The sequence below is a fragment of the Variovorax sp. Soil_C_26 genome (genome assembly GCF_057657075.1).
Window position 1 is genome coordinate 1 of the sequence record NZ_JBDGJC010000004.1, and the last position, 55,303, is coordinate 55,303.

The 55,303-nt window shown below is 67.9% G+C and carries 51 protein-coding genes and 1 pseudogene (1 of these 52 cut by a window edge); 17 read left to right on the forward strand and 35 right to left on the reverse strand.

The annotated features are described in order from the left end of the window. Positions 1–32 precede the first annotated feature (32 nt). The 4 genes from AC3A6G_RS12785 to AC3A6G_RS12800 all read right to left on the reverse strand — a co-directional run bounded on the left by AC3A6G_RS12785 (position 33) and on the right by AC3A6G_RS12800 (position 2,078). Positions 33–470, reverse strand: coding sequence for a hypothetical protein (locus tag AC3A6G_RS12785; RefSeq protein ID WP_487873775.1), 438 nt, complete (start codon positions 468–470; stop codon positions 33–35). Positions 471–559: 89 nt separating this feature from the next. Next, positions 560–919: a nuclear transport factor 2 family protein gene (locus AC3A6G_RS12790; protein ID WP_487873776.1), complete on the reverse strand. Its 360-nt coding sequence runs from the start codon at positions 917–919 to the stop codon at positions 560–562. 3 nt (positions 920–922) lie between these two features. Continuing rightward, positions 923–1,324: a VOC family protein gene (locus AC3A6G_RS12795; protein ID WP_487873777.1), complete on the reverse strand. Its 402-nt coding sequence runs from the start codon at positions 1,322–1,324 to the stop codon at positions 923–925. 10 nt (positions 1,325–1,334) lie between these two features. Next, entirely contained in the window at positions 1,335–2,078 is a 744-nt protein-coding gene (locus tag AC3A6G_RS12800) for an SDR family NAD(P)-dependent oxidoreductase (protein WP_487873778.1), read from the reverse strand. 134 nt (positions 2,079–2,212) lie between these two features. Between AC3A6G_RS12800 and AC3A6G_RS12805 the strand changes: the two genes are divergently transcribed. Beyond that, entirely contained in the window at positions 2,213–3,094 is an 882-nt protein-coding gene (locus AC3A6G_RS12805) for an AraC family transcriptional regulator (RefSeq protein ID WP_487873779.1), read from the forward strand. A gap of 190 nt (positions 3,095–3,284) precedes the next feature. On the opposite strand, the gene AC3A6G_RS12810 is transcribed toward AC3A6G_RS12805, so the two are convergent. Both AC3A6G_RS12810 and AC3A6G_RS12815 read right to left on the reverse strand, forming a co-directional pair. Next, on the reverse strand, positions 3,285–3,680 hold the full coding sequence (locus AC3A6G_RS12810; RefSeq protein ID WP_487873780.1) for a VOC family protein: 396 nt from the start codon (positions 3,678–3,680) through the stop codon (positions 3,285–3,287). Positions 3,681–3,698: 18 nt separating this feature from the next. Further along, entirely contained in the window at positions 3,699–4,322 is a 624-nt protein-coding gene (locus AC3A6G_RS12815; RefSeq protein WP_487873781.1) for a TetR/AcrR family transcriptional regulator, read from the reverse strand. Between the two features lie 182 nt (positions 4,323–4,504). Here AC3A6G_RS12815 and AC3A6G_RS12820 point away from each other — a divergent pair, with 182 nt between their 5' ends. Beyond that, complete coding sequence (locus tag AC3A6G_RS12820; protein WP_487873782.1) at positions 4,505–5,248, forward strand: SDR family NAD(P)-dependent oxidoreductase; 744 nt, start codon at positions 4,505–4,507, stop codon at positions 5,246–5,248. 132 nt (positions 5,249–5,380) lie between these two features. Here the strand turns inward: AC3A6G_RS12820 and AC3A6G_RS12825 are convergent, their stop codons facing one another. Then, a complete protein-coding gene (locus AC3A6G_RS12825) occupies positions 5,381–6,004 on the reverse strand; it encodes a tyrosine-type recombinase/integrase (protein WP_487873783.1) in 624 nt (207 codons plus the stop codon). A 167-nt stretch (positions 6,005–6,171) separates the two neighbouring features. Between AC3A6G_RS12825 and AC3A6G_RS12830 the strand changes: the two genes are divergently transcribed. Continuing rightward, complete coding sequence (locus tag AC3A6G_RS12830) at positions 6,172–7,200, forward strand: DUF2200 family protein (protein ID WP_487873784.1); 1,029 nt, start codon at positions 6,172–6,174, stop codon at positions 7,198–7,200. 9 nt (positions 7,201–7,209) lie between these two features. On the opposite strand, the gene AC3A6G_RS12835 is transcribed toward AC3A6G_RS12830, so the two are convergent. Next, a complete protein-coding gene (locus tag AC3A6G_RS12835; RefSeq protein ID WP_487860534.1) occupies positions 7,210–8,265 on the reverse strand; it encodes a LacI family DNA-binding transcriptional regulator in 1,056 nt (351 codons plus the stop codon). 123 nt (positions 8,266–8,388) lie between these two features. Between AC3A6G_RS12835 and AC3A6G_RS12840 the strand changes: the two genes are divergently transcribed. From AC3A6G_RS12840 to AC3A6G_RS12860, 5 genes are read left to right on the forward strand one after another with little or no spacing between them, the layout of a single operon-like run. After that, entirely contained in the window at positions 8,389–9,408 is a 1,020-nt protein-coding gene (locus AC3A6G_RS12840; RefSeq protein ID WP_487873785.1) for a TRAP transporter substrate-binding protein, read from the forward strand. A gap of 6 nt (positions 9,409–9,414) precedes the next feature. Next, on the forward strand, positions 9,415–11,322 hold the full coding sequence (locus AC3A6G_RS12845) for a TRAP transporter large permease (protein ID WP_487873786.1): 1,908 nt from the start codon (positions 9,415–9,417) through the stop codon (positions 11,320–11,322). Positions 11,323–11,364: 42 nt separating this feature from the next. Then, positions 11,365–11,904, forward strand: a complete 540-nt coding sequence (locus AC3A6G_RS12850) for a VOC family protein (protein ID WP_487860531.1) — start codon at positions 11,365–11,367, stop codon at positions 11,902–11,904. Positions 11,905–11,906: 2 nt separating this feature from the next. After that, complete coding sequence (locus tag AC3A6G_RS12855; protein ID WP_487873787.1) at positions 11,907–13,175, forward strand: ribulose-bisphosphate carboxylase large subunit family protein; 1,269 nt, start codon at positions 11,907–11,909, stop codon at positions 13,173–13,175. After that, a complete protein-coding gene (locus AC3A6G_RS12860; protein WP_487873788.1) occupies positions 13,172–14,500 on the forward strand; it encodes a four-carbon acid sugar kinase family protein in 1,329 nt (442 codons plus the stop codon). The genes AC3A6G_RS12855 and AC3A6G_RS12860 overlap by 4 nt, the downstream gene beginning before the upstream one ends. Before the next feature lie 36 nt (positions 14,501–14,536). Here the strand turns inward: AC3A6G_RS12860 and AC3A6G_RS12865 are convergent, their stop codons facing one another. Continuing rightward, positions 14,537–15,412, reverse strand: a complete 876-nt coding sequence (locus tag AC3A6G_RS12865; protein ID WP_487873789.1) for an alpha/beta hydrolase — start codon at positions 15,410–15,412, stop codon at positions 14,537–14,539. Positions 15,413–15,519: 107 nt separating this feature from the next. After that, positions 15,520–17,214 carry a methyl-accepting chemotaxis protein gene (locus tag AC3A6G_RS12870; RefSeq protein ID WP_487873790.1) on the reverse strand — a complete coding sequence of 565 codons (1,695 nt, stop codon included), beginning with the start codon at positions 17,212–17,214 and terminating at the stop codon, positions 15,520–15,522. Positions 17,215–17,335: 121 nt separating this feature from the next. On the opposite strand from AC3A6G_RS12870, the gene AC3A6G_RS12875 reads away from it, so the two are divergent. Continuing rightward, positions 17,336–18,982 carry a phosphoethanolamine transferase gene (locus AC3A6G_RS12875; protein WP_487873791.1) on the forward strand — a complete coding sequence of 549 codons (1,647 nt, stop codon included), beginning with the start codon at positions 17,336–17,338 and terminating at the stop codon, positions 18,980–18,982. An 18-nt stretch (positions 18,983–19,000) separates the two neighbouring features. Here the strand turns inward: AC3A6G_RS12875 and pgaD are convergent, their stop codons facing one another. The 5 genes and pseudogenes from pgaD to AC3A6G_RS12900 form a co-directional block, all read right to left on the reverse strand. Then, entirely contained in the window at positions 19,001–19,585 is a 585-nt protein-coding gene (gene pgaD / locus AC3A6G_RS12880; RefSeq protein WP_487860525.1) for a poly-beta-1,6-N-acetyl-D-glucosamine biosynthesis protein PgaD, read from the reverse strand. Continuing rightward, positions 19,575–20,868, reverse strand: a pseudogene (pgaC, locus tag AC3A6G_RS12885) (poly-beta-1,6-N-acetyl-D-glucosamine synthase). The gene pgaD and the pseudogene pgaC overlap by 11 nt, the downstream one beginning before the upstream one ends. Then, a complete protein-coding gene (gene pgaB / locus AC3A6G_RS12890) occupies positions 20,865–22,919 on the reverse strand; it encodes a poly-beta-1,6-N-acetyl-D-glucosamine N-deacetylase PgaB (RefSeq protein WP_487873792.1) in 2,055 nt (684 codons plus the stop codon). Before pgaB ends, pgaC begins: the two are co-directional and overlap by 4 nt. Further along, the gene (locus AC3A6G_RS12895; protein ID WP_487873793.1) at positions 22,919–24,130 is read right to left on the reverse strand and encodes a tetratricopeptide repeat protein; all 1,212 of its coding nucleotides are present in this window, start codon (positions 24,128–24,130) and stop codon (positions 22,919–22,921) included. The genes pgaB and AC3A6G_RS12895 overlap by 1 nt, the downstream gene beginning before the upstream one ends. Continuing rightward, entirely contained in the window at positions 24,127–25,431 is a 1,305-nt protein-coding gene (locus tag AC3A6G_RS12900) for a PgaA family protein (protein WP_487873794.1), read from the reverse strand. The genes AC3A6G_RS12895 and AC3A6G_RS12900 overlap by 4 nt, the downstream gene beginning before the upstream one ends. A gap of 511 nt (positions 25,432–25,942) precedes the next feature. Here AC3A6G_RS12900 and AC3A6G_RS12905 point away from each other — a divergent pair. After that, positions 25,943–26,137: a hypothetical protein gene (locus AC3A6G_RS12905; protein WP_487873795.1), complete on the forward strand. Its 195-nt coding sequence runs from the start codon at positions 25,943–25,945 to the stop codon at positions 26,135–26,137. 56 nt (positions 26,138–26,193) lie between these two features. On the opposite strand, the gene AC3A6G_RS12910 is transcribed toward AC3A6G_RS12905, so the two are convergent. Next, a complete protein-coding gene (locus AC3A6G_RS12910) occupies positions 26,194–27,090 on the reverse strand; it encodes a LysR family transcriptional regulator (RefSeq protein ID WP_487873796.1) in 897 nt (298 codons plus the stop codon). Between the two features lie 120 nt (positions 27,091–27,210). Here AC3A6G_RS12910 and AC3A6G_RS12915 point away from each other — a divergent pair, with 120 nt between their 5' ends. Then, positions 27,211–27,828, forward strand: a complete 618-nt coding sequence (locus AC3A6G_RS12915; RefSeq protein ID WP_487873797.1) for an FMN-dependent NADH-azoreductase — start codon at positions 27,211–27,213, stop codon at positions 27,826–27,828. An 18-nt stretch (positions 27,829–27,846) separates the two neighbouring features. On the opposite strand, the gene AC3A6G_RS12920 is transcribed toward AC3A6G_RS12915, so the two are convergent. The 4 genes from AC3A6G_RS12920 to AC3A6G_RS12935 all read right to left on the reverse strand — a co-directional run bounded on the left by AC3A6G_RS12920 (position 27,847) and on the right by AC3A6G_RS12935 (position 31,527). Beyond that, on the reverse strand, positions 27,847–28,533 hold the full coding sequence (locus AC3A6G_RS12920; protein WP_487873798.1) for a class I SAM-dependent methyltransferase: 687 nt from the start codon (positions 28,531–28,533) through the stop codon (positions 27,847–27,849). A gap of 21 nt (positions 28,534–28,554) precedes the next feature. Beyond that, on the reverse strand, positions 28,555–29,535 hold the full coding sequence (locus tag AC3A6G_RS12925) for a Bug family tripartite tricarboxylate transporter substrate binding protein (RefSeq protein WP_487864710.1): 981 nt from the start codon (positions 29,533–29,535) through the stop codon (positions 28,555–28,557). Between the two features lie 39 nt (positions 29,536–29,574). Next, the gene (locus tag AC3A6G_RS12930) at positions 29,575–30,612 is read right to left on the reverse strand and encodes a Rieske 2Fe-2S domain-containing protein (protein WP_487873799.1); all 1,038 of its coding nucleotides are present in this window, start codon (positions 30,610–30,612) and stop codon (positions 29,575–29,577) included. A gap of 108 nt (positions 30,613–30,720) precedes the next feature. Further along, entirely contained in the window at positions 30,721–31,527 is an 807-nt protein-coding gene (locus AC3A6G_RS12935) for a helix-turn-helix transcriptional regulator (RefSeq protein WP_487873800.1), read from the reverse strand. 199 nt (positions 31,528–31,726) lie between these two features. Between AC3A6G_RS12935 and AC3A6G_RS12940 the strand changes: the two genes are divergently transcribed. Then, the gene (locus AC3A6G_RS12940) at positions 31,727–32,278 is read left to right on the forward strand and encodes a PH domain-containing protein (RefSeq protein WP_487860512.1); all 552 of its coding nucleotides are present in this window, start codon (positions 31,727–31,729) and stop codon (positions 32,276–32,278) included. On the opposite strand, the gene AC3A6G_RS12945 is transcribed toward AC3A6G_RS12940, so the two are convergent. From AC3A6G_RS12945 to AC3A6G_RS12970, 6 genes are all read right to left on the reverse strand, one after another. After that, positions 32,181–32,918, reverse strand: coding sequence for a class I SAM-dependent methyltransferase (locus AC3A6G_RS12945; protein ID WP_487873801.1), 738 nt, complete (start codon positions 32,916–32,918; stop codon positions 32,181–32,183). The two genes, AC3A6G_RS12940 and AC3A6G_RS12945, sit on opposite strands and share 98 nt — an antisense overlap. 174 nt (positions 32,919–33,092) lie before the next feature. Further along, positions 33,093–34,481 (reverse strand): FAD-dependent oxidoreductase, encoded by a 1,389-nt coding sequence (locus tag AC3A6G_RS12950; RefSeq protein ID WP_487873802.1) that lies wholly within the window; start codon positions 34,479–34,481, stop codon positions 33,093–33,095. A gap of 6 nt (positions 34,482–34,487) precedes the next feature. Further along, positions 34,488–35,033, reverse strand: coding sequence for a phosphonate degradation HD-domain oxygenase (locus tag AC3A6G_RS12955; protein ID WP_487873803.1), 546 nt, complete (start codon positions 35,031–35,033; stop codon positions 34,488–34,490). Positions 35,034–35,046: 13 nt separating this feature from the next. Beyond that, positions 35,047–36,495 carry a phosphonoacetaldehyde dehydrogenase gene (gene phnY, locus AC3A6G_RS12960; protein ID WP_487864717.1) on the reverse strand — a complete coding sequence of 483 codons (1,449 nt, stop codon included), beginning with the start codon at positions 36,493–36,495 and terminating at the stop codon, positions 35,047–35,049. A gap of 19 nt (positions 36,496–36,514) precedes the next feature. Next, on the reverse strand, positions 36,515–37,741 hold the full coding sequence (gene phnA, locus AC3A6G_RS12965; protein ID WP_487860507.1) for a phosphonoacetate hydrolase: 1,227 nt from the start codon (positions 37,739–37,741) through the stop codon (positions 36,515–36,517). Between the two features lies 1 nt (position 37,742). Beyond that, positions 37,743–38,471, reverse strand: coding sequence for a phosphonate utilization associated transcriptional regulator (locus tag AC3A6G_RS12970; RefSeq protein WP_487864719.1), 729 nt, complete (start codon positions 38,469–38,471; stop codon positions 37,743–37,745). A gap of 157 nt (positions 38,472–38,628) precedes the next feature. Between AC3A6G_RS12970 and AC3A6G_RS12975 the strand changes: the two genes are divergently transcribed. The 5 genes from AC3A6G_RS12975 to AC3A6G_RS12995 all read left to right on the forward strand — a co-directional run bounded on the left by AC3A6G_RS12975 (position 38,629) and on the right by AC3A6G_RS12995 (position 46,378). Then, positions 38,629–39,666, forward strand: a complete 1,038-nt coding sequence (locus AC3A6G_RS12975) for a putative 2-aminoethylphosphonate ABC transporter substrate-binding protein (protein WP_487873804.1) — start codon at positions 38,629–38,631, stop codon at positions 39,664–39,666. 49 nt (positions 39,667–39,715) lie between these two features. After that, positions 39,716–40,852 carry a putative 2-aminoethylphosphonate ABC transporter ATP-binding protein gene (locus AC3A6G_RS12980; RefSeq protein WP_487873805.1) on the forward strand — a complete coding sequence of 379 codons (1,137 nt, stop codon included), beginning with the start codon at positions 39,716–39,718 and terminating at the stop codon, positions 40,850–40,852. Beyond that, positions 40,849–42,585, forward strand: coding sequence for a putative 2-aminoethylphosphonate ABC transporter permease subunit (locus tag AC3A6G_RS12985; RefSeq protein WP_487873806.1), 1,737 nt, complete (start codon positions 40,849–40,851; stop codon positions 42,583–42,585). Before AC3A6G_RS12980 ends, AC3A6G_RS12985 begins: the two co-directional genes overlap by 4 nt. A 61-nt stretch (positions 42,586–42,646) precedes the next feature. After that, on the forward strand, positions 42,647–43,777 hold the full coding sequence (locus AC3A6G_RS12990; protein ID WP_487873807.1) for a 2-aminoethylphosphonate--pyruvate transaminase: 1,131 nt from the start codon (positions 42,647–42,649) through the stop codon (positions 43,775–43,777). A 123-nt stretch (positions 43,778–43,900) separates the two neighbouring features. Continuing rightward, positions 43,901–46,378: a sensor domain-containing protein gene (locus tag AC3A6G_RS12995; RefSeq protein ID WP_487873808.1), complete on the forward strand. Its 2,478-nt coding sequence runs from the start codon at positions 43,901–43,903 to the stop codon at positions 46,376–46,378. Here the strand turns inward: AC3A6G_RS12995 and AC3A6G_RS13000 are convergent. The 9 genes from AC3A6G_RS13000 to AC3A6G_RS13040 form a co-directional block, all read right to left on the reverse strand. Continuing rightward, positions 46,356–46,592, reverse strand: a complete 237-nt coding sequence (locus AC3A6G_RS13000; protein ID WP_487860503.1) for a hypothetical protein — start codon at positions 46,590–46,592, stop codon at positions 46,356–46,358. The genes AC3A6G_RS12995 and AC3A6G_RS13000 overlap by 23 nt on opposite strands. Positions 46,593–46,612: 20 nt before the next feature. Then, complete coding sequence (locus tag AC3A6G_RS13005; protein ID WP_487860502.1) at positions 46,613–47,164, reverse strand: YbjN domain-containing protein; 552 nt, start codon at positions 47,162–47,164, stop codon at positions 46,613–46,615. 25 nt (positions 47,165–47,189) lie between these two features. After that, the gene (locus AC3A6G_RS13010) at positions 47,190–48,131 is read right to left on the reverse strand and encodes a peptidylprolyl isomerase (protein ID WP_487873809.1); all 942 of its coding nucleotides are present in this window, start codon (positions 48,129–48,131) and stop codon (positions 47,190–47,192) included. Next, positions 48,128–48,868 (reverse strand): hypothetical protein, encoded by a 741-nt coding sequence (locus tag AC3A6G_RS13015; RefSeq protein WP_487873810.1) that lies wholly within the window; start codon positions 48,866–48,868, stop codon positions 48,128–48,130. Before AC3A6G_RS13015 ends, AC3A6G_RS13010 begins: the two co-directional genes overlap by 4 nt. A 10-nt stretch (positions 48,869–48,878) precedes the next feature. Beyond that, a complete protein-coding gene (locus tag AC3A6G_RS13020; RefSeq protein ID WP_487873811.1) occupies positions 48,879–50,744 on the reverse strand; it encodes a putative porin in 1,866 nt (621 codons plus the stop codon). After that, complete coding sequence (locus AC3A6G_RS13025) at positions 50,741–51,433, reverse strand: energy transducer TonB family protein (protein WP_487873812.1); 693 nt, start codon at positions 51,431–51,433, stop codon at positions 50,741–50,743. The genes AC3A6G_RS13020 and AC3A6G_RS13025 overlap by 4 nt, the downstream gene beginning before the upstream one ends. A gap of 10 nt (positions 51,434–51,443) precedes the next feature. Next, complete coding sequence (locus tag AC3A6G_RS13030) at positions 51,444–51,857, reverse strand: ExbD/TolR family protein (RefSeq protein ID WP_487864726.1); 414 nt, start codon at positions 51,855–51,857, stop codon at positions 51,444–51,446. Between the two features lie 12 nt (positions 51,858–51,869). Then, positions 51,870–53,675 (reverse strand): DUF2341 domain-containing protein, encoded by a 1,806-nt coding sequence (locus AC3A6G_RS13035; protein WP_487873813.1) that lies wholly within the window; start codon positions 53,673–53,675, stop codon positions 51,870–51,872. Positions 53,676–53,764: 89 nt separating this feature from the next. After that, positions 53,765–55,303 carry the 3' portion of a ShlB/FhaC/HecB family hemolysin secretion/activation protein gene (locus AC3A6G_RS13040; RefSeq protein WP_487864728.1) on the reverse strand. 75 nt of this gene lie beyond the right edge of the window, so the window shows 1,539 of its 1,614 coding nt (coding positions 76–1,614); its start codon lies beyond the right edge, outside the window; it ends in the stop codon at positions 53,765–53,767.

Consider the following 55,303-nt stretch of genomic DNA (forward strand, 5'->3'; position numbering starts at 1 on the left):
AACTACTCAATGATCTTGCTCGACCGCACCGCTCAAGATAATTGACGCTGGCCGCTCAAAGTAGTTGACGCCGGGCACTCTGCGACGGCTCCCGCTGGAAAAGCACCCGCAGCGACATGAACGAAGGTTTCGACGTCGGAAACCCCGGTGGCGCGATGGATGGTTAGGAGGCTTGGCAACGTCACAGGAAACGAAGACTTCAGGCCCTTGCCGAAGTCGAAGTCACGCAGCTCCTCAGGGCCGCGAACAACCAGCCGGCCATCTTCGAGGCGCAACGTCTCCGTGACGATCGCACGTGCAGCGGCATGGCTGGCAAAGCTGCCGAGCATCGCGACGCTGCCGCCGCTTCCGGGAAGAAGCATAGCGCCAGCGTCACGGGCTTGCCCGTCCAGCGCAAGCGCCTGTCGATACGTGTCGAGTTCGGCGGAAAAATCGAGGCAATGGACACCACAACGGATGGCGGCGGGCATCAGCGGCTTGGCCGTGATGGTGAATGGACCCGCGGTTGTTAGGGCGCCGCGACGTTTCGTGCGCAGCGAATTCGATACGGGCGAGATGCTCAGGGCGCTGCTTTCTCGAGGTCGGCGTCGATGTGGGAAATCAACCCTCCCTCCATGACCGTCAGCTCAAGCAGGCCAATCTCGTGGCCGAAATCACCGGCGAAATCGACCCGCACCCGTGCTTGGTCCCTGCCAACTTGCTTGATGGACAGGAAGCGCGTCACCGTGTGGTAGCCGATGAAGTAGCGTTCGATGTAGTCGCGAATTCCCTTGTGGCCCTCGAAACTATGGCCGGTGGAGGGGTCGTCGATGACCGCCTTCTGCGTGAACAGGGCGAGCGCGCGCTCGACGTCGAAAGCGTTGGTTGCGTCAATCAACGCCTCGGCTATTGCATGCAGGTTGTCCTTCTTTTGCGGCATCGCTCAGCGTCCGTGTTGCCAGCTCTTGTAGACGAACTCGAGGCTGTAGCCGTCGGGGTCCCGGACCTGCGCCGCGTAGTAGCGCGGGTCGTAGTGAAGCTGCGCTCCGGGCGGATGAATCTCGGCCCCGCCGGCCGCCAGAGCAGCGGCATGGGCCTGCTCGACCATCTCTTCGGAATCGGCAACCAAGCCGATGTGCACCGCGCCGGGCGCCGCCGCTCCCTGCCGAAGCCAAAAGAACATCCGGCCCTGCGCGCCAAATCCTTTCAGGTCTGGATGCCTCGGCGGGCCGTCCTTGCCGTCGTAGTCGTGCCGGTTGGTGATTCCGAGAACAGGCAGCACCCGCTCGTAGAACGCGATGGAACGGTCAACGTCGGTGACCGTGAGAAAAAGGTGGTCGAGCATGTGGGTCCCTTCAAATCGTGTAGCCACCGGCGACTTCGATGCTCTGGGCGTTGACCCACCCGCCGTCCTCGGTCAGCAGCATGGCAATCACACGCGCGACCTCTTCAGGCTCGCCGACTCGCGCCAGCGCAGTTTGCGAAGCCAGCAGCGTCTCGAACTCGGAGGTCAGGCCGCCACCGAGCTCGGTGCGGATGGCCCCCGGCGAGACGGCGTTCACCCGGATGCGGCGCTCGCCGAACTCCTTGGCCATGTAGCGGGTCAGCACTTCCAGGCCGCCCTTGAAGGCGGCGTACGGCGCGACGCCTGCAGTGACGGCTCGGGTCGTTGCGCTGGTCATGTTGACGATGGCGGCACCGTCCTTCAGCAACGGCAGCAGGGCCTGCGTCAGGAAGAACGGTCCTTTCAAGTGCACATCCATCAGGCCATCGAACTGAGCCTCGGTGACGGTCTCGATGGGGCTGTAGAGGCCGTAGCCGGCGTTGTTCACCAGGCCGCCGAGGCAGGCTTCTCTCCACTTCGAGGTGAGCACCTCTTTCACGGTCTGCCGGAAGGCGGCAAAGGTCCCGATTGCGGCCACGTCGAGAGGAAGCGCTACGGCGCGGCCGCCAGCCTCGGCGATTCGACGAACGACGCCCTCTGCCGCGTCCGGGTTCTGCTTGTAGGTCAGGATGACGCCCAGTCCACGACGAGCGCATTCGATAGCGGCGCTCGCGCCGATGCCTCGGCTGCCTCCGGTGATGACGATGGTTTCCATGCATTGCTCCAGTGGGTTTCAGTGCCTCCACGATAGGTTTTTGCTCGCGCCGCCGCCCACCTGTTTCTGCCTCGTTCGTGCCTATTCCTGCTTCATCCCTTGTGCCGGGAGCCCGGCCGCAGTCCAATCGCTCCATGGAAGAACAGTTGAACGAGCTTCGAAACTTGGCGGCTCATGCACAGAACAAGCGGACTGAAACGGGCATTCCCCGTGTGGCGATGGTGCAGGGGGCCATTCCGGAGCATGAGCTTGCTGCCGTCTATGACCCCATGGTCAATGTCATCCTGCAGGGTAGCAAGTCGATGACCGTGGGCGGGCAGACGCTGCACTACGACCCGGCCACCTACTTCGTGATGTCCATCGGCCTCCCGGCGGCGGGAGTGGTGCGCAGCGCCAACTCGGGTGCCCCGTACCTTGCTGTGAGTCTCACGCTAGCGCCCGCTGTACTGGCCAGCTTACTGTCCGATTTGCCTGAAACTGCCGACTTCGCCGGCCAAGAATCAGCCTTCTCGGTGGCAGCAGTGACTCCGGAGTTGCTGGATGCCTGGGTCCGGATGCTGCGGTTGATGGGCCATCCCGCGGACATCCCGGCGCTGGCCCCGGCCTATGAGCGCGAAATCCTCTACCGAGTGCTGCAGGGGCCCATGGGCTGGATGCTGCGCGACATCGCGACGCCGGAAACTTCCTTGGCGCGAATCAACCGCGTGGTCCAACGTATTCGCGAAGAGTTTGCGCGCCCTTTGCGCATGGAGGAACTCGCCGACGATGCGGCCATGAGCGTCTCGGCGTTCCACCGTCACTTCAAGGCGGCAACGACACTCAGTCCACTGCAGTACCAGAAGCAGACCCGCCTGCTGCAGGCCAGAACGTTGCTGATTTCCGCCGGCGCCAACGTCACTTCCGTTGCACATGAGGTGGGGTACGAAAGCCCGACCCAGTTCAGCCGGGAATACGCGCGTGCCTTCGGGTTGCCTCCTTCGAAGGACGCTGCGCGAATTGCCGCAAGCATGCGATGACCACTACTCAAGAGGTCGAAGCATAAGGGGCGCGGTGTATTGCAGACTTTCTTGCCGCCGTCGAAGATACGCGGCAATGCAACCGACAACGGTTCTGAGTTCGATGTCGCTCGTGCGCCCGATGCCGCCATTCAGTTTGCTCAAAGCGGTCGTCCATGGCTAAACAACGCAGCTCTGCCGTGGGTCCTGTTTACTCAGGCTGCTGACAGACGACCTCCACGTTGATGCCGTCGGGGTCTAGCACGTAGGCTGCATAGTAGTGCTCGTGGTAGCGCGTCCGAATTCCTGGAGGCCCGTTGTCGGACCCGCCGGCCTCCAGCGCGGCCTCATGGAAGGCATCAACGAGAGCCCGGCTCCGCGCCGCGAAGGCGATGTGCGTGCCCGCTCCAGGGGGCTCGCTATCGTGGATCCAGAGAGTTGGGTAGTCATCCTTTCCGAAACCGTGACGTGTGCCCCCTGTGCGGGTGCGCTGGGGCTCGACGGTGATGATTCGGGTGATGCCCAACGGCGCAAGCGCAAGTTCGTAGAAGCGCCGCGATGCCTCTGCATCGCTCACGGCAAATTCAATGTGGTCCAAGAGTGTCATGGTTGTACGGTGCTCTGCTCAGGCGGTATGCAGGAACGACTCGAAGGCTCGGCCGGCGAGCTTTGCGACAGACACTACGCGGGCCCTGGTCATCCCGGCGCGAGCCGCTGCTGAAAGGCCCTGCAAGGTTGTCACGACGTAGTCGGCGAGCTCCCGCGCACGCTGTGGCTCACTTTGGCTGATGTATCGCTCGATGAAGGTGGCGGCTGCCTGCCCGTAGGCGCTTGCCAAAGCGCGGGCATGTGGGTCGCTCGCGCGCATGCCTTCGGTCGCCATACAGCCGCGCTTGGTCTTTGACTTGGTGTACAGCACGGCAGCGTGCAACAGAAAATCCTTGATTGCTTCAGGCAGTGGTCTGGTCGGGGTCAGGATCTTGTCTGCGGGCAGGTTGGCTTCCTCCACGTAAACAGCTAGGCACTGCTCGAACAGGCCGGCCTTGCTGCCGTAGGCAGCGTAGAGACTCGGTGGATTGATATCAAGGGCGCGTGTGAGCTCAGCGATACCTATCGCGTCGTATCCCCGTTCGTGGAAAAGGTCCTTGGCGACGACGACGCCTGCCTTACGGTCAAAGGCGTGCCGGGGTGGTTGGCCCGATGGGCGCTTGGCAGTGGCCTTGGGCGTTCCTGGATCTCTTTGCTTCATTGTTCTACAGGCTCCTTCGACGTTCCTCGAGAGACGTATGACCGAGGCAAGAGTGTTGCAAGTACCAGGGCTTTACGTCGGACCGGCAAGGAGTGGGTTGAAGCGTGCCGCCGAACGTCCACCCTCTTGCTTTAGCGATCACTATAGCTTATTGTAGCGGTCACTACAAAACAAGGTGCGCAATGAAAAATCTGATCGGAAAAATAGCCGTCGTGACCGGTGGTGGAAGCGGGATCGGGCTGGCCATAGCCAAACGCCTGGCGAACGATGGCGCCAGCGTGGTAATAACGGGTCGGCGGCAGGCAGTACTTGACCAAGCCGTAGCCTCACTGGGCGGCGACGCCGTTGGGATCGTTGCCGATGTCAGCCAAGCGGCAAGCAATGAGGCGCTATATGCGAATGTTCGGCGCCGCTATGGCCGAATTGATGTTCTCGTGGCAAGCGCTGGCGGAGGCGTGCATGCACCGCTCGGCCGGATTACCGAGGCTCAAATCGACCAGCAGTTCTCAACCAACGTCAAGGGCGTGGTTCTGACGATCCAGGGAGCTTTGGGGCTGTTCCTGCCCGGCTCCAGCGTGGTGATCATTGGTTCTACCGCCTCCATGGACCCAGGCCCGACCATGAGCATCTATGGCGGCACCAAAGCGGCTGTGCGCAACATGGTTCGCAGTTGGGTGACGGAACTCAAGGGAACGGGCATCCGCATCAACATCTTGAGCCCTGGGCCGACCAACACTGAATCCCTGCGCGAAGCATTCGGAGATCAGGCTGACGAAGGAATGGCCTTTCTCACAGCCAAGAGCCCGCTGGGCCGCATCGGGGAGCCTGATGAGATCGCTTCGGCCGTAGCGTTTCTTGCAAGCAACGCGTCAAGCTACATCAATGGGGTGGAACTGTTCGCAGATGGCGGAGCCTCGCAGACGTAGCAAGCACGGATATCCGAAAGCCGATTGCGTTTCGCCTTTCAGCCTGAATCAGGTGAGAGGTTGAGGCGAACGACCGCTCCTGGCCGCATTCTGCCCTCTCCAGCGCCTCGTCGCTCCGGGGCGCCAGAGAGGTCAGGCTTCCGTCTGTTCGGCTATTTCCAAGGCGTCTTCAACTTCGATCCCAAGGTAGCGCACGGTACTTTCAAGCTTGGTGTGCCCGAGCAACAGTTGCACTGCGCGAAGGTTCCTGGTGCGGCGGTAGACCAAGGAAGCCTTGGTCCTGCGCATCGAGTGGGTGCCGTAGTCGGAAGAGTCAAGGCCGATCTCCTCCACCCAACCGTCGACGATGCGCGCGTACTGCCGTGTCCCGAGGTGTGGCGACGCATGAACCCGGCTAGGAAAAAGGAAGTCTTCGGGACGAAGATGCGCCGAATGAATCCAACCCGACACCGCAATGCGGGTTGGCTCGGTGAGTTCGAACTGGACCGGTCGTCCGGTCTTCTGCTGGATCACGTTCGCGCGGGCCGCCGGCCTATCGCCATTGGCCACGTCGCGCACTCGTAGCTTGACCAGATCGCATGCTCGAAGCTTGCTGTCGATACCGAGGTTGAAGAGCGCAAGGTCGCGGGTCCGGCATGACAACTGGAGCCGTGTCCGGATCGCCCAGATTTCCTTTAGCTTGAATGGCCGCTTCTGCCCGACGAGTTTGTCCTTGTTCCAGGGGGAGCGCGGTGCGGCGATTGTGCAAGCGTCCATGTCGATCTCCTGTGCAGTTTAGGGACCGAAACTTTGCGCCAGGGGTCTCAGTTGGGCTCGCTGCTGCGGTCTCCCGATACTGTCCAAAGCTGCAGTCATCGCGCAAAAGCCAAGAGACATCTCCTGCCCCACATTCTCAAGCCAGGCACGCTCAATAGAATTCAGCCGTGTCCGCCGCTTTGGTTCCACGCCCCCAGTGCACCGCTTGCCTGCGCCCGCTCAGCGCCTGCATTTGCCGTTGGGTCACGCCCACCGCCCACGCGGTGGAGGTACTGGTGCTGCAACACCCGCTGGAGGTACAACAGGCCAAAGGCAGTGCCCGCCTGCTGCACCTCAGCTTGGCGCACTGCCGCGTGGTGGTGGGTGAGGCATTTCCCGCGCCCGTCTGGCCAGTGGACGGCAAGCACACGCTGCTGCTGTACCCGGACAGTCTGCAAGATACCGCCCCAGACCTGCCGGTCCCACCCGCGCTACCGCCCGAGTGGCCGCACGCCCTGTCGCGCCTGCGCCTGATCGTGCTGGACGGCACCTGGCGCAAAAGCCGAAAGATGCTCTACCAAAGCCCGCCACTGCAACAGTTGCCCCGCTTGGCCCTGCACAACCTGCCGCCTTCGCGCTACCGTATCCGCAAAGCCCATCGGGCCGACCAACTGTCCACGCTGGAAGCGACCTGCTACGCCTTGTGCCAACTGGAAGGCGATGCGGCCCGGTTCCAGCCCTTGTTGAATGCCTTCGACGGCTTTGTAGAGTACTTGGAGCAGGCTGGCGGGCGTCGCCCAGCTCTCGAGTTCGCCGATGATGCCGGAGAATGTCGTCTCGACGGTCGGAATCCAGGAGAACCCACGATGGCAACCCATCGAATTTTCACGACGCCGTTCGCGAAGGTGTACCCGATGTACGTCCAGAAAGCGCAGCGCAAGAACCGCACGCAGGAAGAAGTCGACCAGGTGATTCGTTGGCTCACCGGCTACGACCAGGCAGGGCTCCGGCAGCAGATCGCGCAACAGAACGACTTCGAAACCTTCTTCCGCGAGGCACCGGCCCTGCATCCGAACATTGCGCTGATCAAGGGCGTGGTCTGCGGTGTCCGCGTCGAGGAGATCGACGATCCGTTGATGCAGAAGATCCGCTACCTCGACAAGCTGGTCGACGAACTGGCCAAGGGCAAGCCGATGGAGAAGATCCTGCGCACGTAGCCCGCCGCGCTACGGCAGGTTCTCCCTGAAGATCACCTGGCTGCGCGTGGTCTCCACGCCGCCGAGCGCCTCGCGCCCGTCGCGCAGGTTGGCGAAGATGCGCACGCAGTTCATCAGCGTGGTGTGCGGGCTCTGGGTGATCACGGCGTCCATGCTGCCGTCGATGAGCAGCGTGCGCGTGTCGGGCGTGAGCCCGTGTCCGATGAAGACCACCTTCTGCTCGCGCCCCGCTTCCTTCAGCGCGAGCGCCACGCCGTCGGAGGCGCCGCCGATGTTGTAGATGCCGCCCATGTCGGGGTGCTGCTCGAGCAGCGCGCGCGTCTGGCGGTAGTTCTTGCCGGCGTCGTCCTGCCCTTCGCGCAAGCCCACCACCTCGAGCTTCGGAAACATCTCGTCGATCACGTGCAGGAAGCCGGCCTCGCGCTCCTCGTGCGCCTTGTAGCTCAGGCTGCCCGCAATGAGCGCCACCTTGGCGGCACGCGCGCCGATGAAGCGGCCGATGAGGTAGCCGGCAGTGCGGCCGGCCGCGCGGTTGTCGAGCCCCACGAATGCGGCCCGCTCCGAATTCGACAGGTCCGAGATCAGCGTGACCACCGGCAGGCCGCGCGCCGCCAGTGCGGCCACGGCCTCGCGCACCGCCGGATGCTCGAGCGCCATCATCGCGATGCCGTCGCAGCGCTGGCCGTGGCGCCGCAGCGCATCGGCCAGTTCGTGTGGGTTGAAGCTCTCGATGAACACGGTGCGGCACTGCACGTTGAACGGCGCCCAGTGCTCCTGCGAATAGCCCACCATGTCGCCCAGCATCCGGATGAAGCGGTTCGTACCGGCCGGTAGCAAGAACACCAGCCGCAGCGGCGGCGGCGTGAGTGCGGCATAGAGCGCGGGGCCGGGCAGGTAGTCGAGCTCGCCCGCTGCCTTGAGCACGCGCTGCACGGTGGCGTCGCGCACGCCGGGGCGCCGGTTGAGCACGCGGTCGACGGTGGCGGTCGACACCTGGGCCGCACGGGCGATGTCGACCACGCGGGCGCGGCGCGCATCGGAAGGAGCTGAAGGGTTATCCCGCATACATCAAAAACCATCAGACTTGAGTTTGACCCGAATGATGCATGGTTTTATCTTCGCCGTGGCCCGAGCAATCCTGTACATCAGATTGCATCAACCGTTTTCCGAAGATCCTGGAGACAAAACATGACCTCGCTGACCCGTCGCAGTGCCTTGCGCACGCTTTCCGCCCTGCCGGCCGCCGGCATCGTCTCGGCCGTGCCGCGCATCGCCCGCGCAGCCGAGTTCTCATACAAGTACGGCAACAACCTGCCACTGAGCCATCCGCTGAACGTCCGCGCGCAGGAAGCGGCCGAACGCATTGCCAAGGAAACCAAGGGCCGGGTCGAGATCAAGATCTTCCCCAACAACCAGCTGGGCGGCGACACCGACATGCTGGCGCAGGTGCGCTCGGGCGGCATCGAGTTCTTCACGCCGTCGGCGCTGGTGATCGCGACGCTGGTGCCGGTGGCGGCCATCAATGCGGTGGGCTTCGCCTTCAACGACTACAGCCAGGTGTGGGCCGCGATGGACGGCAAGCTCGGCGCGCACGTGCGCGGTGCCATCGCCAAGTCGCGCCTCTACGCCTTCGAGAAGATGTGGGACAACGGCTTTCGCCAGACCACGAGCAGCAAGGCCGCGGTCGCGAATGCGCAGGACATGGACGGGCTGAAGATCCGCGTGCCGGTGAGCCCGCTGTCGATCTCGATGTTCAAGGGCCTGGGCGCCGCGCCCGCGAGCCTGCAGTTCAGCGAGGTGTATTCGGCGCTGCAGACCAAGATCGTCGATGCGCAGGAGAACCCGCTGCCGATCATTCAGGTGGCCAAGCTGTTCGAGGTGCAGAAGTTCTGCTCGCTCACCAACCACATCTGGGATGGCTACTGGTTCATTGCCAACGGCCGCGCCTGGCAGGCCTTGCCCGACGACCTGAAGACCATCGTGGCGCGCGCCATCAACGACGCCGGCATGCAGCAGCGCGACGACATCAAGAAGCTCAACGAATCGGTGGTCGGCGACCTGCAGGCCAAGGGCCTCGCCATCAACCGGCCCGCGGCCGACAGCTTTCGCGCCAAGCTGCGCGAGTCGGGCTTCTACGGCGAGTGGAAGGGCCGCTTCGGCGCCGAGGCGTGGGCGCTGCTCGAAGGCACCGTCGGCAAGCTGGCCTGATCCGCCATGGTGCATGAATCCACTTTCGACGCGGTGCCCCTTCCCGGTGGCGGCGCAGGTGCCGGGTTGCCGGCCAACGCGCTGAGCCGCATGGCCGCGCGCGCCGACCGCGTGCTCGGCGGCGCGGTCGAGGCCGTGGCCGCGCTGCTGGTGCTGACCGAGATCGGCGTGCTGTTCGCGGGCGTGGTGTCGCGCTACGTGTTCCATGCGCCGCTGGTGTGGTCGGACGAGCTCGCGTCCATCCTGTTCCTGTGGCTGTCGATGCTCGGCGCGGTGGTGGCACTGCGGCGCGGCGAGCACATGCGCATGACCGCGCTGCTGCAGACGGTGCGGCCTTCGACGCGCGCCCTGCTCGATGCCTTCGCCATTGCGGCCTCCATCGCGTTCCTGGTGCTGATCGTCTGGCCGTCGGTCGACTACGCCTATGAAGAGTCGTTCATCGTCACGCCCGCGCTGGAGATCAGCAACGCCTGGCGCGCCGCCGCAATCCCGAGCGGCATCGGCATCATGCTGGTGATGGCGCTGCTGCGCCTGCTGCGGATGTGCACGGGCCGGCAGATCGCGGTCGCGGTGCTCGGCATGGCCGCGCTGGTGGGCGCCTTCTGGCTCGCTGCGCCGCTGTTCGCGTCGCTCGGCAAGTTCAACCTGGTGATCTTCTTCGTGGTGGTGGTGGCGGCCACGGTGCTGTCAGGCGTGCCGATCGCGTTCTCGTTCGCGCTCGCCACCTTCGGCTACCTGGCGCTCACCACGCGCACGCCGCTGCTGGTGATGGTGGGCCGGCTCGACGAGGGCATGTCGCACCTGATCCTGCTGGCGGTGCCGCTCTTCATCTTTCTGGGTGCGCTGATCGAGATGACAGGCATGGCGCGCGCGATGATCCAGTTTCTCGCCAGTCTGCTGGGCCATGTGCGCGGCGGCCTGTCGTATGTGCTGATCGGCGCGATGTACCTGGTGTCGGGCATCTCGGGCTCCAAGATCGCGGACATGGCCGCGATTGCGCCGGTGCTGTTCCCCGAGATGGTCAAGCGCGGCGCCAAGCCCGGCGACCTGGTCGCGCTGCTGTCGGCCACAGGCGCACAGACCGAGACCATTCCGCCGTCGATCGTGCTCATCACCATCGGCTCGGTCACCGGCATCTCGATTGCCGCGCTGTTCACGGGCGGCCTGCTGCCGGCCGTGGTGCTGGGCGCCGCGCTGTGCGTGGTGGTGTGGTGGCGCTACCGCCATGAAGACCTGAGCGGCGTCGCACGCCACAGCAAGCGCGAGATCGGCCGGCTGCTGCTGGTCGCGCTGCCCGCGGTGCTGCTGCCCTTCGTGATCCGCGCCGCCGTGGTCGAGGGCGTGGCCACGGCCACCGAGGTGTCGACCATCGGCATCGTCTACTCGGCACTGGTCGGGCTCTTCGTGTACCGCCAGTTCGACTGGCAGCGGATCAAGCCGATGCTCGTGGACACCGCCTCGCTCTCGGGCGCGATCATCTTCATCGTCGGCTGCGCCACGGCCATGGCCTGGGGCCTGACGCAGTCGGGCTTCTCGCAGGACCTGGCCCGCATCATGGGCGCCCTGCCCGGCGGCACCTACGGCTTCCTGGCCGTGTCGATCGTCGCGTTCATCGTGCTGGGCAGCGTGCTCGAGGGCATTCCGGCGATCGTGCTGTTCGGCCCGCTCCTGTTCCCGATCGCCAAGGCCGCGGGCGTGCACGAGGTGCACTACGCGATGGTCGTGATCTTCGCCATGGGCATCGGCCTGTTCGCGCCGCCCTTCGGCGTGGGCTACTACGGCGCCTGCGCGGTCAGCAAGGTCAACCCCGACGAAGGCATCCGGCACATCTGGGGCTACATGGCCGCGCTGCTGGTCGGCCTGGTGATCGTGGCCGCGTTCCCGTGGTTCTCGACCGGCTTCCTCAAGTTCTGACTTCCACACAACAACACACTCACATCACCGGAGCCAACCGCAATGAGTCGATTCCTCGGCGAGATTCGCCAGCTGGGCTATGTCGTGCACGACATCGAGGCCGCCATGGACTACTGGAGCACCACGCTGGGCGTTGGCCCGTGGTTCTACAACCCGCGCGTGCCCATCAAGAACTACCGCTACAACGGCGAGGCGCACGAGCCCCACAACTCGGTGGCGCTGGCCAACTCGGGCTATGTGCAGGTCGAGCTGATCCAGACGCGCAACGACGTGCCCTCGATGTACCGCGACTTCCTGCAGGCCGGCCGCACGGGGCTGCAGCACGTGGCCTACTGGACGGCCGACTACGACGCCGACCTGGCGCGCCTGACCGCGCAGGGCTTCAAGCCCGTGATGAGCGGCGAAGTGGGCGAGCGCGGACGCTTCATCTACTTCGACACCGAGTACCACCCGGGCACGGTGATCGAGCTCTCCGAAGTGGCGGGGCCCAAGGGCAAGATGTTCGACCTGATCCGCAGCGCCTCCGAGGGCTGGGACGGCAGCACGCCGGTGCGGCCCTTTCCCGACCTGAGCACGCTGTGACGATGGCGCCCGATCGCGTCCGCGCGCGCTACCTGATCGAGACGCCGCTCGCGCCGGCCGCCGTGGCCGAGGTGATGGCCGGCGAGCAGTCGTGCGGCACCTTCACGCGGGTCGAGGGCGAGACCGATGCGCTGCGCGAACGCGCGCGCGCCACGGTCGAAGCCATCACCGAGCTGGCGCCCGCCGAGGCGCCTAGCCTGCCGAATGCGCTGCTCGAACGCAAGGGCATGCGCGGGCCGTGGCGGCGCGCGCACGTCGACATTTCGTTTCCGGTGGCGAACATCGGCGCCAACCTGCCGACGCTCTCAGCCACGGTGTCGGGCAACCTGTACGACCTGGGCGAAGTGACCGGCCTACGGCTCGAGTCGCTGCAGCTCCCCGCCGCCTACCGCGCGCGCTTCGAGCTGCCGCGCGCCGGCATCGCGGGCACGCGGCGCGCCACGGGCGTGGCGAGCGGTGCGCTGGTCGGCACGATCCTCAAGCCGAACGTGGGGCTCTCCGCCGACGAGACCGCAGCGCTGGTCGCCAGGCTCTGCGCTGCCGGCGTCGACTTCATCAAGGACGACGAGGTCTGCGCCGACCCCGCGCATGCGCCGCTCGCCGAGCGCGTGCCCGCGGTGATGGCCGTGGTGCGCGCGCACCATGAGCGCACCGGCAAGCATGTGATGGTGGCGTTCAACATCACCGACGAGACCGATGCGATGAAGCGGCATGCCGACCTCGTCGAGCGCGAAGGCGGGTCGTGCGTGATGGCCAGCCTCAACTGGTGCGGCCATTCGGGCATCCAGACCCTGCGCCGCCACACCGGCCTGGCGCTGCACGGCCACCGCAATGGCTACGGCGCGCTGTCGCGCCATCCGCTGCTGGGCATCTCGTTCCAGGCCTACCAGACGCTCTGGCGGCTGGCCGGCGTCGACCACATGCATGTGCACGGGCTGCAGGGCAAGTTCTCGCAGCCCGACAGCGAAGTCGTCGAATCGGCGCGCGACTGTTTCACGCCGCTGGCCGAAGGCATCGACGACCGCGTGATGCCGGCGTTCTCGTCGGGGCAATGGGCCGGAACGGTGCCCGCGACCTGGGCCGCGATCGGCAGCGACGACCTGCTCTTCATGGCGGGCGGCGGCATCCTCGCGCATCCCGATGGCGCGGCAGCGGGTGTGACGAGCATCCGCCAGGCCTGGGCGGCCGCGCGCGCGGGCACGGCGTTGCAAGACGCCGCGAAGCACGCGCCCGAACTCGCGCGCGCGCTCGCCTTCTTCGCCAAGCCATGACGCGGCCGTCTCCGGCCGTCGTCTACTACGGCGACGATTTCACCGGTGCCACCGACACGCTCGGCACCGCCGCGCGCGCGGGCCTGCGCGCGCTGCTCTTCCTGAAGACGCCCGATGCGGCGCGGCTCGACGCGGCGGGCCCGCTCGACGTGCTCGGCATCGCCGGCGCGGCGCGCGCGATGTCGCCCGAGGAGATGCAGGCCGAGCTCCGGCCCGTGGCCGCACTGTTCCGCTTGCTGAAAGGCGCGCGCGTGCTGCACTACAAGACCTGCTCCACCTTCGACAGCGCACCGCACATCGGCTCGATCGGCGCCGCGGTGCGCGTGCTGCACGCGGCGGTCGAGACGCCGTGGACCGCGGTGGTGGGCGGACAGCCGAACCTGGGCCGCTACTGCCTGTTCGGCCACCTGTTCGCGGCCGCGGGCAGCGGCGGCGAGGTCTTTCGCATCGACCGGCATCCGACGATGCGCCGGCATCCGGTGACGCCGATGGACGAATCGGACCTGCGGCTGCACCTTGCGAAGCAGGGACTGGCCGATGTGTGTTCAATGCCGTTCACCGCGGCGTCGCAGGGCGCCGAGGCGCTCGACAGCGCATTGCAGCAGGCGCTCGATGCGCCGCCCGCGGACGCGGTACTGTTCGACGTGGCCGACGCGGAGCAGCTCGCTGCCATCGGCCAGGTGCTCTGGGCACGTGCGCGCAGCGCTACCCTGCTGGCCGTGGGACCGAGCAGCGTGGTGGATGCGCTCGGAAGCGCGATGGCGCCGCGTGATGACGCCGGCGCGCGCGTGTTAGAGCGGCCCACGGTGGCGCCGGCGCACGGGCCCGTGCTGGTGCTGGCGGGAAGCCTGTCGCCGGTGACCGCGCGGCAGGTCGCCGCGGCGCGCTCCTTCGACATCGTCTGGCTCGATACGCCCGCCCTCGCGCAGCGCGATGCCGCCACGCTCGCGCGCCATGCAGAGGAGATCACGCAGTGCCTCGCGCACGGCCGGCATGTGCTGGCCTGCACCCGCGCGCCCGCTGCGGACACGCCGGCGGCGGAAGTCAACGCCCAGGCGCTCGCGCGCGCGGGCGGCGAGCTGCTGGCCCGCGTGCTCGCCACCACGCCGCTGCGGCGTGTCGGCATCGCAGGCGGCGACACCTCGAGCCACGGTGTGCAGGCGCTCGATGCCTGGGGGCTTTCCTACATCGCCGACCTGGGCGCCGGTGCCTCGCTGTGCCGCATGCACAGCGACGATGCGGCGCTCGACGGGATGGAGATCATGTTGAAAGGCGGACAGATGGGCGCGCAGGACGTGTTCGAGCGGCTGGTGCATGGCACCTGACGCGCGCGGCACGGCGCGTGACGCGGCTTCTTCGGCCTACTTGAAGATCCGCACCATCGCGTCTTCGAACGCGAGAACGTCCGCGCCCACATGGCTCGCGCCGAACTCGGTCTCGATGAGCTGCAGCCCTGGATAGTGGCGGTCTGAAATGCGCTGGTACATGGCCTTCACATGCGGCCCGTTGCAGTTTCTGTCGCAGTGCGCCAGGATCAATGTGACGGGAAGCGGCCTTCCGGCCAAGGCGTCGAACATCTTCTGCTCCAGCTGGTAGAGATGCGACTGCTGCTGCCAGAAGGCGGCCTCGATCGAGATGAAATGCGAGAAGACCAGGCTGTCGGGCGCTTCCAGGAACAATGCCGAGGCCGCGAGGTTGCCGCTCGTCGACAGGCCCGTGAGCATGCGCATCTTCGGATCGGCCCGGTACTTCGATTCGATGAAGGGAATCAGCTCCTTCGCGAGGAAGGCGTGGTAGGCGTCGGCACCGGGAAAGTTGTAGTCCTCCTGCCTGCGCGCGGTGTTGCCGATGCCGATCAGGAGCGCCTTCGTCCCGCGCTTCAGCAGGATGTTGCGCAGGTTCATGAAACGCGTGTCGGGCTGCCCGTTGGTGGCGTCGCCATCGAGCGCATAGATGGTGGGGAACGCATCGCTGCCAGCTTCGTAGGCCGCCGGAATGAAGATCGTGATCGGGTAGGTCACGCCGTTGGTGCTCGAGGTGATGCTCTCGCTCACGACACGGCCATCACCCGAGGGCGCGGGCGCGGGCGGCTGTACCGGCGCGCCGCTGGTCGGCGGCAGCATCGGCACGCCACCGCCGCCCCCACCTCCTCCACCGCCGCCGCAGGCAGACACGCCCGCAAGCACCACGCAGCTTCCGAGCGCCATGAGCACACGGCGAAGTTTGTCCAATCGCATGACGAGCCCTCTTTTCCTCCGGTGCCAGGCGCACCGGGCTGGATCGTCGCTGCTAACAAAGAGGGCGTCAACGCCGGGCGGTGCGCGCGGCCTGCGGCGCGCCGGTATCAGCCGGTGGTCGCCTGGAGCCGCAACGCGGGCACCGGCAGGCGCACCGCCGCGGGGCCGGGCCGCACCGGAGCGGCGGCCGCGGCATGGCCTTCCTCGGGCAGCACGAAGCGGCTGATCAGCGCGTCGAGGCTTCTCGCCTGGTCGTGCAGCCCTTCCGACGCCGCGGTGGACTCTTCCACCAGCGCGGCGTTCTGCTGCGTCATCTGGTCCAGGCGCGCGACCGCGCTGTTGATCTGCGCGATCTCCCGGCTCTGCGCCTCGGCCGCGGCGGTGATCGTGCCGAGGGTGCCGGCCGCCAGATGGACCGAGTCCATGATGCGGGCCATGGTGCGGCCGGCGCCGTCGACCAGCGCGGTGCCGGCTTCGACGCGCTGCACCGTGTCGCCGATCAGGCTCTTGATCTCGCGCGCGGCGGCGGCCGAGCGGGTCGCCAGCTGGCGCACTTCGGCGGCCACCACCGCGAAGCCCCGGCCCGACTCGCCGGCCCGCGCGGCTTCGACGGCTGCGTTCAGCGCGAGGATGTTGGTCTGGAACGCAATGCTGTCGATCACGCCCACGATGTCGGCCACCTTGTGCGAGGCGCGCTGGATGTCCTGCATGGTGCCGACCACCTGCGACATGGCCTCGCCGCCCTGCACGGCCACCTCGGCGGCCGTGCCCGCCATCTTCTCGGCGCGCGCCGCCTCCTCGCTGGACTGCTGCACGCCATGCATCAATTGCGCCAGCGCCACGGCCGTCTGCTGCAGGCTGGCGGCGGTGTTCTCGGTGCGTGCCGAAAGGTCGGCGTTGCCGTGGGCGATCTCGCCGGCGGCGCTGCGCACGCCCTGCACCGACTCGCGCACGCGCGCCACCAGTTGGCGCAGGGCGCCCTGCATCGCGCCGAGGGCCAGCAGCATCTGCCCCGCCTCGTCGCGCGCATGGCCCTGGATGTCGTCGCGCAGGTCGAGCCGCGCAACGCGCTGCGCCGTGTCGCCCGCCAGCCGGATCGGACGGCAGATGCTGCGCACCAGCCACAGCGCCAATCCGCTCCCGAGCAGCAGCGCGGCGGCGCCGAACAGCGCCAGCGCCAGGCGGGCCGACGCGCTCAATTCCTCGATGCGCCGGCCGGCCGCGTCGATGGCTTCGCGCTGCGAGCCGGCGAGCCCCGACACGGCCGCGAGCAGCGCGGCGGCGCTCGGCTGGAAGCGCTGCGCATACACCGTGCGGATGCGCTCGGTGAGGCCCGAATCGCGCGCCGCCACCAGCTCCTTGACGGCGGCATTGAAGTCGCGGGCCGCGGCTTCGGCCGTCGCCAGCCGCTCGCGGTCGGCGTCCGAGCGCAGCCGGCCGGCAAGCGCTTGCAACCGCGCATGGAACCGGGCGTCGGTCGCCTGGATGTCGGCGGCCAGGATCTCGCCGACCTCCGGCTCGGAGCTCAGCGCCATGGCCTTGTAGCGCTCGGCATTGATGGACTGCAGGCGATAGGCGTCCTCGGCCATGCGCTCGGAGACGCCGCTCTGGAGAATGGTCTCGCGCGTGGCCTCGTCGATCTTGGCGAGCGATGCCATGCCGATGCCGGCCCCTGCGAGCGTCAGCAGCACGACGGTACCGAAGGTGAGCAGCAGGCGACGGGCGAGAACGTTGGAGCGCGGGGAAGCGGGATCGGGGGCGTGGCGGTGGGCGTGGGGGATGGGGTCGGTGGTCGCAGGCATGGTTCGTCCGTCCTGCTGGCGGGACGGCAAGGGAGATGCACACATTGGACAGACATCTTGTTACGGCGTGTTGACGGTGCCGACCTTCCGGGCCGGTTCGCTCTGCCAGAATCCACCGCGCATGAACCACCCCGAAGCCGACCGTCTCCGCGAACCCGCTCGCGCAGCCTATCGGGGTGTCTGGTTCGCCTGCGCGGCGATCGCGGCCGTGCTGCTCGCGATGATCGTGCTGGGCCATGACGGGCGGCGCATCGCCCAGCTCGTCGCGCTCGCCGCGCCGGCCCTGGCGTGGATGCTCTGGCCGATACGCAGCCCGGTGCTGCATCGGTTCCGCACCGTGGCCATCTGGCTCTGGGCCATGGCTTTCACGTTCGACGGGGTGCTCCGCGCCTACCTGCTCGACACCTACCAGGCCGCGCCCGACAGCTCTTTCGTGCAGGCTGCAGCGGCCAACACCAACAGCCGCGAGACCTACGAATACCTCGCCACGCATTGGCGCGCCATGTTGATCTGGTCGGGCGCGGTCGTCGTGGCCGCGCTGATCGTCGCGCGGTCGGCCGGCCATGGCATGCGACAGGCAGATCGCTGGCCCCGCGGCGTTGCCGCGGTCGTTGCGCTGGTGCTCGTCGTGGGGAGCATTGCGCACCTCAGCAAGCCGTGGCGCCGGCTCCATCCGGTCTTGTTCTGGGCCAATTGGCACGACGCGGTACACAAGCTCCGCGCCGGCTGGGCCGACCAGCACGAGGAGCGCGAAGCCGCGCACGCACGTGCGCGGTCGGTCGCGCCGGTGATCGACAAGGAAGGGCCCTCGACCGTGGTGCTCGTCATCACCGACAGCATCAATCGCGACAACATGTCGCTCTACGGCTACCAGCGCGCCACCACGCCGAGGATGCAGGCCCACAAGGGGCAGCTGCAAGACAAGATGGTCGTCATGCGCAATGCCTGGTCGGTCGATGCGAGCACCCTGCCCTCGCTGCGCAACATGTTCAATTTCGGCTTGCCGCAGAGCGAGCAGCCGCAGCACGTGCTGGCGCTCGCGCGCGCCGCCGGCTACAAGGTCTGGTGGATGAGCAATCACGACGACGTGGCGATCGAACAGCAGCACGCGAAGCTGGCCGACATCGTCGACATCGTCAACCGCGTGCCGGGACGGGCCGGCGCTTCGCTCGACGGAGAACTGCTCGACTGCGTGCAGGAAGCGCTCGAAGACCCGACCGAGCGCAAGCTCATCGTGGTCCATCTGATGGGGGCGCACCCGCACTACAGCCTTCGCTTTCCCGCGGGCCAGAACCCTTTCGACGACCGGATCGACGATGTGGAAGAAGGGCTCGAGAAGCGCGGTCGATCGGCCTGGGTGCGAAAGTTCCGGCAGGAGTACGACTCGGCCATGCTCTATCACGACTTCGTGGTGTCCGAGACCCTGCAGCTCACGCGCCGGATCGGCCGCCCGAACGAGTATCGGGCATGGATGTACCTGTCGGACCACGGGCAGGAAGTCGGCCACGGCAGTGACCATGCCGGCCACAGCCCTTCGACGGCATCGGGCTACCGAATACCTGCGGTCATCTGGCGCAACAGCCCCGAGTGGTCGCCCCACCCGGCCATCGGCGAACGGCCCTTCCGGGCCGACTGGATGGGCTGGACATTGGCCGACTTGCTGCACCTTCGATGGCATGGCGGCAGCAGCAATCGCAATGCCCTGGGGGCAGACTACGGGTGGGTTGCGCCGGAGCTGCCGGTGAGGGTCGAGTCGTTCGTCCGTTGAACGGACGAAGCCACCGAACTAGCGCGCCGTGGGTGCCGGGCGCAGCGCGGGCTCCAGCAGGCCCGGCGTCGTGTCTTGCGCATCGTGCAGATGGCCGTGCAGATCATGCTGCACCAGCAATTGCCGCGCGCGCTGCCAGGCCGACAGGCGCGCAGGTGGCACGGAGATGTACGACGCCAAGGCAAACAGTGACGAATGCGCCTCGTCGGCAGGTGCTGCGCGCCGGCGCTGCATCCGCCGCAGCGGCGCAATGGCCAGCATCGACGCGAGGATCGCGCCGATGACGAGGGCATACAGTCCCAGCAGATGCAGCACTTCGGGTTGCGAGCGTGCGCCGAGCACGTAAGGCCATGCGTACCAGACAGCACAGAACCAGATGGCAACGTTCACTGCGGGTCGCAGCACGCGCAGCCACAGGTACATGGCGAGGGTCCGCAGGGGCGAGCGGCCGTCACCGAAGGCGCGCAGCGGAATGCGTGCGGCGTCGATGATCGGTTCTTCTCCCGCGGGCTGACCCCAGGAACGGCGCCGCACCGGCGGCGTGGCGTCGGTACCGGCGGTGGTGGTGGTGGCTTGGATGTGTAGATTGGATTCAGGGTGCATTGGAAACTCCTCGGTCAGGGCTCGTCCACACCGCGCGCTTGCCGCGACGGCGCAACAGGGCCTTAGGTAAGGCGACCACCGTGGCCGCCATGGTGATGGTCCAGAAAGCGATCGGGTACCAGATGGTCCCGACGAAAGATGGTCCCGACGAAATAGCGCATCAGGTCTCGGTCGTAACGACGGTCGATCCACAGGCTCAGCAGCATCTGCAGGATGCAGGTCATCGCGAGCAAGGTGCCTTGCCAGTGCGGCAACAGCGCCGAATGCCACGCCGATCCGGCGGGCAGCAAGGGGCGCAGAACGCCGATGATCAGAACGAGCGCCATGGCATAGGCCCACACCACGCTGACCATGTACTCGGCGTAGATCAGCCACATGCGCCAGTGACGAGGCCGCAGGATGCGGGTGGTGTAGCGCAGCATGGTCTGTATGCCCCCGAGGGCCCAGCGCTCGCGCTGGTTCCAGAGTCCACGCAGCGTCTCGGGCATGAGGATCCAGCACAGTGCGCGCGGCTCGAAGCGCAGCTGCCAGCCGCCGAGCTGGAGCTTCCAGCTCATGTCGATGTCTTCGGTCATCACGTCGGGACTCCAGAAGCCCACGTCGATCACCGCGCGGCGGCGGAACATCGCGATCACGCCCGAGACGGTGAACAAGGTGCCCACCAGCTGCTGCGAGCGCTTGATGAGGCCGATGATCGAGGAGAACTCGCCGACCTGCATGCGTCCGAGCAGCGAGGTGCGGGTGCGGATGCGCGGATTGCCGGTCACGGCGCCGATGCGCTCGGAGTCGAGCATCGGCTTGAGCATCCATGCGATGGCGTTGACGTCCACCAGCGCATCGCCATCGATGCCGAGAATGTATTCGCCGCGCGAGAGCTGGCAGGCGGTGTTCAGACCCACAGCCTTGCCCTGGTTGCTTGTGTTGTGAATCACCCGCAGCCGGCTGTACTCCGCCGTCATGGCGTCGAGCAGGTCGCCCGTGCCGTCGGTGCTGCCGTCGTTGACCGCGATCACCTCGAAGTTCGGATAGCGCGTACGCATCAGCTGCTCGATCACCTCGCGCAGGTGCGGTGCCTCGTTGAAACACGGCACCACCACGGTGACCAGGGGCTGCGATGCAAGCGTCTCCAGGGGATCGATGTCGACGTCCCGTCGGCGCTCGAAGAACCAGGCGTGCGACAGCCCACCCGCCATCCACACGTACGCCATGAAGAACGGGTAGTAGAAGACGAAGCCGAACAGCAGCGATGGCAGCATCTGCGAAAGGTCGTGAAAGGTGTTCATGGCGAGCGGCTCTCTGGCGCAGTGCTGGCTGCGGGTGTCGTGGCTTGAATCGGCAGGGCGCGCGGCAGCAGGGTGCGCACCGAGATCGCGCGGCGCACGACCTCCAGCGAAGGCTGGTTGTTGAGGAAGTCGTCCGGGTAGTAGCCCAGGTGCCTCACGCCCATGCGATGCAGCAGCGCCCATTGGCGCGCGAGTTCTTCGTCGGTCACCGGCTTGCCGGTGCGCCAGTCACGTGCCTGCAGTTCGAACACGGTGCCGTCCAGGCCGCCCGGCGTGGACGCCACCCGGCGCGCCAGGCGCGAAAGCCAGGCGTTCGCATCGTCCTCGCGCTCCATGCGGGGCATGGCCATCAATGCCACGTAGTCGTAGGCGGCGAGCGAAGCCTCGTAGCTCTGTGCGAACCACTGCTCCGCGGCCGTGTCGAGCACCGGCCGCGCGTAAAGGTTGCGCGCGGTTTCGAGGCCCGGCCGCCAGGCACCCGTGCGCGCGGCGAGCTCTTGCGTGAATTCCGTCAGGTAGCGCGTCTTGGCGTCCGTCCAGCGCGCCATCAACGCTGGATCGGCCCGGATGGCGGCCACGTCGGCCGGCAGGCCCCAGTGGCCGTAGGCAGCGAGCGCGGAGGGGCTTGCGTCCTCGTCGTCCGAGAGCGTGGCATCGTCATGGAACAGCAGGCCCTCGAAGAAGGCATGGCGCCCCAGGTCTTCGTAGATGTCGCCCACGAGCGAGCGCACCGCCGGATCGAAGGGCGACAGCCGGTGGTAGCGGTCGACCGGTGTGCCGCCGTCCGTGGTGCGCACCGTGTGCGTCGCCAGCGGGTTGGATGCCGGCAGCCGAAACGCCATGACCGGCATCCACGCGTAGACCTTCACGCCGGTGCGGCTACGCAACTGCCAGGCCGCGCGGCCGAAGAGGTCGGCCCTTGTCGGAAGCTGGCGGTTCGGAAAGTAGAGCGCATCGGCCACGCCGTCGCCGTCGGGATCGGCATAGGCCTGCAGGAACACCGCGCGCGGCCGTACCGCGGCCACGCGGTCGATCAATGCCGAGAGGTTGCGTTCCTGCTGCGCCGGGTCGGGATCGTAGACATAGTCCAGGTCCACATGCATGACCCGGTTGATCGGCCGCAGTTCGCCGCCGACAGGGCTGCGCAGCAGCCGGGCGTAGTCCGGCCCTTCGTTGTCGTAGGCCACCAGCGCGCGGCGAATGCGAGACAGCGGCACCGATGGAGCGTTCGGCCCGTCGTCGAGCGTGAAGCCGACCGGCATGCCTGCGCGTTCGGCGGCCTTCAGTGCCACGGCGTTGTAGGCGCCATAGGGCCACACGATCGCGCGGACCTTGGCGCCGGTGCGCGCCTCGATGATCTGCCGGCTGCGGCGCAGGTCCGACTCGATGCGCTGCATGTAGGTCGCGTCGTCCTCATAGCCGGCGGAGGCCGGATCGTAGCGGTGGGTCGCAGCCGACGGCAGCATGTTGCCTTGGGGATTGGCCTGCACGCCGGTGTGCAGCGCGTCGCTGTGACTCGCCAGTTCGACCAGGCCGGAGCGCGCCATTTCGGCGGCTTCGCTCCAGCGGAGGAAGTTGCCGCGGGGCACGGGTCTGTCGCCGTAGGCGACGTTGCCGTTCTCCGGTGCCTCGAGCCAGCCCGTCACCAACGCCAGCAGCGCCGGATACTTGAAGCGCTGCAGCAGCGGGAAGACCTTGGTATAGGCGCTGCGGTAGCCATCGTCGAAGGTCAGCAGCACGGGTCTGGAAGGCAGCGGGTTGCCGCCGGCGCGCGCATCGATCACCTGCTGCAGGCTGATCGGGTGGTAGTCGTTGTGCTGAAGCCAGGCAAACACATCGGCGAGCGTGCGCTCGTCGATGGCGGTTTCGTCGGGTGAGTCTTCGAAGCTCGCTCGCACGTCGCCCCGCACGTCGTGAAAGGAAAGCACGCGAAAGCTCACGCCATCGTCGGCGTCGGCCGGCGGCAGCGGCTGCGCCTGGCCCGGGAGCGCAAGGCCCAGCAGCAGCCAGGCAGCGGCGGCGCGCAGGAAGGGAAAGAGGTGGGTTCGCATCACGGCAGGGGCATCGAAAGATTCATGAAGACGCTGCGCTGTCGTTCGCGCACTCCGTCGTAGGGATGGCTGGAAATACCCAGCCCGTATCGCAGAGTCAACTTCGGGCCCAGGGCCCATTTGTGTTCGTAGCGCAGGGCCCAGAGCGGGCCGGCGCCGAAGCCGGCCTGGTGGTAGCGGCCACCGGTGGCCTCGATGGCCTGAAAGAACTGCCGGTCGTCGCTTTTCCAGTTGAGCCATTGCGCACGCACCGTCAGTTGCGCGCTGGCGTCGCTCGACGGGCTGAAGTACGGCACCTCCTGCTGCTGGCTGCGGCTGGCGCCGGCACCGAGCCGCGTTTCGAGCTGGAAGCGCGGCGTGCTGACCCAGCGTTCGTGCCAGGTGAAGTCGAGGCCATTGCGCAGGTTGCCGTCACTGAAGTCGAGACGCCGCCATTGCAGATCGAAGCGGCGCGCCTCGTCGACGACATGGCTCAGGGCCGCACCGGTTTCGCGTGCGCCGATGCCGGCGACGCGCGCCTTCCATGGCAGTTCCTTGCTGTCGCCATCGAAGGTGCCCGAGAGCCGCCAAGCGTCTCCCGCGCGGTAGTCGAGGCGCCCGGCAATGCTGGACCGGTACGGCCCCGCATTCGAGCGCTGTATGGCGCCCTCCGCCAGCCAGCGGCCGCGCTGCCAGTTCAGGCCGATGCCGCTGCGCGCCCAGCGGGCATTGCCGATCGAGGTGTCTCCGCGCCCGAGCGACTGGTCGTAGAAGATGCGCCACTCGTCGTCGATCAGGCCCGAACTGAGCCGGCTGTCGACGCGCCATTCACGGTCTGCGATCGCACCACCGCCCGTCGAACCTTCGGCGTCGACCTCGAGCCGAGGACCGGTGAACGCACGTCGCGTGCGGCCCAGCGCGCGCACTTGCGCCGTGTCCGGCGCGTCCGACTCGAGCGATGCGGCGCGGCGACGCGCTTCGGCGAACTCGCCCGCGTCGAGCAGCGCCTCGACATGGCCGGCGCGCGCGCCGATGTCATGAGGATGGTCGGCGGCAAGCGCCTCGAAGCGCGCGAGCGCCGCTTCGGGATGGTCGCGCAACCGTTCGGCGAGACCGGCACCGGCGGCGAATTCGGCATTGAGCGGCGCTTCGCCGGTCAACAAGGCGAAGCGCCGCTGCGCGGGCGCGTTCCGGTCACCGTAGAGCAGCAGCATGCCGCGCATGCCGTTCATGTCGGTGTACTGGTCATTGGGCCGGCCGGCTTCCGCGCGAGCCGCATCAGCGCCGGCGTGGCGGCTTCGATCCGCGTCAGCAGTGCGTCGGCTTCTTCAAAGCGACCGGTGTCGAGGTAGGCATAGGCGAGCCCCAGGTAGAGCGGATCGGGCACTGGCAGGTTCGCGTCGCCCGCGGCAACTGCCGCTTCGAACAACGGCACGGCCTCGGCCGAGCGGCGTTCTTCCGCGAAGGCGCGCGCCGCCGCGCCGAGCGCGTACGGCGGGAGACCGGCGCCGCTCTCACGCAGCATCTCGTACTGCGCAATGGCGTCGGACGGGCGTCCGCGTTCGACAAGCGCCAGCAGGCGATCGCACGCCAGGCGCAAACGTAGCGTGCGCCATGCCTCGGTGTCCGCAGGCTCGGCGCGCGGCGCCGATGCATCGATCCGAGCCAGTGCGCCCTGCTGTTGCGCCAGCACCTTGTCGAGCGCAACCACCCGGGCAGCGCCCAAGAGGTCGTCGCGTTCGCGCACGGCCCAGCGCAATTGCTGGGCGAGTGCCTGGTGTTGCAGCGTGGACAACGCCAGCGCAGAGAAAGTCCCGGGGTGCGCCCGTTCTGCCGCCTCGGCGTCGTCGAAAGCGGCCGATGCCGCGCCGTTCGAGGCCATCAGGAATACGACTTCGCGTTGCGCGTCGCGTCTTGCGGGCTGCAGCGCGGCGATTTCGGCGTACGCCGCGAGCGCTTGCAGCGGATGGCCCTCGGCACGTGCGATGGCCGCATGGAGTTCGAGCCATGCCACGCGCTGCGCGTCTTCCGTGGGCGCGGGTTCCCCAAGCGCACGATGGATGCCTCGGGCACCGGCGGTGTCACCGCTGTCGAGCCGCCAGAACCCCTCGTGGATCCGCGGCGCCCGCGCTGCGGGCAGGCGTGCCCGCCAGACCGCGACGGTTTCGCCTTGCAGCGCAAGGTCTTGCATGCGGCGTGCAGCACCCGCCAATGGACCCAGCGCATAGTCGTGCAATCTGGCGGGCGACCGCTCGCGGCCCAGGGCCACCGCTTCGGCGAACTGGCGGTCGTCGACCGCGATCACGACCGCGTCGGACACCGCGCGTTGACGCTGGGCATCGCTGAGCGGCATGGCGAGCCACGTCTTCAGCTGCGCCAATGCCTGTGCGGCCGAGATGCGGCCAACGCGTTGCGTGTCGATCAGCGCGTCGTGTTGGCGGGCGTCGTATGACGCCACGCTTTGCTCTGCGGCGGCCGGCGGGTCGATGCCCTCCGGATTGGTCAGCGCCGCCGAAGCGCCGAGAGCCAGCATGCAAACGATGGGGGGTAGGACACGCACCTTCTGTGCGAGGTACGGAGGCAAGGCGTCGGGCTGCGCTGAATTGCGCGCGGCCACGACCCTGCCTCCATCAATCTTGTGGAATCGCACTCTGCTCCCTTGGGTGACACCGCTGCGCAGCGAGTCGCCAGGGCAGAAGCGAACGTTCAGGCACCAACTCGTGTGCCGGAAAGTTAGAAAAAACTCACTCTATGAGGATTTGTTAACGAACTACCGCAACGTGGCAAAGATGTGGCCAGAGCGTGACCTGGTGCGCAGAAAGCGGGTTATCTCGGCGGTTGAGCGCAAGAAAGCCCTCGAAGGGCTTGAATTGGCGTGTCAGCCGATGCAGCGATCGAAACCGGGCCTTGTCCGACGCTCGAAGTCGCGAGGCGCACATAACTTAAGTTCTCTCCGCTTCCTCTGCGGGACCTGGGTGCACCACCGCACCGGGTTTTACACCCAGCTGCTCGCTGGGTTTTTTTTCTCGCTCACCTGAACACACATGGCCGTTAAGAAGAACGACACGCTCGCCCGCATTCGACAGAAGTTTTCCGTCCCGGCACGCCGCGGCGGATTGGTCAAAGTAGCGGGCGTGAGTGGCGTCATCACCGGCATGAGCGGAGACTGCGTCAGAGTGAAGCTGGTGGGCATGGAGCGAGGCCTTCCATTTCACCCGCATGAAATCCACTATTCGTAGCTTGCTGGCGCGCTCGGCTCGCGGGCGAGGCGAGAAGCAGGCCCTGCCGGGTTGAATCAGGTCTTCAGACGCCGCTGGAGGTCGTCGAGCAACCAGCGGCCGGCCGGCCCGGGTGCGCGGTTGCGCTGGTGGGCCGCATAGATCATCAGCCCCTCGCGCGGTGTCGGGTCGTCCTGGACCTTGAGCACCTTCAATTGCCCTGCCTGGATCGAGTCGGAGACCAGATGCTCGGGCATCCGGCACCATCCGAATCCGGCAAGAAGGAAATCAAGGCGACGCCCCAGGTCAACGAAGCGCCACAACCTGGCGCTCGATAGTCCGTAGCTGGGCCCGGACGGGTCCACCGGATCGGAGAGCACCAGTTGCACATGGGGCTCAAGGTCGCTCGGCGTCGCTGCCCGTTTCAGCGAAGCCAATGGATGCGTCGGTGCCACGACGGCACGCATGCCGATGCGCAGCAGCGGATGGGCAACGATGTCCTCGGGCACCGCGGGCAAGGGCATGCAGATGGCCAACGCTGCCGAACCGCTGCGCAGCCGCCGCAGCGAGCCGCCGAGTCCTTCGGTCGAGAAGCTCACCGGCAGATCGGGAAAGGTATCGCTGAGCGCGCGCAAGCTTTCGATCAAGGGCGCCGTCGGCACCAACGGATCGATCGCGAGCGCGAGTTCCGGCTCCACCCCGCCGCGTGTGCTCGCCGCGACGGCCTCGAAGCGCGCAGCGCTCGCCAACACCAGCCGCGCCTGGTCGACCAGCACGCGCCCGGCCTCGGTCAATTGGGGTCGGTGGCCGCCCCGGTCGAACAGTGCAACGCCCTGCACTGTTTCCAGCACGGCGATGGCCTGGCTGATCGCCGATTGCGCCCGCCTGAGCGTGCGGCCGGCGGCAGAGAAACTGCCGGCATCCGCGATCGCGACGAGAACACGCAGCTGGTCAAGGGTCAGGGTTCCGATCATGATCAATCATATATTCAGATGGAAATCATCATATTTTTATCTCTTCCGCTGATGAGTAGCGCACGGTCCAATCACTCCAAACAGCCTAATTTCTTCGGCTGGCATTCTCAGGAACCATTGATGACCCAGCTTCTTGTCGTTGAGACCAGCCCCCGCGGCGAGCACTCCATCTCGCGCCAGATGACCCGGCGCTTTGTCCAGGATTGGCGCGCCGCGCATCCCGATGGAGAAGTGATCGTGCGCGATCTCGCAGAAACGGACCTGTCGTTCGTCACCGCCCCCTGGCTGGAGGCCTATTTCACGCCGCCGCAGCAGCACTCGCCCGAGATGAAGCGCGTGCTGCGGCTGTCCGACAGCCTGGTCGACGAATTGCTCGCTGCCGACCACATCGTCGTGGCAACCCCCGTCTACAACTACAACGTGCCGGCCGCACTGAAGGCATGGGTCGATCACATCGTGCGCAAGGGACTGACGCTCGGCTTCGACGGCCAGGGTCTCGTCAAGGGCATGAAGGCCACGGTGCTGCTCGCCTCCGGCGGCGTCTACGCCGAGGGCTCGCCGATCCGCGACCGCGATATCGCGACGCAGTATCTGCGGCTGATCCTGAATGTCATCGGCATCAGCGATGTGACGGTCGTGGCCGGCGGCGGTGCCAAGGCGGTGGATTTGCGCGCGCAGACCATGGACGGGTTCCTGGCGAAGCTGCAGCCGGAGATCGCGCAGGCTGCCAGGGGTTAGTGTCCTGTTCGCGAGCCTTCAGGCAAACGCCACCCACCCCCGAAACGCCAGCCCCGCATAGAACAACTGCACGTCCGTGAAGCCGGCTTCGCTCAGCAGTTCTTCTTCCTGCGCCGGCGCGAGGAGCGGCAGGCGCTCGCCGATTGCCGTGGCCGCATGGCGCGCGTTCTCGGGCGCGACACCCGAGGCCGCTGCAAAGGCCGCATAGCGCGAGAGCCACAGCGACTTCTGCGCTTCCGGCGACTGCGGAAAACTCAGGTGCGCGATCACCAGCGGCGCGCCCGGGCGCATGCGGCGGCGGATCTCCAGCAAGGTCGCGCGGCGTTCCTCGAGGCTCAGGAAGTGCATCGTCAGCAGGCAGGCCGCGGCATCGAACGGCCCCTCCGGCGCGGTGTCGGTATAGCCATGGTGGAGCGCGACACGCGCCATCAGCGGGCCGAGGGTCTGCTGCGCCAGGTCGAGCATCGGCTGTGCGGGATCGACGCCGACGATGTGCCATTGCGCAGCGGCCTCGGCGAACGCCTTCAACTCCAGGCCACCACCCGCGCCGACGACGAGCACGTGAGCGTCCACCGGTGCGCGCTCGGCGAGCAGCACTGCCGCCATCTTGTGGAGGTCGTGCACGCCCGGCACCAGGCGGGCGGTCTTCTCGGCGTAGTTGGCAACAGCGCTTGCGTCGCCGAAAGGGGCTTGGGTCTGAGACATCCGGACAGTCTAGGCCCTGCCCTACTGCGCCTCGATCCCGAACTCACGCATCCGCTTGACGATCACCTCGAAGTCCCGCTTGTAGCTTTGGCTGAACTCCTCTGGCGTCGTGTTGAGCATCTCGAGGCCGCGCTCGGCCATCTTCGCCTGCACATCCGGCATCGCGGCCGCGGCGCGCAGAGCGGCGGTCAGGCGCTCGACGACGGGCTGCGGCGTCTTCGCAGGCGCAACGAAGGCAATCCAGACCGCGGCTTCGAACAAGGGGTCGTCGAAGCCGAGCTCGCGCATCGTCGGCACCTGCGCCAGCACCGCGGAGCGCTCGCGCCCCATGATCGCGAGCGGCACGATCTTGCCGGCCTGCACATGCTGGCGCGCGAGGCCGGCCGAGGTGAGGCCGACGCTCACGGTGTTGCTCAGCAGGTCGGCCATCACCGGCGCTTCACCGCGCTGCGGCACATGGACCATGTTCGCATCGAGCTTGCGATTGAGCGCCTCGCCCGCCAGGTGACCGAGCCCGCCCGGTCCCCATGTACCGTAGCTCAGCTGCTGGCCGGGCCTGGCGGCGAGCTTCTTGAAGTCGTCCATGTTCTTCACGCCGAGCGCCAGGTTGGCGGACAGGATGGCGGGGCTGCGCACCACCTGCGTGAGAAAGACGAAGTCGCGCTGCGGGTCGTAGGGCAGGCTCTTGTAGAGCGCGACGTTGTTGATAAGCGAGTCGCCCAGCGTGACGGCGATCGTGTAGCCATCGGGCGCAGCCCGGGCCACCTCGCCCAAGCCCACGGCACCGTTGGCGCCCGCCTTGTTGTCGACCACCACCGCCTGGCCGAGCGACTTGGCGACACGCTCGCCGATCAGCCGCGCCACGAAGTCGTTGGCGCCGCCGGCCTGCGCGGTGACGACGATGCGTATCGGCTTGGTCGGGAAGGTGGCTTGGGCGAAGCCGGCGACAGGCAATGCCGAGAGGACGGTCGACAGGCTCAGGGCCAGGAAGGTGCGGCGCATCGGGGGTCTCCTTTTCTTGTGTGTTTCAGGCGGTCGAATTCAGGCCGTTGCGCGCGCCGGCGACGGCGCGCTGCGCTCCCGCTCGACCTCCTGCTGCAGCAGGCGGCGATAGCGGACCAGGGCCTGGTCCATGCCGAGCAGCAGCATCGGAACGTCGGGGTCGATGTTGCGATGCTGTGCCGTGATCGTCTCGCGGTCTTCCTCGAAGGCGGTGACCAGCCCGCGGTAGATCGCTTCCGTCACGGCCGGGTCGCCGATGCTGCTGCGGTGCGACTGCTGGAAGAAGTAGTGCGTGGTGGTCTCGGTCTCTGGCGTCAGCGTCTGGCAGCTGTGCAACTGCACGCCGCCGCGCAGGTCGCCCTCGGCCTGGCCCACGGGCGCCCCGCCCGAGTGCATCAGCAAGGTGCCAGGCAGCACGAAGTCGTAGATGAAGTAGCGGTCGACGTTGCGGTCGAAGGCCTGGAACGATCTCCAGAATGGCGAGGGCGGCACGTCCGGAACATGCCGCGTGACGCGAATGCCGCGCGGGATCGGCTCGATCTTCGGAACCGCCTGCGCGATCGCGGTCGACCCGCCCAGCGTGGCCTCGTGCACATAGCTCAGGTGCGAGAAGTCGAGCAGGTTGTCGCAGACCAGGAGGTAGGGCGTGTCGTAGTGCACGTAGCCGGGCTTGTACGACCAGTCGGGATGGTCGCAGGAGAAGTTGTCGGGCAGCAGTGCGCGGTCGGCCAGCGCCGGGTCGCCCATCCAGACGAAGATCCATTGGTTGTGCGACACCACCGGATAGGTCCGCACGCGCGTCTTGGCGGGAATGCCCGCGAGGCCGGGCGCTTCCACACAGATGCCGGCCGCGTCGAACTTGAGCCCGTGGTAGCCGCAGCGCACGCAGTCGCCTTCGCGGCGTCCGCGCGACAGCGGCGCATGGCGGTGGCAGCAACGGTCCTGCATCGCGACCAGGCCGCCATCGGCAGTGCGGTAGACGAGGATCGGCTCATCGAGCACGCGCCGCGTGAACAGACCTTCGGCGGGAACCTCGTGCTCCCATGCAATGACGTACCAGCAGTTTCGAATCCACATGCCTGTCTCCGTGATGTCCAGGCAATGTAGGAAACGCAGGCCGTGCCGTCTGTCCCCGCAGAAGGGTACAAGCGCACCCGGGCCGCGTCGGCCGCGCGGGCCTGCCGCTCAGTGGATGAAGCGCATGAGCTGCTGCCGCCCGTGGATCGCCAGCTTGGCGTAGGCGCGCTTGCGCAGCGTCGCGACGGTCGACGCCGCGATGCACAGGTCGGCAGCGATGCCGTCGGTGCCGATGCCGCAGGCGATCCGCGCACACACCGCGCGCTCGCGCGGCGAAAGCAGCGGCGCCGTACGCTGCAGCGTGCGCTCGATCTCTCGCCCGCGCAGCGCGGCATCGGGCGACGCGAGGTGGGCGAAGAGCGCGTTGCGATGCGCTCTCTTGAGGATCGGCGCCAGCCCCAGGAGCTGCTCGACGTCGGCAGCTTCGAACCGGCCGTCATGCGCGTCGCGGTAGAGGTTGATCGCGAACAGCGTGCGCGGCAGCGGTGCATAGAGAAAGCTCAGCCGGCCGGTGAGCTGACGCCCCACGAAGATCTGGTCGCGCCAACCTGGGTCGGGAATGTCCTCCACGTCGTAGAGCAGCGCGGTCACGGGCGCATGTGAGGAGGCTTCGCCGACCATGCGCGCGGCCAGGCGCGTGAGCTCGTCGGCCTGGCGGAAGCAGCGCTTGTAGAGCGAGAAGCACTCCGCCGTGATGTTTGCGTGGCGCCCCGTCGAATGGCCTTCGACCTGCGAAGGCACGCCATCCACGTACTCGATGAGCGAGATGTACTCCACCGGCAGGACCTGGTTCACGAAGTCGAGCATCTCGCGCGCCGGCGCACGCCCATCGCCCGCGTCGAGCAGGCGCGCCACCGCCGCGGCATCGAGCATGTGCCCTGCCGGTGGAACGTCGAGCAGCCAGGTGGAAGCCATGACGCCGGAATATAGGCAAGCCACCCGCGAATCAACAGAGTGAATGCCCGCAGCGACGCGCCGCCGCGGGTAAATACCCAACAACTCGATGCGGCAACCAGTGCCTCCCGCTTTTCCGTGACATCTTCCTCGACATCCTGGTCAACGCTGTGCTGCGCCGAGCCGGCTCAGTTTGAGGCGAGTAAAGTCTTGCGGCCACATGACACTCCAGCCACTGCAACCCAAATCGATCCTCTTCCTGGTTGCAGCCGTCGCCATCGGTCCGGTCGTTGCAAGCTGGGCACTCCTGCGCCAGAACGCCCCCGCGGCGAACACGGTCGTGCTCTGGGCGATAGTGACCATCGCAGTCATCACGGGTGCTGTGCTCGGTGGCGCGCTGCTGCGCCGGTCCTTGACGCTCGGCAAGGACGAGATCGCGCTCAAGACAACCTTCTACGCGCGCACGGTCAAGCTCGCCGAGATCACCGGCGTGGAGGAGATCAGGCCCGGGAGCACAGAGGATGTGATCGGCATGAGAGTCAACGGGCTCGGGCTGCCCGGATTTCAATCGGGCTGGTTCAGCGCCAGGTCCGGAGGTCGGGTTTTCGTAGACCGTGGAGCGGGCGGCTACCTTCTGATCTCTGTCGGGCAGCAGCCAAAGCTCGCAGTGGGCGTCAGGGATGCGACGGCAACCATGGCGCTTCTTCAGCAACGCCTTGCGAGCGCGCAGCATTGCGCAACACCACCAGCTTCGACAGCCCGAACAGATTGACCGACTCCACGCTGAGCTCCTGCCAGTCGTGGGCAAGGATCTGCTCGTCGTAGCGGAAATCGGAGCGGAACCCCACATGCTCGGCCGCCGAGCGCACGGCGCGTTCCAGCAGCCACCACGCCTTGCTGCCGCTGAAGTGATTCAGCACCACGAGCGTTCCGTCGGGCTTGCACACCCGCCGCGCCTCGCGCACGAGCTCGGCGGGCCGGGGCGTGACCGACAGCACGTAAGGCAGGGTCACGCAGTCGAAGCTGGCATCGGGAAAGCGCATGCGCTCGGCATTCATGTGCTCGATGGCGATGTGGTGCTGTGGCAGCCGGGCCGCGCGCTCGCGGGCGCGCTCGAGCATGTCGTGCGACAGGTCGATGCCGACGATGCGGCATTCGGGCGGGTAGCCGGCCAGCGCCAGGCCGGTGCCCACGCCGACCTCGAGCAGCGAGGCCGGCTGCAACGTGCGAACGCACTCGGCCATGCGCCTGCGCCCGGGCTCGAGCACCTGGCCGAACACGGTGTCGTACAGCGGCGCCAGCCGGTCGTAGGTGCGGGCAACGCCCGCCTCCAGGGCTGGCGATTCGGGCAGCGGGCGGTCGCCGTGCGCCGCGTGATGAGGGTCGACCGATCGGGCTCTGCTGTCCGTCATCTTCATTCCGTTCCAGTTCCAGGTGGGGCGCAAGCCGCCAGTTTGCACATTCCTGGCTGCGCGGCAAGCGGGATGCCCGTCCGCGCGTGCGCACGCACCGGGTGGCGCACGCTGAAGCTCCGCAAGAACTGCCGAAAGTCTTGCCGCGCGGACGCCCTGCCGCCGCGGCGCTTCTCAGCCCTTGTCGGCCTTGCCCGCCGCGTTCGCCAGCTTGCTCAGCATGCGGTCCACCAGCCAGGGTTGGCGGTTCTCGTCCTCGGCGCGCTCCTTGCGGCGGATCGCGTTGCGCACCACGATGGATCCCGCGTAGCGCAGCGGCTCGGGCGGAAACTGGCCGAGCGGCCCGTGCGTGATCGGGCTGCGCGTCCAGGCGTTGTCCTGGTCGAGCAGCAGCGACGAGAGGACCTGCCCGCCCATGTAGGTCGGCCCGACGCCGTTGCCCGAATAGCCGAAGCCGTAGTAGATGTGCGGCGCGCCGTCGAGCCGGCCGAAGAACGGAAAGCCCGTGGCCGAGCGGTCGGACGCCCCGTTCCAGCTCGCGGTGATCGGCGTGTCGCGCAGGGCCGGAAAGAACGCATGCAGCGCCTGCGTGAGCTGCGCCTCGTAGGGCGAGCGCTCGTCGAACACCCGGGCCATGCGGCCGCCCCAGGCGAAGGTGTTGCCGCCCTTGCCCAGCATGAGGCGGCCGTCGGCCGTGCTGCGGTAGTAGTAGACGAAAGTGCGCGAGTCGAGCACCGAGACGCCGTCCGTCAGGCCGATGCGCTGCAGCAGCTCGGGGCACCTCTCGGTGATGACCATGTCGCTCGAGACGATCGCGATCGTGCGCTCGAACTGCGCGAAGCGGCTCGCCATCCAGGCGTTCATCGCGAGCACCAGCTTCTTCGCCTGCACGCTGCCGGCCGGCGTGCGCACCACCACCGGGTGGCCGCGTTCGAAGTCGAGCATCGGTGTGCGTTCGTGGATGCGGATGCCCATCGCCATCGCCACCCGGCGCAAGCCCCGCACCAGCTTGCCGGGGTGCACGGTGGCGGCGATCGGCGAGTACAGGCCCGCGAGGTTGCGCGCCGACCCCGAGCGCCGCGCCACCTCGTCGGGCGGCAGCGCGTGGTACGAGTGGATGCCGCGCGACGCGAGCGCCTGCATCATCGGATCGAGCGTGCCGACCTGCGCCTGCGAGGTGGCGGTGTAGAGCGTGCCGTCGCGCCGCAACTCGGCATCGATGCCGTGGGCGGTGCAGAAGTCGGCGATGTGCCCGACCGCGGCCTCGGAGGCCTTCACGAGCCGCACCGCCTCGTCCTCGCCGAACAGGCGGCGCAGTGTCAGGAACTTGGCCGACCAGGTGAGCAGGCAGCCGCCGTTGCGGCCGCTCGCACCGGCGCCGCACAGGTCCTGCTCGAGAATGACGATGTCGAGCGCGGGCGCCTGCAGCTTGGCCTGGATCGCGGTCCAGAGGCCGGTGAAGCCGCCGCCGACGATGCAGACATCGGCCTGCTGTTCGCCCTGCAGCGCGGGGGCCAGGTCGCCGTCGTTGAAGAGGGCCTGCTCGATCCAGAAGGGGCGCATGCGTGCTTACGCCGCGGCGAGTTCGAGGTGCCGCAGGAAGTGTGCGAGGTCGGGCGTGCGCGCGTCGGGCAGCTTGGCCACGTCGTCCCAGCGCCGCAGCCGGACCGCGTCCATCGCATGGGGGAGCGCCTCGAAGGCGCGGGCCGCGGCCTCGTCGAACACGCCGCCCTGCAGTTGCAGGCTGCGCTTCGAGTCGGGAGACAGCGCCTCGAGGTAGCCCGACTCGCGCGCACAGAGAAAGCGCTTGGCATCCACATGCAGCCGGATCGGCGCGAGCGTCGCTTCGCCGAACAGTCCGCGCAGAAACGGCAGGCAGCGGTACTGGTGCAGGTCGTCCAGGCCCTGCTGCGTCGGCGTGCCGCCGAAGTCGTGCAGCAGATGGCCCAGGTCGTGCAGCAGCGCGGCCGCGATGAGCGCGCTGTCCGCACCCGCCTGCTCGGCCAGGTGCGCCGACTGCAGCGCATGTTCGAGCTGCGTGACGGACTCGCCGTCGTACTGCGCGTGCCCCTTGGTTTCGAACAGGCCGACGATGTCGGGAAGGTTCAGGCTCACGGTCTTGGCCCTCTCACCACGGCAGCGAATAGGTCTTGGTGTTGGTGAAGCTCTTCATCGCCTCGAGCACGCCTTCCTTGTAGCCCAGGCCCGAGTCCTTGATGCCGCCGAAGGGCGTGAGCTCGAGCCGGTAGCCCGGCACCTCGCGCACGTTCACGCTGCCCACCTGGAGCTCGCGGATGAACTGCGTGATGTAGTCGAGGCGGTTGGTGCAGATCGACGACGACAGGCCGTAGGCCGTGCCGTTCGAGATGCGGATCGCCTCCTCGATGTTCTTGAAGCGGATCACCGGCGACACCGGCCCGAAGGTCTCGTGCTTGGCCACCGTCATCTCCGGGTCGACATGGTCGAGCACCGTCGGCGAGTAGAGCGCGCCGCGGCGCTCGTTGCCGTACAGCAGCTTCGCGCCGCCGGCGATGGCTTCGTTGACCACCGCCTCGAACTGCTTCGCGGCGGCTTCGTCGATCACCGTGCCCATGTCCATGGCGGGGTCCATCGGGTCGCCGTATTTCAGCGCGCGCGTCTTGGCCACCAGCAGCTCGACGAAGTGGTCGGCCACGGATTCGTGCACCAGCATGCGCTTCACTGCCGTGCAGCGCTGGCCCGAGTTCTTGTACGAGCCGCTGGCCGCGAGCGTGGCGGCCTCCTCCACGTCGGCGTCTTCCATCACGATGATCGGGTCGTTGCCGCCGAGCTCGAGGATCTGGCGCTTGTAGGCCGCCTTGCCCGCGATGTACTTGCCGATCGGCACGCCGCCCGTGAAGGTGACGAGGTCGACGTCGGCGTTGGTCAGCAGCTCGTCGGCGATCTCCTTCGGGTCGCCCGTGATCACCGACAGCATCTGCGGCGGCAGCCCCGCCTCGTACAGGATGTCGGCCAGCAGGAAGGCCGCGAGCGGCGTCTTCTCGCTCGGCTTGAGCACGATGCGGTTGTTGGTCGCGATGGCCGGCGCCACCTTGTGGATCACCTGGTTCAGCGGATGGTTGAACGGCGTGATCGCGGTGATGGCGCCCAGCAGCGGCTCGCGCAGCGTGTAGACCTTGCGGCTCTTGCCGTGGTGCGTGAGGTCGCACGAGAACACCTGGCCGTCGTCCACCAGCGCCTGGTTGGCCGCGAACAGCAGCACGTCGGAGGCGCGGCCCACTTCGTAGAGCGAGTCCTTTCGGCACAGGCCCGACTCGAGCGTGATGGTGCGCGAGATTTCGTCGAGGCGCGAAGCGATGATCTCGCCGGCGCGCATCAGGATCTTGTAGCGGTCGTAGCGCGTGAGCGTGGGCTTGTAGTCGCGCGCGATGCGCAGCGCGTTGCGCACGTCGTCGAGCGTGGCCTTGGGCACGGTGGCGATCACCTCCCCGGTGTAGGGATAGGTGACGTCGATGGTGCGGTCGCGGTGGACCTTTTCTCCGGCGATGCGCAGTGCCTCGCGGTGAATCTTGCCTGGCTGGAGGGCGGCTTGGCTCATGGGGTGGTGCTCCGGAGAATTATTGGGCGTGGTTCAGCGCGAGATCGAGCGCATCGAAGTTGCGCAGGCGGCGGCCGGCGTCGACGCCCGTGACCGGGCGGTTGCAGATCAGCGGCACGCGCTGCTCCGACACGCCGCCGTGGGAACGCAGCGGCACCTCGAGCGCCGACAGGTCATGGCGGCTCGCGGCGGTGCCGATCACGGTGCTGCGCTCGCTCACGACCACGATGTCGCCGATGCGGTCGGGCGGCAGCTCGAAGCGCTTGGCAGCCTCGGCGCGCGAGAGCACCGACTCCATGCCCGGGATCTGGCGGATGCGCTCGATCCAGCCCGGCACGCTCGCGGCGTCGGGCGCATAGACGGTGGCAAACGAGCCGAGCGCGCCGTGGTGCACCACGTAGGGGTCGGTGATCGGCAGGATGACGCGCGCCGTGCCCGCGCCGTACCAGCCGTCGAGCACGTCCTGCAGGTAGATGACGTTGGGCGTGCCGTCGCTGCCGTGCTTGTCGTTCATGCCGTGGTCGGCCGTGACCACGATGGTCGCGCCCAGCGCATCGAGCTGCGCGAGGTAGCCGTCCATCATCTTGTAGAAGGCGTTGGCTGCGGGGCTGCCCGGCGCGGCCTTGTGCTGCACGTAGTCGGTGGTCGAGAGGTACATCAGGTCGGGGCGGCCCGATTCCATGAGCTTCACGCCGGCCGCGAACACGAACTCCGACAGCTCGGCGCTGTAGACCGAGGGCACCGGCATGCCGACCATGCCGAGCACGTCGTCGATGCCGTTCTCTTCCATGGTCACCTGGTCCGACTTCTCCGACGAGAAGCAGATGCCCTTCATCTTGTGGCCCAGCAGCTTGCGCAGCTTGTCCTTGGCGGTGACCACCGCCACCTTGGCACCCGCATCGGCAAAGGCCGCGAGCACGGTGCCGGCGCGCAGGTACTTGGGGTCGTTCATCATCACTTCCTGGCCGAGCTCGCGATCGAAGAAGTAGTTGCCGCAGATACCGTGCACCGCGGGCGGCGCGCCGGTCACGATCGAGAGGTTGTTCGGGTTGGTGAACGAGGGCACCACGCAGTCGGCCAGCAGGTCGGCGCCCTCCTTGCGCATGCGTGCGATGGCCGGCGCGACGCCGGCCTCGATGGCGGCGTCGAGGTAGGCAGGCTCGCAGCCGTCGACGCAGACGACCACGATCGGGCGCGCCATCCAGCGGTAGCTCCTGGCATTGACTTCGAGTGTCTCCGGTGTCATTTCAGACTTCCTTTTGGGGTGGGTTGTTCGTTGCGTCGGCCATGCCGGGCGCGGTGCGGCCGAAGGCCTTGTGCATGCGGGCGCGGCTGCCCGCCACGTGCTCGCGCAGCGCGCGCCCCGCGGTGTCGGGGTTGCCGCTCGCAATGGCGTCGACGATGCGGTTGTGCTCGTCGGCCGACACGCGCAAGCCGCCGCCGCTGTCGAGCGCGCGCATCCTGAAGAGATGCAGCTCCTTCACCAGGCGCTTGTAGGTCTCGGTGAGCTTCTGGCTGCCGGCGGTGTCGAGCAGGATCTCGTGGAACTGCAGGTTGAGCTGCGCGTACTGCGCCACGTCCTGCGCCTGCGCGGCCGAGCGCATGGCCTCGACCATGGCGCGCAGCCGCGCCACCGCGTCGGGCGAGATCGCGAGCGCCACGCGCCGCCCGATGATCTCTTCGAGCGCTTCGCGCAGTTCGTAGATCTCGTCGGCTTCCTCGAACGCGATCTCGCGCACGAACACGCCGCGGTTCTTCTCGTTGCGCACCAGCCCCGCTTCTTCCAGCGCCCGCAGGGCCTCCCGGATCGGGCCGCGGCTGGTGTTGAAGCGCTGCGACAGCTCGCTCTCGTTGATGCGGCTGCCGACCGGGAGCTCGCCCGTCATGATCAAACGCTCGATCTCTTCCTGCATCAGCATTGGCAGCGAGCTGGACTGGAGGAATGCGAGGGCGGCGGAGTGATTGCTGGTGACCATGGAAGCGTATTTTGCTGTCAAACTGAAAACTGTCAACAATTTTTTATTGACAGTCTTCAATCTGCAATCTAAATTCCGCCCATCCACCCGATCCGCGCCTTGGGGGAGCCCGCCAACCCACCCGACCGGTGAAAGCCAGCCATTTCAGGAGAAACCGATGACGATGAAAAGACACCTGCGACGCCTCGCAGCCACCCTGTGCATTGCGGCGATCGCCCTTGCTGGCGGCGCAACGTGGGCGCAGCGGACGCCCTTGCTGGTCTACACGGCGCTCGAGACCGATGCCATGAGGCTCTACAAGGACGCGTTCGAGAAGGCCAACCCCGACATCGAGGTGAAGTGGGTGCGCGATTCCACCGGCATCGTCACCGCCAAGCTGCTGGCCGAGAAGGCCAACCCGCAGGCCGACGTGGTGGCCGGCCTGGCCGCCAGCAGCCTCGCGCTGCTGCAGCAGGAAGGCATGCTGCTGCCGTACGAACCAAAAGGCTTCAAGGAACTGAACCCGGCCTACTCCGACACCGCGCGGCCGCCGGCCTGGGTCGGCATGGACGTCTGGGCCGCGACCATCTGCTTCAACCGCGTCGAGGCGCAGAAGCTCGGGCTGCCGCGGCCCGAGAGCTGGGCGGACCTGGCCAAGCCGGTCTACAAGGGCGCGATCTCGATGCCGCATCCGGCCTCCAGCGGCACCGGCTACCTTGACGTGTCGTCGTGGCTGCAGATGTGGGGCGAGGCCGAGGGCTGGAAGTACATGGACGCGCTGCACCAGAACATCGCGCAGTACGTGCATTCGGGCTCCAAGCCCTGCAAGCAGGCGGGCGCGGGCGAGTTCCCGATCGGCATCTCGTTCGAGTTCCGCGCGCACCAGGTCAAGAAGTCGGGCGCGCCGGTCGACCTGATCTTTCCGAAGGAAGGCCTCGGCTGGGACATCGAGGCCACCAGCCTGATGAAGACCAGCACCAAGCTCGCGCAGGGCAAGCGCTTTGCCGACTGGATGGCCAGCAAGGAGGCCAACCAGATCAGCGCGCGCTGGTGGGCCGTGGTCGCCTACCCCGGCATCGTCTCCAAGCTCGAAGGCATTCCCGACAACTACGAGAAGCTGCTCGCGAAGAACGACCTGAACTGGGCCGCGAAGAATCGCGAGCGGATTCTTGCGGAATGGAGCAAGCGCTACGACGGCAAGGCCGAACCCAAGTAGCCACCCGGACATCGTCCGCCAGCGAAACCGAACGAGCGAGTGCAAAAAGATGGACATGACCGACACCCGATTCATTGCCCCCACGTTGCCCACCACCGCACCCGCTGCGCTCGAGGTCGTCGGCGTCCGCAAGGACTTCGAGACCTTCAGCGCGCTGCGCGACGTGCACCTGCGCGTGAACCCGGGCGAGATGCTGTGCTTCCTCGGCCCCTCGGGCTGCGGCAAGACCACCCTGCTGCGCATCATCGCGGGGCTCGAGACGCAGACCAGCGGCCAGATCCTGCAGAACGGCAAGGACGTATCGTGGCTCTCGCCCGACAAGCGTGACTACGGCATCGTGTTCCAGTCGTATGCGCTCTTTCCGAACCTGACAATCGCCGAGAACATCGGCTACGGCCTCGTCAACAGCCGCGCCCGGCGCGCAGAGATCAAGGCGCGCGTCGAGGAACTGCTCACGCTGGTCGGCCTGGCCACCTCGGGCGGCAAGTACCCGAGCCAGCTCTCGGGCGGCCAGCAGCAGCGCGTGGCGCTGGCGCGTGCGCTCGCCACCCGCCCCGGCCTGCTGCTGCTCGACGAGCCGCTCTCCGCGCTCGATGCGCTCGAGCGCATCCGCCTGCGCGGCGAGATCCGCCGGCTGCAGAAGCAGGTTGGCGTGACCACCATCATGGTCACGCACGACCAGGAGGAAGCGCTCTCGATGGCCGACCGCATCGTCGTCATGAACCACGGCGTGATCGAGCAGGTCGGCACGCCGATGGAGGTCTACGAGCAGCCGGCCACGCCCTTCGTGGCCGACTTCGTCGGCAAGGTCAACGTGCTGCGCTCGGTGGCGCTGGGCAACCACCGCTTCCAGGTCGGCGACATGCAGCTGCAGTGCGACGCCTGCGACGGCACCTTCGAGCCCGGCGACGCGGTCAACCTGTATCTGCGGCCCGAGGACCGCGCGGTCGAGCACCTGAACGACGACACGCCCAACCGCCTGTGCGCGCGGGTCACCAAGGTCGAGTTCCTCGGCGGCCTCTGCATCGCCGAGGTGACCGCCGATGCGCTCGACGGGCAGGTGCTGGGGCTGCACTTCTCGCTTAACCAGCTGCACGACCTCGGCATCCGCGAGGGCAACACCATCGACATCGCGCTGCGCGCCAACCGCATCCGCGCGTTCGCCGCGCACGCCGCCACGCCATGAACACGCTGGCCCACCCCGGCGCAACAAAAGCGCCTTTTTTTGCCGCGCGGCCCGCCATGCGCTGGAGCCGCGACGAGACGATCGCGCGTGCGATCCTGCTCGTGGTGATGGCGATGCTGTTCGTCTTCCTCGTGGCGCCGCTCATCACGATCCTGGCGCATGCGGTGCAGGACAAGGACGGGCGCTTCGTCGGCCTCGCGCACTTCGTCACCTACTTCCAGACGCCGAGCCTGCTGCGCGCGGCCTGGAACTCGGTGTGGGTGTCGGCCGCGGTGGTGACGATCTCGGTGCCCACGGCCTTCGTGTTCGCCTACGCGCTCACGCGCAGCCGCATGCCGGCGCCGCTCAAGGCCGTCTTCCGGCTCATCGCGCTGATCCCGCTGCTCGCCCCCTCGCTGCTGTCGGCGATCTCGTTCGTGCAGTGGTTCGGCAACCAGGGGGCGCTCAAGTTCCTGCTCGGCGGCGCCTCGATCTACGGCGCGCCGGGCATCATCCTGGCCGAGGTCTACAACACCTTCCCGCACGCGCTGATGATCCTGGTCACCGCGCTGTCGCTCGCCGACGGGCGCCTGTACGAGGCCGCCGCCGCATTGCGCACGCCGCCGTGGCGCCAGTTCATGACGATCACCCTGCCCTCGTGCAAGTACGGCCTGATCAGCGCGGCCACGGTGGTCTTCACCTACGTGGTGAGCGACTTCGGCGCGCCCAAGGTGATCGGCGGCAACTTCAACGTGCTGTCGGTCGACGTGTTCAAGCAGGTCGTCGGGCAGCACAACTTCTCGATCGGCGCGGTGGTCGGCATGTTGCTGCTGCTGCCGTCGATCGCCTCGTTCGTGATCGACTACGTGGTGCGGCGCAAGCTCAAGGCGCAGCTCACCGCGCGCTCGGTGCCCTACACGCCCAAGCGCCGCAAGGTGGCCGATGCGCTGCTCGCGCTGTTCTGCACCGGCGTCTGCGCCCTGCTGCTGGCGACCATCGGCATGGCGATCTACACCTCGCTGATCTCGCTGTGGCCCTACGACCTGTCGTTCACGCTCAGGCACTACCACTTCGTGCTGGTCGAAAGCGACATGGCCGCGGCCTACGGCAACAGCCTGCAGGTTGCGCTCGTCACCGCAGTGGCCGGGTCGCTGATCGTCTTCGTGGGCGCCTACCTGATCGAGAAGACGCGCAACCTCGGGCTCATGCGCCGCGGCATGCACCTGATGGCGGTGCTGTCGATGGCGGTGCCGGGCCTGGTGCTCGGGCTCGGCTACGTGATGTTCTTCAACCATCCGTCGAACCCGCTGAACTTCCTCTACCAGACGATGGCGATTCTCGTCATCTCGATGGTGGTGCACTACTACACCTCGAGCCACCTCACGGCCGTGACCGCGCTCAAGCAGATCGACAACGAGTTCGAGGCGGTGTCGGCCTCGCTCAAGGTGCCGTTCTTCAAGACCTTCCTGCGCGTGACGGTGCCCGTGTGCCTGCCGGCCATCCTCGACATCGGGCGCTACTTCTTCGTGGTGTCGATGGCCAGCCTGTCGGCGGCGATCTTCCTGTACACGCCCGAGACCATCCTGGCGTCGGTCGCGATCATGCACCTCGACGACGCCGGCGACATCGGCCCGGCCGCGGCGCTCGCGAGCCTGATCGTGATCACCTCGACGCTCGTGTGCCTGGCCTATGCACTGCTCACACGCTTGCTGCTTGCGCGCACCCAGGCCTGGCGCAACCTCGCCCGGAGCTGAAGCACGCAGCAAGCCCCACAGGCCCCGAACCCCCGCCCCACCACCGCATGGAGAGAACACGATGACACCGACCCCCAGCCCCATCCTGCTCACGCCGGGGCCGCTCACCACCTCGGACCGCACGCGCCAGGCGATGCTGCGCGACTGGGGCTCGTGGGACGGCGACTTCAACAAGATCACCGCGCGCATCCGCGAGCGCGTGCTCGACATCGTGCACGGCAAGGGAACGCACGAATGCGTGCCGATGCAGGGCAGCGGCACCTTCTCGGTCGAGGCCGCCATCGGCACGCTGGTGCCGCGCGACGGCCATGTGCTGGTGCCGAGCAACGGCGCCTACTGCCAGCGCCTCGTCAAGATCTGCCGCGTGCTGGGCCGCAAGGTCACGACCATCGACTACACCGAAGACCGGCAGGTGCAGCCCGCCGACGTGGACCGTGCCCTCGCCGCCGACCCGGGCATCACGCACGTGGCGGTGGTGCATTGCGAGACCGGCGCCGGCGTGCTCAACCCGCTGCACGAGATCGCGCTGGTGGCCGCCAGGCACGGCCGCGGCCTCATCGTCGACGCGATGAGTTCGTTCGGCGCACTCGAGATCGATGCGCAGAAGACACCCTTCGATGCGGTGATCGCGGCCTCGGGCAAGTGTCTCGAAGGCGTGCCGGGCATGGGCTTCGTGGTGGTGCGGCGCGCCACGCTCGAGCGCTGCGAGGGCAACAGCCACTCGCTCGCCATGGACCTGTACGACCAGTGGGTGTACATGGAAAAAACCGCCCAATGGCGCTTCACGCCGCCCACGCATGTGGTCGCGGCGCTCGACGAAGCCATCTCCCAGTACCTCGAGGAAGGCGGCCTCGCAGCGCGCGGTGCGCGCTATGCGCGCAACTGCAAGGCGCTCGTCGACGGCCTGGCCGCGCTCGGCCTGCGCAGCTTTCTAGCCCCCGCCATCCAGGCGCCGATCATCGTGACCTTCCACGCACCCGACGATCCGGCCTACGACTTCAAAGCCTTCTACCAGCAGGTGAAGCAGCGCGGCTACATCCTCTACCCCGGCAAGCTGACCCAGGTCGAGACCTTTCGCGTCGGCTGCATGGGGCACTTCGGCGATGCGGGCATTCCGGGCGCGGTGGCGGCCATCGGGGAAACCCTGAGGACGATGGGCATCCGCCAGGGCGCGGCCGCCGTGGCAGCCTGAGGCCGAAGCGGCGCCACGACAGTCACCGCTGACGCGCCGGCCCGAATCCGTCCTGCCAGGGCGGGTTGGCAGTGACCTACCATGCATGCCTTGGGAGATCCTCTTCAGAGGAAGGACATCGACATGGGTGACTACCGGGCGGCGCATTCGCCGGCGCATCTGCTGGACCCCTCGGTACCGGTGGCGGCGATCCTCGACAGCGTCGGGCACGCCGTGATCATCAAGGACGAGGCCTCGCGCTTCGTGCACCTCAACGCGCCCGCCTGCGCGCTGCTCGGCATCCCGCTCGAGCGCGCGCTCGGAAAGACGGATCACGACGTGCTGCCCGCGGCGACGGCCGACCGCATCCGCGCCGTCGACCTCGAGATACTCGCCAGCGGCAACGCGCGCAGCTTCGAGGAAGAGATCACCCTGGCGGACGGCTCCACACGGATCCTGTTCACCTGCAAGCAGCCGGTCGAACTCATCGGTGCCGAGGGACGGCTGCTCGTGGCGGTGATCTCCGACGTCACCGCGCTGCGCACGGCCGAGCGGGTGCTGCGCGACAGCGAGGCCCACTACCGGTCCTTCGTCGAACTGCATCCGCAGATCCCGTGGATCGCCGATGCGTCCGGCGCAGTCATCGAGGCCGGGCCCGGCTGGCCGCTGCTCACGGGCACCAGCGTCGAAAGCGGGCTCGGCGTCGGGTGGGAATCAGTGCTGCATTCCGACGACCTCGAACGCGTGCAGGTCCAATGGCAGGCGTCACTGGTCGATGGCACGCCCTTCGATGCCGAATACCGCGTGCAGAGCGCCAAGGGAGGGTACAGGTGGCACCGCAGCCGGGCGGCTCCACGGCGCGATGAGCACGGCCGCATCGTGCGGTGGTACGGCCTGCTCGAGGACGTGCACCCGCAGCGCACCGCAGTCGACGCGCTGCGCGAAAGCGAGGCATCGGTCAAGGGCATCTTCGACAGCAGTCCCGACTGCATCAGCATGCTCGACCTGTCGGGACGGACGCTGCTGATGAACAAGGCGGCACAGCGCATGATCGGCGTGGACATCGCTGAGCTTGCCGACCGCGCGGTGCTTGAAAAGATCTTTCCCGACGGTCGGCTGCAGAGACTGCGCGCCATGTTCGACGTGGTGCGCGCGGGCGGCACCGCCCGCATCGAGCTCGACTCCGTCGATGCGGAGGGCACGCACCGCTGGCTCGACGTCATCGCGGCGCCCGTGCTCGACAGCGCCGGGACGCCGAGCCGCATGGTGTCGATCTGGCGCGACGTCAGCGAGCGGCGCCATGCCGAGGAGGAGCGGCTGCAGGCGCAGAAGCAGATGTCGCACATGGCGCGCCACGACGTGCTCACGGGGCTGCCGAACCGCGTGGCCTTCCGCGAGGCGCTGCAGCGGCACATGGCCGACGCGGCCGGTCGCGCGGCCGCGGTGGCCGTGCTGACGCTCGATCTCGACGGCTTCAAGGCTGTGAACGACGCCTACGGCCATGCGACCGGCGACCTGCTGCTGCGCGCCGTGGCCGAGCGCCTGCGGCTGTGCGTGCGCGCCGACGACGACACGCTCGCACGGCTCGGTGCCGACGAATTCGCAATCGCCTGCACGGGACTGCAGCAGCCCGACGAGGCCATGGCGATCGCCCAGCGCCTTGTGGGCATCCTGCAGCCGCCCTTCGAACTCGACGGGCAGAAGGTCGCCATCGGTGCCAGCGTCGGCGTGGCCGTGGCGCCCGACGACGGCAACGCGGCCGACGAAGTCATCCGGGCATCGGCGGTGGCGCTGCACCGGGCCAAGGCGGCAGGCGGTGGCAGCTTCTTCAGGTACGTCCACAGCATGGACGCGCAGTTGCAGACACGCCAGGCGCTCAAGCTCTCGATGCGCGAAGCGCTCGTCAAGGGCGAGTTCGAGGTGCACTACCAGGCGCTCGTCAACCTCGCATCGGGCCGCATCACCGCGTTCGAGGCGCTGGTGCGCTGGCGCCACCCCGAGCGCGGCATGATCCCGCCGGCCGAGTTCATCCCGATCGCAGAGGAGACCGGGCTCGTCACCGAGATCGGCGAGTGGGTGCTTCGCGAGGCCTGTCGCGAATGCGCGGCATGGCCCGACGGCATCGCGGTGGCGGTGAACCTCTCGCCAGTGCAGTTCCGCGTCGGCCACCTCGTCGACACGGTGCGCAACGCGCTCGAGGGTTCGGGCCTGGGCCCTTCGCGCCTCCAGCTCGAGATCACCGAGTCGGTGCTGCTGGGCAATGACGACATGAACCTGCGAACGCTGCAGCAGATCCGCCAGCTCGGCGTGAAGATCGCGATGGACGACTTCGGCACCGGGTACTCGTCGCTTGGCTACCTGCGCAGCTTTCCGTTCGACAAGATCAAGCTCGACCGCAGCTTCATCGCCGACCTGCCCGATGGCAAGTCGCTCGCGATCATGCGCGCAGTGGCGGGCATCGGAAAGGCGCTGGCCATCGCCACCACGGTCGAGGGTGTCGAGACCGAGGCGCAGCTGCAGGCGGTGACGCGCGAAGGCTTCGACGAAGCCCAGGGCTACCTGTTCGCGCGGCCGGTGCCGGCCGCGCAGGTGCCGGGCGTCATTGCCGCGCGGAGGGCTTGACCCGCTGCTGCCTGGCCGGCTGGGCCGCGCGGCGCGCTGCACCAAGTTCCGCCATCGAGATCTGCAGCTCGGCCATCGTCTGCACGAGGAGCGCCAGCAGCGCGGCACGCTGCCGCAGGCGCACCGCCTCGGCACGGCGCGCGCGCTCGGCCTGGCGCGTCGTCGCCTCGATGGCCGCGAGCGCCGACGGACCGGCCGCGGTGCCCTGGTGCATCGTCACGCCCGCCATGCCCATCACACGGCAGCGGCGGCCACGCCCTCGGGCGCCGTGGCGGCCTCGGCATTCGCGGCATCCCCGCGCGCCTCGGCCGCCGGCGTGTGGTTGCGCAGGTGCAGGAAGAACTCGCCCATCATCTGCATCCACAGGCGCATCGCGAACGCGAGGTAGGTCGGGCTCACGCCGCCGGCCACCACCACGTCCATCTCCAGCACCACGAAGTCGCCGTGCTGCGCCACCCGCGCGAAGCGCTTGGTGCGGTGCCAGGCGGCCGGCACCGAGTCGGGCAGCGTGCCGCCCTGCACGCGCAGCGGGCAGCTCAGCGTGAAGTCCGCGTACTGCGTGGTGGTGACGGGGTTGCCCCACAGCACCTGGAAGCCGATGCCGTGGCTTGCGCTGTGCAGGCGCACCACGCCGTCCTGCTCGATGGCGGTGACGGCGGCACCGGCCGCCTTGATGGCGTCGGACACCTGCTCGGGCGTCACGGCGTCCAGCAGCAGGTCGAGGTTCGTTGCAGCGGCGGCGCTGTCGGCCGCTTCGGTGTTCGTCGTCAAAGATTTGTTGGTCATTCAGGAGCCTTTGGGCTTGGGTTGTTCAGTTCGTCTTCTTCAGTGCCGCGTCGAGCGCGGCGGCGTCGATGCTCAACTGCGCCGGCGGCGCCAGCTGCGCCAGGAAGGCCTGCACCAGCTGCTGCTGGCGCTGCTGACGCAGGGCGGCGCGCAGCTGCGGCGTCATCTCGTCGAGCGTGGCGGTGCGCGCGGGCTGGATACCGAGCAGCTTCACCACATGGAAGCCGGCCTCGGCCTCGACGGGCTCGCTGACCTCGCCGACCTTGAGCTTCGCAATGGTGTCGCGCAGCGCGGGCAGGATGCGCGCGAGCGGCAGGGTGTCGACCTCGCCGCCGCGCTCGGCGCTGCGCGGATCCTGCGAGCGCGCGCGCGCCAGGGCGGCAAAGTCGCCGGCGCGCGCCTCGCGGGCGATCGCTGTGGCCGTGTCGCGCACCTTGGCCATGGCGGCGGCATCGCGCTCGGGCGTGGCCAGGTAGATCTGCGCCACGCGGTAGGCGGCGGGCAGGTTGAAATTGGCCTTGCCCTGCTCGTACGCAGCCTTCAGTTCGGCGTCCGACGGAAAACCCGCCGGCACCTGGCTCACCGAATCGAGGTAGCTGCTGCTCACGATGCGCGACGTGACCTCGCGCACGGCGGCATCGATCTGCGCCTTCACCTCGGGGCGGTCGGCCCAGCCCTTGGCGCGCGCGTCGCGCAGCAGTGCCTCGCTCACGAGGCGCTGGCGCAGCCAGGCGTCGAGGCTCGCGCGGTCGGCCTTCACGGCGGTGCGCTCGGCCTCGGGCAGCGCCTGCAACAGCCGCTCGACCTCGTCCTGCCGGACCGTGGCGTCGCCCAGGCGCGCGACCACGGCCTGACCCGGTGCGGGCGCCTGCGCGGCGGCCACGCCCATCGACGAGACGAGCACCACGCCGGCGGCGGCGCGAAGCCCCTGCGCCAACACGGTGGACGACGACTTGGTGCGCTTCATGGCTTGTCTCCCGCGGCGGGGGCCGCCGTTGTGGCGGCAGCGGCAGCCGCGGGCGCGGGCGTGTTCACCGCGCGCACGTCGAACTTGCCTTCGTACAGCTTGTCGCCGTACTGCTGCGCGATCTGCTCGAACTTGACGCGGCTCTGCGCGGCAAAGGGCTGGCGCGATGCGAGCACGCTGCCCAGGTCGACGGTCTCGTAGGCGCGCAGGATCTCCTGCCCCACCGCATAGAGCTGCTTGTTCTTGGCCTCGCACTGCGTGAGGGCGGTGCGCTGCATCGCGGCCTCGCCCGCGAGGCGCTGGCGCTCGGTCTCGGCGGCGCGCGCCATCTTCAGCAGCTCGTCGTAGGCGCCGCGGTACTGCGCCACCTGAGCGGCGGCCTTTTCGTTGGCGGCCTGCGCCTGCTGGCGCAGTTGCTCGGTGCCGGCGGTGGCCTGGCCGCGCGCATGACGCTCGGCCGACAGCTGCGCCTGGCTCTGCGCCAGCTCCTTCTTGAGCGCCTCGAGTTCGGCCGGCGCCGGCGCGGCAGCTGCGGCCGTGGCACCGGTACCCGCGGGCTGGCCGGCCTTCAGCGCGGCCAGCTCGTTCTGCACCTGCTGCAGCTGCGAGGTCGTCACGCGCAATTGGGCGCGCAGCCGTTCCTCCATGCTCTGGCCCTGCGCCTGCTGTGCGTGGGCCACGCCGGCCGTGGCGGTCAGCACGGCCAGCACCAGCGCCGAAAGATGTTTTCTGGACACGGGGGCCTCCTCAGAATCGCGCATTGAATTCGAGCTGCAGGGTGTCGATCGACAGCGGCGGTCCATAGATTTCCTTGGTCGAGATCCAGCGGCCGGTGAACCACATGTTCTTGTCGATCGCGTACGAGCCGCCCAGGAAGTAGCCGCGGGCATTGGTGCCGCCGCCATGGAAGGTCGAGTCGTTGTAGCCGTCGGGCATGGCGTCGGGTTCGATGCGCTTGTAGCCCGCGAGCACGTTCCAGTCGCCGCGCGCCGACGGCGATGGCTTGCCGTAGGTGGCCTGCAGCATGTAGGCGTTGCCGCCGCTCTTGAAGTCGCTCTGCGCGGTGCCGCCCGTGGGGCCGAAGTTGTTGACGATGGCGCCGCGCGCGCCCGCACGGCTCCAGATGTCGTTCGCGTCGTACGCGGTGTTGCGCACGAAGTTGGCGTCCAGGCGCAGGTTGTTGCCCGCCACCGCGGTGTCCCAGCGCAGGTTCAGGTCGATCAGGCGGAACCGCGATGCCAGGCCCACGTACTGCGGCTGCGGCGTGCTGGCCGGGTTGAGCGGATCGAGCGCGATGTCGCGCAGCAGCATGAGCGTGTTGCCCTTCTGCATGAAGGCCGGGCGCGACCAGTCGGTGCTGCAGCCGTCGGCGCCGGCGTAGAGCGCGCAGGGCTGCGAGACCTGGCCGCTGATGTTGCGGAAGTTGTAGTACGCGAGCGCGCCACGCACGCGGTTGTCGTCGTTGATCTTCCAGTCGGCGCCGATCTGCGCGCCGAGCAGCCACTTGTTCTCGCTCGCCATCTTTTCCTGGCTGCGGCTTGGCGAATTGTCCGACGAGTATTCGAGCGGGATCAGCCCGAGCGTGCCGAACAGCGAGAGGTCCGGGTTGGACGCGAGCTTCTTGTCGAACTGCGCGGCGATGCCGTCGAAGTTGAGGTCGTTCGAATAGACCAGGTCGCTCGACATGAACGGGTTGCCGAAACGGCCGGCGGTCACAGTCAGCCAGTCGACCGGCTTGTGCGAGATCCACATCTGGTCGAGCCACACGCTCTTCTTGCCGAGCCCGCCGCCCAGCGTCTGGGTGGTCGAGACCGGGCTCTCGTCGCTGCCCGAGGCCAGGCGCACGCCGGCCTTGGTGTTCTCCGACAGGTCGGCCAGCACGCCCAGGCGCGCACGCGCACGGAACAGGTTGCGGCGGTCCTGCCGGGTGTTGAGGATCGACGGCAGCGCGAGGTTGGTGTTCGGGTTGACGTCGTAGCCGCTGCCGTCGTTGAGCGCGGGCCAGTTGATCTCGATATTGCTGTTGTTGCCCGCGTAGCTGCGTGATTCGTTGCGAATGCGCACGTCGCCTTCGAGGCGGATGCGCTTGCTCCACTCGGGGGTTTCGTTCGGCGCGGCCCAGCCTTCGTCCTTGGCCTGGGCCATCACCTGGGTCTTGACCTCGTCGCGGATCTGGTCGCGCACGGTCTGCGAGATATAGGGCACGCGCACGTCGCCGGCTTCGAGCCGCAGCCCGCCGGCGGTGCTTGCAGAGGCAGCCGTGGCAGAGGCGGCGATGCGCTGCTGCGCCTGCTGCGAGGCCATGGCTTCGGTCTGGGCCTGCGCCAGTAGCGCCTCGCCCACGTCCTTGGCGAGCGTGCCGCTCTGGATCAGGCCGCGGATCAGCTTGACCATGGTGGATTCGCCAGCGGGTGTGGGCGCCGCTTGCGCTGCGGCGTTGCTGGCCGCGAAGACGAACGCGGAGGCCACGGCCGCCGCGAGCGCGCACTTGCGCAGGGTCGGCATGGCGCCCCGGCTCTGGATGTTGATGAGATGGTTCATCGCTTCGTTCACAGGATTGAATGGGACTGGCAGGGCATCGGCACGGGCCGCGCGGAAGGTCGCCGCGCTCATGGGCGGCGCCCCTTCATGGACACGCGCATCGGAAAGCGCAGCGACGCCGGCGGCGTCTCGCCCGGCCGGTCGAGGTTGCGCACCAGCGCAAGCACCGCCTCGTCGATGTCGCTGGTGCCGGTGCCGCGCACCAGCTGGACCCGCGTGGTCCGGCCGTCGGCGCCGAGCCACAGGTCGATCTGGATGTCGTCGAACACCAGCTGGCGGGTGCGCGCATCGCGCGACAGGGCCTGTTGCAGCAGGCTGGAGACATAGCGCGCATACGAGCCGCTGCCCAGGCCGCCGCCGGCGCCGGTGCCGCTCATGCCGCCGCCGCTGCCGGCCTGGATGCCGAAGGCGTCGTTGCCGGCTTCGCCCGCGCTGTCCATGGTCACCAGGTCGCTCAGGTCCTTCGAGGGGCTGGGCGGCGCGTCGTCCTTGGGCGCTTCGAGCGGCTCGACCGGCTTGGGCTCGGGCTCGACCACTTCGGGCTTGATCTTTTCCGGCTCGGGTTCGGGCAGCTTCTCGGGCTCGGGCGGCGGTGGGGGCGGCAGCATCAGCATCGGCGCATCGGCCACCACGCGCTTGGTGCTCGCGGTGTCGGACAGCAGATACCACACCAGCGCCACCAGCGCGGCGAAGACCGCCAGGCCGATGGCCGTGCCGCCCCAGCGACGCCAGAAGCCGGCGTTCGGATCGCGAGGTTTCACGCTCCGCTCCTCACTTCTGCTTGCCGGTCACGAGGCCGATCTGGTTGAGCTCGATGCGGCGCAGCAGGTCGAGCACGTCGACCACCTTGGCGTACTGCACGCTGGCATCGCCGCGCACGATCACCGGGAAGTCCGGCGACAGCGCCTTCTCGGTGCGCAGGCGCTCCTCGAGCTCGGGCAGCGTCACCGGATAGGCGTCGAGGAACACGTTGCCCCCGTTGTCGATCGTGATCGCCTTGGTCTTGGGCTTCTCGAGTGCCACCGAGGCACTGGCTTTCGGCAGGTCGACCTTGATGCCCGGAATGCTGGCGTTGCTGGTGAGGATGAAGATCACCAGCACCACCAGCAGCACGTCGACGAAGGGCGTGATGTTGATGCCGCCCGTGCGCTTGCGCACGGCGAACTTGGCTGCACTGTTGGCCATGGCGTTGCGGACTCAGGCGCGCTTGGCCACGGCCACGGGCAGCGAGCGGCCCTCGCCCTGCTCTTCGGCCAGGCGCGTGACGAACTCGTCGACGAAGACGGCCATGTCGGCGCCGATCGCGTCGGAGCGCGAGGCCAGCCAGTTGTAGCCGAACAGCGCGGGGATCGCGACGCCCAGGCCGGCCGCGGTACACAGCAGCGCCGCCGCCATGCCCGGGGCCACCGAGTTGATGTCCACCGCGCCGGCCATCGCCGCCACCACGAACACCAGCATGATGCCGATCACGGTGCCGAACAGGCCCACGTAGGGCGCGCCCTCGATGGTGGTCGACAGCCAGTTCATGCGCTTTGACATGCGCTCGGTCTCGCGCACCATCACGCCGTCCATGGCGGCGCGGATCGCGCCGATGGTGGCGGTCGATACGGCGCTCAGGTCGTAGCCGCGGTCATGGCGGCGGCGCATCTCGTCGATGGCCACTTCGTACAGGCGCCATAGCGAGGAGTCGGCGCGCACGCGCTCGGGCACGGTGTTGCTCACCGCCAGGCGGTCGAGCGGGGCACCGGCGGATTCGCGGAAGTGCTCGATGAAGGCCGCGTTGGCGCGCGAAGTGGCGCCGTAGCTGCGGCCCTTGCCGATCATGATGGCCCACGACAGCACCATCATCAGGCCCAGCAGGCCCACCACGATCCAGGCGTCCAGCGGCATCGCGGCCAGGATGTAGCCGAAGTGGCTCTTGCCGGCCTGCTGCTCGTCGGCACCGAACACCGTCAGGCGGGACTCCGCGCCTTGCGACACGGCATCGGCCAGCAGCAGCGCGTCGGTGCGCGCCACCTTCGAGAGGCGCACTTCGTCGACCGCGCCGGTGAAGGGCGCGAAGGCGGCCGCGGGCTGCGCGCCAGCCGCAACCGGCAGGCTGCCCGGTGCGTCGCTGCCGAGCGCGGCCGCGCTGTTCAACGCCGGCAGTCTGGCCGCCAGCGTCACCGTCGGACGGCCGCCCACGTACAGCGCCACGCTCTCGCCCTCGGCCTTGACCGCGAGGTGCGACCACTGGCCGGCCTGGATCGGCTGGCCCGGCGTGCTGCGCTGGCCGTTGACCTGCACGAAGGGCACGCCCTGGTCGATGCCCACCACGAACTCGCCCGCGCCGTCGCGGCGCGCATAGATCGCCTGGCTGGCGCCGAGCGAATCGGGCCGGACCCAGGCCGAGAAGGTCAGCGCACCGCCGGCCGCCACGGCGAGCGACGGCGTTGCGGGCAGCATCAGCGGGCCGCTGCCCAGCTGCGCGCCCTTGCCGATGACCGTGCCTTCGACCGGCACGGCTGCGGTCTGGCCGTGGTTGCCGTAGGCGGTGGTGTCGCGCGGCGGCACGGCCGCCTCGGCGAAGTGGTAGACCAGCGTGTAGTCGGGGTCGAAGCTGCGCTGGCCGTTGCCCGATGCGGGCGCCTTCGGGTTGCCGTAGTACATCCACAGCTTCTGCGGCGTGCCGGCCGAGACGTTGGGCACGTCGACCCAGATCAGCGCCATGCCCAGCAGCGGATCGAACTGCTCGATCTGGTGGTTCAGCACGGTCTTGTCGTCACCCGCCACGAAGCGCAGGTCGGCGCCCGTCTCGCTCACGCCCTCGAACTTGAAGTTGCCCGTGTGCAGGCGAACCAGCACCGGCGCGCGGCCGGCATCGCTGCCGATCGCGCCGGCCTGCGGGCCGCCGTCGATGGTGACGGGTTTGCGGTAGGCCCATTCGGCCTGCCACCAGGCGTGGGCCAGGCCCGGCAAGAGCGTGCTCAGCAGGGTGAGCACGATGAAAAGAATGCGTCGCATGACAGGGTTCTCCGGAAAGCTCGTAGAGAGAGACAAGAAAGAAGGAAAGGAATGAGCGAAGGAAAGAAGGCGGATGAAAGCCGTGCGCTTCAATAGCTCGCGGTGAGGCTGAAATTCACGCGCGTGTCGTGCTTTTGGGTGCGCGGACCATCGATCAGCGGATAGCCGATGTCGACGCGGCCCGACAGGTACGTGCCCACCTTGAAGGTGGTGCCCAGGCCCACCGAATACAGCGAGAAGCGCTCGTCCTGCTCGGGCAGCGGGCTCTTCAGGCGCAGCCGCGCCGCATCGGCGAAGGCATACACGCGCCAGTTCTCGACCGTGCTGCCCAGGAAGGTCAGCGGCTGGCTGCGCAGCTCGACCGAGCCGACCACGCCGTAGTCGCCGGTGGCTTCGGCCGAGAGATAGCCGCGCACCGAGTTCATGCCGCCGCCGGCGATCTGCTCGCTCGACACCAGTGGCGAATCGGTCATCTGGCCGTTGAAGCGGAACGACAGCTGCTGGCCGCCGCCGAAGGTGTGCGTGCCGTTGAGGTCGGCCTTCAGCACCATGAAGCTCGGCGAGGCCTTGTAGCGCTTGTAGTCGAACGCGGCCCAGTCGCTGCCGTAGTTGAACGAACTGCTGGTGCCCGCCACCAGCGAGACGCCCACGCCGAGCTGGCTCTTGTCCGACTGCCGGAAGCCCGTGTACGACAGCGTGACCGGCGCGTACTTGAGCGGCACGGTGTCGGCCGTGCCGTTCAGGCTCAGCGCCTCCTTGTTGTTCTTGAAGTCGATGCCCACGCTGAACGCGTGCCACCAGTTGCCCGCGTTCGGCACGGTATAGGTGGCCTTCACCCCGATCGAGTGACCCTTGCCGAGGACGTCGGTGCCGCCCACAGTGGCCACGTTGCTGTCGGACACGAAGGCGGTGGCCTCCACGCTCCACGCGGTGCCCGAGATGGGCGCCGCATACGAGGCCGAGAACACCTGGGTCTGGCTCAGGTCCTGCGGCGCGCCGAAGAAGCTCAGCGAGGCGCTGTGGCCCAGCTGCCAGAGGTTGTCGTGGCCCAGAGAGGCCGTCGCGCGCAGCTTGCGCGTGTCGGCGCTGTAGTCGTTGTTGAGGCCGACGCTGCCGCGCCATGGGCTCGAGTCCTGGACCTTGAGGTCGACGTCCATCGTGCCCGGCATCGCACCCTGGCGCACCAGCGGCATCACCTGCCGCTTCGGGCCGCGGTTGAGCGCTGCGAGTTCGGCCTGCGCCTGGTTGAAGTCGGGCACGCCGCCCTCCTTCAGCGCCGGCACCTGGTCGCGCACGTCGAGCGGCGAGTTGTATTCGGCGCCCACCACGCGCACGCGGCCCACGCGGGTCTCGTTGACCTGCAGGAACACCACGCCCTGGGTCACCTGCTGCTCGGGCAGGTCGACGTACACCGACTGGTAGCCCGCTGCCTGGTAGGCCGCGAGCAGCGCGTCGCGCGCCGCTTCCACATCCTTGAGCGTGCGCTCGGGCCCGAGGAAGGGCGTGACCGCCTTTTCGATGGCGCGCGCATCGAGCACGGTGTTGCCGCGCACGATGTACTCGGCGATGTCGACCTTGCGGGCGGGTTCTGCGGGGGCCGCGGCCTCCTGGGCCAGGGCCGCCGCCGG

What these genes read in the sequence shown, in the direction of transcription:
- AC3A6G_RS12785 (WP_487873775.1), bottom strand. Translation starts at nt 470, where the DNA reads ATGCCCGCCGCCATCCGTTGTGGTGTCCATTGCCTCGATTTTTCCGCC.
- AC3A6G_RS12790 (WP_487873776.1), bottom strand. Translation starts at nt 919, where the DNA reads ATGCCGCAAAAGAAGGACAACCTGCATGCAATAGCCGAGGCGTTGATT.
- AC3A6G_RS12795 (WP_487873777.1), bottom strand. Translation starts at nt 1,324, where the DNA reads ATGCTCGACCACCTTTTTCTCACGGTCACCGACGTTGACCGTTCCATC.
- AC3A6G_RS12800 (WP_487873778.1), bottom strand. Translation starts at nt 2,078, where the DNA reads ATGGAAACCATCGTCATCACCGGAGGCAGCCGAGGCATCGGCGCGAGC.
- AC3A6G_RS12805 (WP_487873779.1), top strand. Translation starts at nt 2,213, where the DNA reads ATGGAAGAACAGTTGAACGAGCTTCGAAACTTGGCGGCTCATGCACAG.
- AC3A6G_RS12810 (WP_487873780.1), bottom strand. Translation starts at nt 3,680, where the DNA reads ATGACACTCTTGGACCACATTGAATTTGCCGTGAGCGATGCAGAGGCA.
- AC3A6G_RS12815 (WP_487873781.1), bottom strand. Translation starts at nt 4,322, where the DNA reads ATGAAGCAAAGAGATCCAGGAACGCCCAAGGCCACTGCCAAGCGCCCA.
- AC3A6G_RS12820 (WP_487873782.1), top strand. Translation starts at nt 4,505, where the DNA reads ATGAAAAATCTGATCGGAAAAATAGCCGTCGTGACCGGTGGTGGAAGC.
- AC3A6G_RS12825 (WP_487873783.1), bottom strand. Translation starts at nt 6,004, where the DNA reads ATGGACGCTTGCACAATCGCCGCACCGCGCTCCCCCTGGAACAAGGAC.
- AC3A6G_RS12835 (WP_487860534.1), bottom strand. Translation starts at nt 8,265, where the DNA reads ATGCGGGATAACCCTTCAGCTCCTTCCGATGCGCGCCGCGCCCGCGTG.
- AC3A6G_RS12840 (WP_487873785.1), top strand. Translation starts at nt 8,389, where the DNA reads ATGACCTCGCTGACCCGTCGCAGTGCCTTGCGCACGCTTTCCGCCCTG.
- AC3A6G_RS12845 (WP_487873786.1), top strand. Translation starts at nt 9,415, where the DNA reads ATGGTGCATGAATCCACTTTCGACGCGGTGCCCCTTCCCGGTGGCGGC.
- AC3A6G_RS12850 (WP_487860531.1), top strand. Translation starts at nt 11,365, where the DNA reads ATGAGTCGATTCCTCGGCGAGATTCGCCAGCTGGGCTATGTCGTGCAC.
- AC3A6G_RS12855 (WP_487873787.1), top strand. Translation starts at nt 11,907, where the DNA reads ATGGCGCCCGATCGCGTCCGCGCGCGCTACCTGATCGAGACGCCGCTC.
- AC3A6G_RS12860 (WP_487873788.1), top strand. Translation starts at nt 13,172, where the DNA reads ATGACGCGGCCGTCTCCGGCCGTCGTCTACTACGGCGACGATTTCACC.
- AC3A6G_RS12865 (WP_487873789.1), bottom strand. Translation starts at nt 15,412, where the DNA reads ATGCGATTGGACAAACTTCGCCGTGTGCTCATGGCGCTCGGAAGCTGC.
- AC3A6G_RS12870 (WP_487873790.1), bottom strand. Translation starts at nt 17,214, where the DNA reads ATGCCTGCGACCACCGACCCCATCCCCCACGCCCACCGCCACGCCCCC.
- AC3A6G_RS12875 (WP_487873791.1), top strand. Translation starts at nt 17,336, where the DNA reads ATGAACCACCCCGAAGCCGACCGTCTCCGCGAACCCGCTCGCGCAGCC.
- pgaD (WP_487860525.1), bottom strand. Translation starts at nt 19,585, where the DNA reads ATGCACCCTGAATCCAATCTACACATCCAAGCCACCACCACCACCGCC.
- pgaB (WP_487873792.1), bottom strand. Translation starts at nt 22,919, where the DNA reads ATGCGAACCCACCTCTTTCCCTTCCTGCGCGCCGCCGCTGCCTGGCTG.
- AC3A6G_RS12895 (WP_487873793.1), bottom strand. Translation starts at nt 24,130, where the DNA reads ATGAACGGCATGCGCGGCATGCTGCTGCTCTACGGTGACCGGAACGCG.
- AC3A6G_RS12900 (WP_487873794.1), bottom strand. Translation starts at nt 25,431, where the DNA reads ATGCTGGCTCTCGGCGCTTCGGCGGCGCTGACCAATCCGGAGGGCATC.
- AC3A6G_RS12905 (WP_487873795.1), top strand. Translation starts at nt 25,943, where the DNA reads ATGGCCGTTAAGAAGAACGACACGCTCGCCCGCATTCGACAGAAGTTT.
- AC3A6G_RS12910 (WP_487873796.1), bottom strand. Translation starts at nt 27,090, where the DNA reads ATGATCGGAACCCTGACCCTTGACCAGCTGCGTGTTCTCGTCGCGATC.
- AC3A6G_RS12915 (WP_487873797.1), top strand. Translation starts at nt 27,211, where the DNA reads ATGACCCAGCTTCTTGTCGTTGAGACCAGCCCCCGCGGCGAGCACTCC.
- AC3A6G_RS12920 (WP_487873798.1), bottom strand. Translation starts at nt 28,533, where the DNA reads ATGTCTCAGACCCAAGCCCCTTTCGGCGACGCAAGCGCTGTTGCCAAC.
- AC3A6G_RS12925 (WP_487864710.1), bottom strand. Translation starts at nt 29,535, where the DNA reads ATGCGCCGCACCTTCCTGGCCCTGAGCCTGTCGACCGTCCTCTCGGCA.
- AC3A6G_RS12930 (WP_487873799.1), bottom strand. Translation starts at nt 30,612, where the DNA reads ATGTGGATTCGAAACTGCTGGTACGTCATTGCATGGGAGCACGAGGTT.
- AC3A6G_RS12935 (WP_487873800.1), bottom strand. Translation starts at nt 31,527, where the DNA reads ATGGCTTCCACCTGGCTGCTCGACGTTCCACCGGCAGGGCACATGCTC.
- AC3A6G_RS12940 (WP_487860512.1), top strand. Translation starts at nt 31,727, where the DNA reads ATGACACTCCAGCCACTGCAACCCAAATCGATCCTCTTCCTGGTTGCA.
- AC3A6G_RS12945 (WP_487873801.1), bottom strand. Translation starts at nt 32,918, where the DNA reads ATGACGGACAGCAGAGCCCGATCGGTCGACCCTCATCACGCGGCGCAC.
- AC3A6G_RS12950 (WP_487873802.1), bottom strand. Translation starts at nt 34,481, where the DNA reads ATGCGCCCCTTCTGGATCGAGCAGGCCCTCTTCAACGACGGCGACCTG.
- phnY (WP_487864717.1), bottom strand. Translation starts at nt 36,495, where the DNA reads ATGAGCCAAGCCGCCCTCCAGCCAGGCAAGATTCACCGCGAGGCACTG.
- phnA (WP_487860507.1), bottom strand. Translation starts at nt 37,741, where the DNA reads ATGACACCGGAGACACTCGAAGTCAATGCCAGGAGCTACCGCTGGATG.
- AC3A6G_RS12970 (WP_487864719.1), bottom strand. Translation starts at nt 38,471, where the DNA reads ATGGTCACCAGCAATCACTCCGCCGCCCTCGCATTCCTCCAGTCCAGC.
- AC3A6G_RS12975 (WP_487873804.1), top strand. Translation starts at nt 38,629, where the DNA reads ATGACGATGAAAAGACACCTGCGACGCCTCGCAGCCACCCTGTGCATT.
- AC3A6G_RS12980 (WP_487873805.1), top strand. Translation starts at nt 39,716, where the DNA reads ATGGACATGACCGACACCCGATTCATTGCCCCCACGTTGCCCACCACC.
- AC3A6G_RS12985 (WP_487873806.1), top strand. Translation starts at nt 40,849, where the DNA reads ATGAACACGCTGGCCCACCCCGGCGCAACAAAAGCGCCTTTTTTTGCC.
- AC3A6G_RS12990 (WP_487873807.1), top strand. Translation starts at nt 42,647, where the DNA reads ATGACACCGACCCCCAGCCCCATCCTGCTCACGCCGGGGCCGCTCACC.
- AC3A6G_RS12995 (WP_487873808.1), top strand. Translation starts at nt 43,901, where the DNA reads ATGGGTGACTACCGGGCGGCGCATTCGCCGGCGCATCTGCTGGACCCC.
- AC3A6G_RS13000 (WP_487860503.1), bottom strand. Translation starts at nt 46,592, where the DNA reads ATGCACCAGGGCACCGCGGCCGGTCCGTCGGCGCTCGCGGCCATCGAG.
- AC3A6G_RS13005 (WP_487860502.1), bottom strand. Translation starts at nt 47,164, where the DNA reads ATGACCAACAAATCTTTGACGACGAACACCGAAGCGGCCGACAGCGCC.
- AC3A6G_RS13010 (WP_487873809.1), bottom strand. Translation starts at nt 48,131, where the DNA reads ATGAAGCGCACCAAGTCGTCGTCCACCGTGTTGGCGCAGGGGCTTCGC.
- AC3A6G_RS13020 (WP_487873811.1), bottom strand. Translation starts at nt 50,744, where the DNA reads ATGAGCGCGGCGACCTTCCGCGCGGCCCGTGCCGATGCCCTGCCAGTC.
- AC3A6G_RS13030 (WP_487864726.1), bottom strand. Translation starts at nt 51,857, where the DNA reads ATGGCCAACAGTGCAGCCAAGTTCGCCGTGCGCAAGCGCACGGGCGGC.
- AC3A6G_RS13035 (WP_487873813.1), bottom strand. Translation starts at nt 53,675, where the DNA reads ATGCGACGCATTCTTTTCATCGTGCTCACCCTGCTGAGCACGCTCTTG.